Source organism: Streptomyces sp. PT12 (assembly GCF_003311645.1).
Classification (GTDB): domain Bacteria; phylum Actinomycetota; class Actinomycetes; order Streptomycetales; family Streptomycetaceae; genus Streptomyces.
Genome location: NZ_QEST01000282.1, coordinates 1 through 56,411, shown reverse-complemented (window position 1 = coordinate 56,411; position 56,411 = coordinate 1). Strand labels below are relative to the sequence as shown.

General features: G+C 71.8%; 54 protein-coding genes and 4 pseudogenes (1 of these 58 running past the window's edge). 28 read left to right on the top strand and 30 right to left on the bottom strand.

The window, feature by feature from the left end:
- The 8 genes and pseudogenes from DEH69_RS30230 to DEH69_RS30195 all read right to left on the bottom strand — a co-directional run.
- Positions 1-1,389 carry the 5' portion of an NADH-quinone oxidoreductase subunit L gene (locus tag DEH69_RS30230; RefSeq protein WP_113690188.1) on the bottom strand. Its footprint begins 519 nt before the window's first position, so the window shows 1,389 of its 1,908 coding nt (coding positions 1-1,389); the start codon lies at positions 1,387-1,389; its stop codon lies off the left edge, out of view.
- Positions 1,390-1,413: 24 nt separating this feature from the next.
- Positions 1,414-1,881 (bottom strand): NADH-quinone oxidoreductase subunit NuoK, encoded by a 468-nt coding sequence (gene nuoK / locus DEH69_RS30225; protein ID WP_113690187.1) that lies wholly within the window; start codon positions 1,879-1,881, stop codon positions 1,414-1,416.
- Positions 1,881-2,429, bottom strand: coding sequence for an NADH-quinone oxidoreductase subunit J (locus DEH69_RS30220; protein WP_113690186.1), 549 nt, complete (start codon positions 2,427-2,429; stop codon positions 1,881-1,883). The genes nuoK (DEH69_RS30225) and DEH69_RS30220 overlap by 1 nt, the downstream gene beginning before the upstream one ends.
- The gene (locus DEH69_RS30215) at positions 2,426-2,920 is read right to left on the bottom strand and encodes a 4Fe-4S binding protein (protein WP_113690207.1); all 495 of its coding nucleotides are present in this window, start codon (positions 2,918-2,920) and stop codon (positions 2,426-2,428) included. Before DEH69_RS30215 ends, DEH69_RS30220 begins: the two co-directional genes overlap by 4 nt.
- 47 nt (positions 2,921-2,967) lie before the next feature.
- A complete protein-coding gene (locus DEH69_RS30210) occupies positions 2,968-3,927 on the bottom strand; it encodes a complex I subunit 1 family protein (protein WP_181727673.1) in 960 nt (319 codons plus the stop codon).
- Positions 3,928-3,998: 71 nt separating this feature from the next.
- Positions 3,999-4,601, bottom strand: a pseudogene (locus DEH69_RS30205) (NADH-quinone oxidoreductase subunit C); the annotation flags it as partial.
- Positions 4,598-5,158, bottom strand: coding sequence for an NADH-quinone oxidoreductase subunit B (locus tag DEH69_RS30200; protein ID WP_113690185.1), 561 nt, complete (start codon positions 5,156-5,158; stop codon positions 4,598-4,600). The pseudogene DEH69_RS30205 and the gene DEH69_RS30200, both read right to left, overlap by 4 nt.
- Positions 5,149-5,520: an NADH-quinone oxidoreductase subunit A gene (locus DEH69_RS30195; RefSeq protein ID WP_113690184.1), complete on the bottom strand. Its 372-nt coding sequence runs from the start codon at positions 5,518-5,520 to the stop codon at positions 5,149-5,151. The genes DEH69_RS30200 and DEH69_RS30195 overlap by 10 nt, the downstream gene beginning before the upstream one ends.
- A gap of 187 nt (positions 5,521-5,707) precedes the next feature.
- Here DEH69_RS30195 and DEH69_RS30190 point away from each other — a divergent pair, with 187 nt between their 5' ends.
- Positions 5,708-6,937 (top strand): sensor domain-containing protein, encoded by a 1,230-nt coding sequence (locus DEH69_RS30190; RefSeq protein WP_113690183.1) that lies wholly within the window; start codon positions 5,708-5,710, stop codon positions 6,935-6,937.
- A 13-nt stretch (positions 6,938-6,950) separates the two neighbouring features.
- Here the strand turns inward: DEH69_RS30190 and DEH69_RS30185 are convergent, their stop codons facing one another.
- The gene (locus tag DEH69_RS30185; RefSeq protein WP_113690182.1) at positions 6,951-8,159 is read right to left on the bottom strand and encodes an RNA-guided endonuclease TnpB family protein; all 1,209 of its coding nucleotides are present in this window, start codon (positions 8,157-8,159) and stop codon (positions 6,951-6,953) included.
- 158 nt (positions 8,160-8,317) lie between these two features.
- Here DEH69_RS30185 and DEH69_RS30180 point away from each other — a divergent pair, with 158 nt between their 5' ends.
- The 8 genes and pseudogenes from DEH69_RS30180 to DEH69_RS30145 form a co-directional block, all read left to right on the top strand.
- Entirely contained in the window at positions 8,318-9,622 is a 1,305-nt protein-coding gene (locus DEH69_RS30180; RefSeq protein ID WP_113690181.1) for a sensor histidine kinase, read from the top strand.
- Between the two features lie 74 nt (positions 9,623-9,696).
- A complete protein-coding gene (locus tag DEH69_RS30175; RefSeq protein ID WP_113690180.1) occupies positions 9,697-10,356 on the top strand; it encodes a response regulator transcription factor in 660 nt (219 codons plus the stop codon).
- 102 nt (positions 10,357-10,458) lie between these two features.
- Entirely contained in the window at positions 10,459-12,366 is a 1,908-nt protein-coding gene (locus DEH69_RS30170; RefSeq protein WP_258535072.1) for a 2-oxoacid:acceptor oxidoreductase subunit alpha, read from the top strand.
- Positions 12,356-13,450, top strand: a complete 1,095-nt coding sequence (locus DEH69_RS30165) for a 2-oxoacid:ferredoxin oxidoreductase subunit beta (RefSeq protein ID WP_113690178.1) — start codon at positions 12,356-12,358, stop codon at positions 13,448-13,450. Before DEH69_RS30170 ends, DEH69_RS30165 begins: the two co-directional genes overlap by 11 nt.
- A gap of 136 nt (positions 13,451-13,586) precedes the next feature.
- Positions 13,587-14,540: an EamA family transporter RarD gene (gene rarD, locus DEH69_RS30160; RefSeq protein WP_113690177.1), complete on the top strand. Its 954-nt coding sequence runs from the start codon at positions 13,587-13,589 to the stop codon at positions 14,538-14,540.
- Positions 14,541-14,649: 109 nt separating this feature from the next.
- A complete protein-coding gene (locus tag DEH69_RS30155; RefSeq protein WP_113690176.1) occupies positions 14,650-15,282 on the top strand; it encodes a TetR/AcrR family transcriptional regulator in 633 nt (210 codons plus the stop codon).
- A 15-nt stretch (positions 15,283-15,297) separates the two neighbouring features.
- Complete coding sequence (locus DEH69_RS30150) at positions 15,298-16,812, top strand: MFS transporter (RefSeq protein WP_113690175.1); 1,515 nt, start codon at positions 15,298-15,300, stop codon at positions 16,810-16,812.
- A gap of 136 nt (positions 16,813-16,948) precedes the next feature.
- A pseudogene (locus tag DEH69_RS30145) lies at positions 16,949-17,129 on the top strand (ISL3 family transposase); the annotation flags it as partial.
- A 7-nt stretch (positions 17,130-17,136) separates the two neighbouring features.
- Here DEH69_RS30145 and DEH69_RS30140 read toward each other — a convergent pair.
- Complete coding sequence (locus DEH69_RS30140) at positions 17,137-18,600, bottom strand: peptide deformylase (protein WP_113690174.1); 1,464 nt, start codon at positions 18,598-18,600, stop codon at positions 17,137-17,139.
- 280 nt (positions 18,601-18,880) lie between these two features.
- Between DEH69_RS30140 and queC the strand changes: the two genes are divergently transcribed.
- From queC to DEH69_RS30070, 14 genes are all read left to right on the top strand, one after another.
- Entirely contained in the window at positions 18,881-19,561 is a 681-nt protein-coding gene (queC, locus tag DEH69_RS30135) for a 7-cyano-7-deazaguanine synthase QueC (RefSeq protein ID WP_258535071.1), read from the top strand.
- Positions 19,558-19,950, top strand: a complete 393-nt coding sequence (locus DEH69_RS30130) for a 6-carboxytetrahydropterin synthase (protein ID WP_220131361.1) — start codon at positions 19,558-19,560, stop codon at positions 19,948-19,950. The genes queC and DEH69_RS30130 overlap by 4 nt, the downstream gene beginning before the upstream one ends.
- A complete protein-coding gene (locus DEH69_RS30125; RefSeq protein ID WP_258535070.1) occupies positions 19,947-20,678 on the top strand; it encodes a 7-carboxy-7-deazaguanine synthase QueE in 732 nt (243 codons plus the stop codon). The genes DEH69_RS30130 and DEH69_RS30125 overlap by 4 nt, the downstream gene beginning before the upstream one ends.
- A complete protein-coding gene (locus DEH69_RS30120) occupies positions 20,668-21,111 on the top strand; it encodes a DUF6884 domain-containing protein (protein WP_147255922.1) in 444 nt (147 codons plus the stop codon). Before DEH69_RS30125 ends, DEH69_RS30120 begins: the two co-directional genes overlap by 11 nt.
- The gene (locus tag DEH69_RS30115) at positions 21,108-21,686 is read left to right on the top strand and encodes a phosphoribosyltransferase (protein ID WP_181727672.1); all 579 of its coding nucleotides are present in this window, start codon (positions 21,108-21,110) and stop codon (positions 21,684-21,686) included. The genes DEH69_RS30120 and DEH69_RS30115 overlap by 4 nt, the downstream gene beginning before the upstream one ends.
- A 63-nt stretch (positions 21,687-21,749) precedes the next feature.
- Positions 21,750-22,448, top strand: a complete 699-nt coding sequence (locus DEH69_RS30110; protein ID WP_113690169.1) for a PIG-L deacetylase family protein — start codon at positions 21,750-21,752, stop codon at positions 22,446-22,448.
- Positions 22,445-23,176, top strand: a complete 732-nt coding sequence (locus DEH69_RS30105) for a WbqC family protein (protein WP_113690168.1) — start codon at positions 22,445-22,447, stop codon at positions 23,174-23,176. The genes DEH69_RS30110 and DEH69_RS30105 overlap by 4 nt, the downstream gene beginning before the upstream one ends.
- Positions 23,176-23,784 (top strand): GTP cyclohydrolase I, encoded by a 609-nt coding sequence (gene folE, locus DEH69_RS30100; RefSeq protein ID WP_113690167.1) that lies wholly within the window; start codon positions 23,176-23,178, stop codon positions 23,782-23,784. Before DEH69_RS30105 ends, folE begins: the two co-directional genes overlap by 1 nt.
- 56 nt (positions 23,785-23,840) lie before the next feature.
- The gene (locus DEH69_RS30095; RefSeq protein ID WP_258535069.1) at positions 23,841-24,476 is read left to right on the top strand and encodes a formylglycine-generating enzyme family protein; all 636 of its coding nucleotides are present in this window, start codon (positions 23,841-23,843) and stop codon (positions 24,474-24,476) included.
- Positions 24,467-25,585, top strand: coding sequence for a glycosyltransferase family 4 protein (locus tag DEH69_RS30090; protein WP_258535068.1), 1,119 nt, complete (start codon positions 24,467-24,469; stop codon positions 25,583-25,585). The genes DEH69_RS30095 and DEH69_RS30090 overlap by 10 nt, the downstream gene beginning before the upstream one ends.
- Complete coding sequence (locus tag DEH69_RS30085; RefSeq protein ID WP_113690166.1) at positions 25,582-26,385, top strand: reverse transcriptase domain-containing protein; 804 nt, start codon at positions 25,582-25,584, stop codon at positions 26,383-26,385. Before DEH69_RS30090 ends, DEH69_RS30085 begins: the two co-directional genes overlap by 4 nt.
- Before the next feature lie 17 nt (positions 26,386-26,402).
- Positions 26,403-27,800, top strand: a complete 1,398-nt coding sequence (locus DEH69_RS30080; RefSeq protein WP_113690165.1) for a glycosyltransferase family 4 protein — start codon at positions 26,403-26,405, stop codon at positions 27,798-27,800.
- Complete coding sequence (locus DEH69_RS30075; RefSeq protein WP_113690164.1) at positions 27,797-28,630, top strand: 5'-3' exonuclease H3TH domain-containing protein; 834 nt, start codon at positions 27,797-27,799, stop codon at positions 28,628-28,630. Before DEH69_RS30080 ends, DEH69_RS30075 begins: the two co-directional genes overlap by 4 nt.
- Positions 28,631-29,012: 382 nt before the next feature.
- Positions 29,013-29,876, top strand: coding sequence for a trypsin-like serine protease (locus DEH69_RS30070; RefSeq protein ID WP_181727671.1), 864 nt, complete (start codon positions 29,013-29,015; stop codon positions 29,874-29,876).
- An 82-nt stretch (positions 29,877-29,958) separates the two neighbouring features.
- Here DEH69_RS30070 and DEH69_RS30065 read toward each other — a convergent pair whose 3' ends face one another.
- Together DEH69_RS30065 and DEH69_RS30060 are read right to left on the bottom strand one after the other, a co-directional pair.
- Positions 29,959-30,867, bottom strand: a complete 909-nt coding sequence (locus tag DEH69_RS30065; RefSeq protein ID WP_147255920.1) for a sigma-E factor regulatory protein RseB domain-containing protein — start codon at positions 30,865-30,867, stop codon at positions 29,959-29,961.
- Between the two features lie 174 nt (positions 30,868-31,041).
- Positions 31,042-32,052: a polyprenyl synthetase family protein gene (locus tag DEH69_RS30060; RefSeq protein WP_113690161.1), complete on the bottom strand. Its 1,011-nt coding sequence runs from the start codon at positions 32,050-32,052 to the stop codon at positions 31,042-31,044.
- 137 nt (positions 32,053-32,189) lie between these two features.
- Between DEH69_RS30060 and fahA the strand changes: the two genes are divergently transcribed.
- Positions 32,190-33,419: a fumarylacetoacetase gene (gene fahA / locus DEH69_RS30055; protein WP_113690160.1), complete on the top strand. Its 1,230-nt coding sequence runs from the start codon at positions 32,190-32,192 to the stop codon at positions 33,417-33,419.
- Between the two features lie 220 nt (positions 33,420-33,639).
- Entirely contained in the window at positions 33,640-34,152 is a 513-nt protein-coding gene (locus tag DEH69_RS30050; RefSeq protein WP_113690159.1) for a hypothetical protein, read from the top strand.
- 102 nt (positions 34,153-34,254) lie between these two features.
- Here DEH69_RS30050 and nuoN read toward each other — a convergent pair whose 3' ends face one another.
- From nuoN to DEH69_RS29980, 14 genes are all read right to left on the bottom strand, one after another.
- Complete coding sequence (nuoN, locus tag DEH69_RS30045) at positions 34,255-35,862, bottom strand: NADH-quinone oxidoreductase subunit NuoN (RefSeq protein ID WP_258535067.1); 1,608 nt, start codon at positions 35,860-35,862, stop codon at positions 34,255-34,257.
- Positions 35,863-35,950: 88 nt separating this feature from the next.
- Positions 35,951-37,603 carry an NADH-quinone oxidoreductase subunit M gene (locus tag DEH69_RS30040; protein ID WP_113690157.1) on the bottom strand — a complete coding sequence of 551 codons (1,653 nt, stop codon included), beginning with the start codon at positions 37,601-37,603 and terminating at the stop codon, positions 35,951-35,953.
- A gap of 10 nt (positions 37,604-37,613) precedes the next feature.
- Positions 37,614-39,509: an NADH-quinone oxidoreductase subunit L gene (gene nuoL, locus DEH69_RS30035; protein ID WP_113690156.1), complete on the bottom strand. Its 1,896-nt coding sequence runs from the start codon at positions 39,507-39,509 to the stop codon at positions 37,614-37,616.
- Positions 39,510-39,522: 13 nt separating this feature from the next.
- Positions 39,523-39,822, bottom strand: a complete 300-nt coding sequence (gene nuoK / locus DEH69_RS30030) for an NADH-quinone oxidoreductase subunit NuoK (protein WP_113690155.1) — start codon at positions 39,820-39,822, stop codon at positions 39,523-39,525.
- Complete coding sequence (locus DEH69_RS30025) at positions 39,819-40,787, bottom strand: NADH-quinone oxidoreductase subunit J (RefSeq protein ID WP_113690154.1); 969 nt, start codon at positions 40,785-40,787, stop codon at positions 39,819-39,821. Before DEH69_RS30025 ends, nuoK (DEH69_RS30030) begins: the two co-directional genes overlap by 4 nt.
- Positions 40,784-41,410 (bottom strand): NADH-quinone oxidoreductase subunit NuoI, encoded by a 627-nt coding sequence (gene nuoI, locus DEH69_RS30020; protein ID WP_113690153.1) that lies wholly within the window; start codon positions 41,408-41,410, stop codon positions 40,784-40,786. The genes DEH69_RS30025 and nuoI overlap by 4 nt, the downstream gene beginning before the upstream one ends.
- Complete coding sequence (nuoH, locus tag DEH69_RS30015) at positions 41,403-42,782, bottom strand: NADH-quinone oxidoreductase subunit NuoH (protein WP_113690152.1); 1,380 nt, start codon at positions 42,780-42,782, stop codon at positions 41,403-41,405. Before nuoH ends, nuoI begins: the two co-directional genes overlap by 8 nt.
- On the bottom strand, positions 42,782-45,304 hold the full coding sequence (locus DEH69_RS30010) for an NADH-quinone oxidoreductase subunit G (RefSeq protein WP_113690151.1): 2,523 nt from the start codon (positions 45,302-45,304) through the stop codon (positions 42,782-42,784). Before DEH69_RS30010 ends, nuoH begins: the two co-directional genes overlap by 1 nt.
- Positions 45,301-46,656, bottom strand: coding sequence for an NADH-quinone oxidoreductase subunit NuoF (gene nuoF, locus DEH69_RS30005; RefSeq protein ID WP_113690150.1), 1,356 nt, complete (start codon positions 46,654-46,656; stop codon positions 45,301-45,303). Before nuoF ends, DEH69_RS30010 begins: the two co-directional genes overlap by 4 nt.
- The gene (nuoE, locus tag DEH69_RS30000) at positions 46,656-47,465 is read right to left on the bottom strand and encodes an NADH-quinone oxidoreductase subunit NuoE (protein WP_113690202.1); all 810 of its coding nucleotides are present in this window, start codon (positions 47,463-47,465) and stop codon (positions 46,656-46,658) included. Before nuoE ends, nuoF begins: the two co-directional genes overlap by 1 nt.
- Positions 47,466-47,515: 50 nt before the next feature.
- On the bottom strand, positions 47,516-48,850 hold the full coding sequence (locus DEH69_RS29995) for an NADH-quinone oxidoreductase subunit D (protein WP_181727670.1): 1,335 nt from the start codon (positions 48,848-48,850) through the stop codon (positions 47,516-47,518).
- Positions 48,850-49,560 (bottom strand): NADH-quinone oxidoreductase subunit C, encoded by a 711-nt coding sequence (locus DEH69_RS29990; protein ID WP_258535066.1) that lies wholly within the window; start codon positions 49,558-49,560, stop codon positions 48,850-48,852. Before DEH69_RS29990 ends, DEH69_RS29995 begins: the two co-directional genes overlap by 1 nt.
- Before the next feature lie 274 nt (positions 49,561-49,834).
- Positions 49,835-50,389: an NADH-quinone oxidoreductase subunit B family protein gene (locus DEH69_RS29985; protein WP_113690148.1), complete on the bottom strand. Its 555-nt coding sequence runs from the start codon at positions 50,387-50,389 to the stop codon at positions 49,835-49,837.
- A gap of 16 nt (positions 50,390-50,405) precedes the next feature.
- Complete coding sequence (locus DEH69_RS29980; RefSeq protein WP_113690147.1) at positions 50,406-50,765, bottom strand: NADH-quinone oxidoreductase subunit A; 360 nt, start codon at positions 50,763-50,765, stop codon at positions 50,406-50,408.
- 245 nt (positions 50,766-51,010) lie between these two features.
- Here DEH69_RS29980 and DEH69_RS29975 point away from each other — a divergent pair, with 245 nt between their 5' ends.
- Positions 51,011-51,790, top strand: a complete 780-nt coding sequence (locus tag DEH69_RS29975; protein ID WP_113690146.1) for a TSUP family transporter — start codon at positions 51,011-51,013, stop codon at positions 51,788-51,790.
- 250 nt (positions 51,791-52,040) lie between these two features.
- A complete protein-coding gene (locus tag DEH69_RS29970; RefSeq protein WP_113690145.1) occupies positions 52,041-52,874 on the top strand; it encodes a C40 family peptidase in 834 nt (277 codons plus the stop codon).
- Between the two features lie 197 nt (positions 52,875-53,071).
- Here DEH69_RS29970 and DEH69_RS29965 read toward each other — a convergent pair whose 3' ends face one another.
- The 3 genes from DEH69_RS29965 to DEH69_RS29955 form a co-directional block, all read right to left on the bottom strand.
- Positions 53,072-54,340 (bottom strand): geranylgeranyl reductase family protein, encoded by a 1,269-nt coding sequence (locus DEH69_RS29965; RefSeq protein ID WP_258535065.1) that lies wholly within the window; start codon positions 54,338-54,340, stop codon positions 53,072-53,074.
- A gap of 208 nt (positions 54,341-54,548) precedes the next feature.
- Complete coding sequence (locus tag DEH69_RS29960) at positions 54,549-54,830, bottom strand: hypothetical protein (protein ID WP_147255917.1); 282 nt, start codon at positions 54,828-54,830, stop codon at positions 54,549-54,551.
- A 7-nt stretch (positions 54,831-54,837) separates the two neighbouring features.
- The gene (locus DEH69_RS29955) at positions 54,838-55,977 is read right to left on the bottom strand and encodes a helix-turn-helix domain-containing protein (RefSeq protein WP_113690142.1); all 1,140 of its coding nucleotides are present in this window, start codon (positions 55,975-55,977) and stop codon (positions 54,838-54,840) included.
- A gap of 125 nt (positions 55,978-56,102) precedes the next feature.
- On the opposite strand from DEH69_RS29955, the pseudogene DEH69_RS33525 reads away from it, so the two are divergent.
- Positions 56,103-56,264, top strand: a pseudogene (locus DEH69_RS33525) (transcriptional regulator); the annotation flags it as partial.
- On the opposite strand, the pseudogene DEH69_RS33260 reads toward DEH69_RS33525, so the two are convergent.
- Positions 56,245-56,411, bottom strand: a pseudogene (locus DEH69_RS33260) (haloacid dehalogenase); the annotation flags it as partial. The pseudogenes DEH69_RS33525 and DEH69_RS33260 overlap by 20 nt on opposite strands.

Sequence of the window (56,411 nt, the reverse complement as noted above, 5' to 3'; positions counted from 1 at the left end):
CGGGACCGGCTCTGTGCGGGCGGCGACCGGGTCGTGGAAGGCGACGAGCCACAGCCGCGCCGCGTAGGCGGCGGTCAGCAGCGCGGCGGCGAGGCCCGCGGTGAGCACGATCCAGCCCGCGGCGGCGGGGATGCCGTGCTCGGGGTCGAACGCGGCGTGCTCGGCCGCGCCGATGACGGCCTCCTTGGAGAAGAAGCCGGAGAACGGGGGTATCGCGGCCAGCGCGAGCAGCCCGAGCGTCATCGTCCAGTAGGCGTCGGTCGCCCGGCCCTTGAGCCCGCGCATGCGCGACATGGCGGCGAGCGACCCGGTGCCCGCGGTGTGGATCAGCACGCCCGCGGCCAGGAAGAGCAGCGCCTTGAACGCGCCGTGCGTGAGCAGGTGGAACACGGCGGCCTCGCGGTCGGCGACGGCCAGGGCGCCGGTCATGAAGCCGAGTTGGCCGATGGTCGACCAGGCGAGCACGCGCTTGACGTCGTCCTGGGCGAGGGCGGCGAGCGCGGAGCCGAGCATGGTGAGCGCGGCGACGGCCGCGAGGACCACGAGCGCGGCGGCCGACGACGCGAAGACGGGCAGCAGCCTGGCGACGAAGTAGACGCCGGCGGCGACCATCGTCGCGGCGTGGATCAGCGCGGAGACGGGCGTGGGGCCCGCCATCGCGTCGGGCAGCCAGGTGTGCAGCGGCACCTGGGCCGACTTGCCCGCCACCCCGGCGAGCAGGAGCAGCGCGATCAGCGTGGGGTGGTCGAGCGCGGTGGGCGACAGGGTGGAGGTGAGCCCCGCGACGATGTCGCTGATCCGGAACGTCCCCGCGTCGGCGGCGAGCGCCAGGATGCCGATGACGAACGGCACATCGCCCAGCTTGGTGACCAGGAACGCCTTGATGGAGGCGGCCCGCGCCGCTGGCGTCTCCCAGTGGTGGCCGACCAGGAAGTAGGAGCAGATGCCCATGGTCTCCCAGCCGACCAGGAGCACCACGAGGTCGTCGGTGTAGACGACGAGCAGCATGGCGGCGGTGAAGAGGGAGACCAGCGCGGCGTACGAGGGGTAGCGGGGGTCGTCGCGGAGGTAGCCGGTGGAGTAGATCTGGACGCACGAGGCGACGACGGCGACCAGCACGGCCACCAGCACGGCGAACCCGTCGAGGTGCAGGGCGAGTTCGATCGGCAGCGCGTCGTTGCCCGTGGGCGCGAGCCGCGTGGCCGCCTCGACGGGGTCGCCGCCGCTGAGCCGAGCCGCGACCAGGACGGCGAACGCCGCCGCGGCGAGCGTGGGCAGCACGGCGAGCGGCCTCACGAAGCCGGGGGCGCGGCGCCCGCCGAGCAGGATGAGCGCCGCCGCGGCGAAGGGCAGCAGCGGAACGAGAACGGCCGCTGTCGTGGTGTTCAAGAACACTCCTCGTGCACTTCTCGCTCAGTTGGGCGCTGTTTTCGGCGCTGTCTCGGTCGCCGTCTCGGACTCGGACTCGGACTCGGACTCGGTCTGGGACTCGGTCGCTGAACGGTCGTCCTCGGTCCCAGAACGGTCGTCCTCGGTCGGGTGGCCGCCCGCGCCCTCTCCCGCACCCTCTCCCGCGCCCTCGCGCAGCCCGGTCAGCCGGTCCACCGCGGAGACGCCACGTTCGCGGTACACGAGCAGGACGATGGCCAGGCCGATGCCGATCTCCGCGGCGGAGAGGGCGATCAGGAAGAGCGTGAAGACCTGTCCCGAGTGGACGCTGTCGCGTAGCCACACGTCGAACGCGACGAGGTTGAGGCTCACGGCGGCCAGCATCAGCTCGACCGACATCAGCAGCAGGATGGCGTTCCTGCGGGCCAGCACGCCGTAGACGCCGACGCTGAACAGCAGCGCGGACAGCACGGCCGGGTAGACGAGATGCATCAGGAGCCCCCGTTCCCCTGGCCGTTGCCGCGCCGTCTTGAGAGCACGATGGCGCCGACCAGCGCCGCGAGCAGCAGCACGGACAGCGCCTCGAAGGGCAGCACCCACACGCGGAAGAGGCTGTCGCCGATCTGGTCGGACGTGCCGTGCGGGGTCTCCAGGTCGATCCAGGCGGTGCGGAAGGCGTCCACCACGAGCGTCACCAGCGTGGCGGCCGAGGCGAGGGACACGACGAGCGCGACCGGTCTGTTCCGGCTGTCCGCGTCGGGCGAGGGGCCGATGGGCGCCCTGGTGAGCATCAGGCCGAACAGCAGCAGCACCACGACCGAGCCCAGGTAGATCAGCACCTGCACCCAGGCGACGAACTCGGCGGTCAGCAGCAGGTACTGGACGGCGAGGCCGCCGAGCGCGACGACGAGCCACAGCGCGGCGTGCACCAGCTGCCTGCTGGTGACGCACAGCACCGCGGCGCCGAGTATGACGAGCCCGGTCAGGATGAAGACGATCTCCTGGCCCGAGGGCGAGAGATAGCCGTTGCCGCCGCTCACACGCCCTCCCGCCGCGCGGCCTCGCGCTCGGCCGCCGCGCGCTCGGCCGCCTTGCGCGCCGCGGCGACCTCCTTGGGCTCGTCGCCCGAGGGGTCGAGCGGCGGCGGCTCGGGCACGGTCCACATCCACTCCCGCAGCCGGTCCCGCTCATGGGTCAGGTCGTGGATGTCGGTCTCCGCGTACTCGAACTCCGGTGACCAGAAAAGGGCATCGAACGGGCAGACCTCGACACAGATCCCGCAGTACATGCACAGCGAGAAGTCGATGGCGAACCGGTCGAGAACGTTTCTGCTCCGCTCCCGCCCCCCTGGCGCGGCGGGCGGCAGGGTCTCCTTGTGCGAGTCGATGTAGATGCACCAGTCGGGGCACTCGCGGGCGCACAGCATGCACACCGTGCAGTTCTCCTCGAACAGCGCGATCACGCCCCGGCTGCGCGGCGGCAGCTCGGGCTGATGCTCGGGGTACTGCCGGGTGACCGCACGCCGCGTCATCGCGCGGAAGGTGACGGCAAGGCCCTTGGCGAGCCCGGATCCCAGGCTCACGACATCACCACCCTGAGGGTTCCGGTGAGCGCGATCTGGGCCAGCGCCAGCGGGACGAGCACGGTCCAGGCGAACTTCTGGATCTGGTCGGCGCGCAGCCGCGGCCACGCCACCCGCGCCCAGATCACCAGGAAGCACAGCGCGGCGGTCTTCAGCAGCGTCCACAGCCAGCCGAGCTGGTCGGCGAAGGGCCCGTGCCAGCCGCCGAGGAAGAGCACGGCGGTGAGCGCCGAGAGCACCACGATGCCCGCGTACTCGGCGAGCAGGAAGAACGCGAACCGCAGCCCCGAGTACTCGGTGTACGCGCCGAAGACGATCTCCTCGGCGGCGATCGGCGCGTCGAACGGCGGGCGTTGCAGCTCGGCCAGGCCCGCGGTGAAGAAGACGAACGCGCCCACGAGCTGCCAGGGCACCCACCACCAGCTGAACTCGTCCAGGATGCCGGTCAGGCTCAGGGTGCCCGCGGCCATGGCGACCGAGGCGGCGGACAGCAGCAGCGGCAGCTCGTACGCCATCAGCTGCGCGGCGGTGCGCAGCCCCCCGAGGAGCGAGTACTTGTTGCCCGAGGCCCAGCCGCCCATGAGCGAGCCGAGCACCCCGACGCCCAGCACGGCGAGCACGAAGAACACCCCGGCGTCGATGACCTGGCCGACCATGCCGTCGGGCCCGAGCGGGATGGCGATCAGCACCACGAGATAGGGGATCAGCGCGACGGCGGGCGCGAGCTGGAAGACGCGGCGGTCGGCGCCCGCCGGGACCGTGTCCTCCTTCTGCGCGAACTTCACGCCGTCGGCGACCAGTTGGGCCCAGCCATGGAAGCCGCCCGCGTGCATCGGGCCGACGCGGCCCTGCATGTGCGCCATCACCTTGTGCTCGCCCTGGCCCACCAGGAGCGGCAGCAGCAGGAACGCCATCAGCACGGCGAGCACCCGCGCGGCGATGTCGAACGCGTCCATCAGCGTTCGCCCCCCTCGTCCGCCGCGCGGTCGCGCCGGGGCGCGCGCCGCTCGGCGCGCGCGGGCGCGCCCGCCGCACGGGCCCGGCGCGCGGGCGCGGGGGGCAACTGCCCCTTGAGCGGCCCCCACTCGTTCGGGTCGGGCACCCCAGGCGGCAGCATCTGGCGGCGCTTGGGCCCGCCGTGCTCCGACTCCCCCGGCTCCTTGGCGCCGGGCCACGCCTTGACGACGCGGGAGGCCAGCACGAAGTCCTTGCGCAGCGGATGGCCTTCGAACGCCTCGGGCAGCAGCAGCGGCGTCAGCCCCGGGTGCCCGGGGAAGTCGACGCCGAACATCTCGTGCGTCTCGCGCTCGTGCCACGCCGCGCCCGCGTACACGCCGGTCGCCGTCGGCAGCGCGGGCGCCTCGTGCGGCACGGTCGTCCGCAGCAGCAGGCGGCGCGGCGGGGCGCCGACGGCCACCACGTGCGCGCACACCAAAAAGCCCGTGCCCGGCTCGTCCACCGCGCTCAGCCAGTCGAAGAAGGCGCAGCCGAGCCGGTCGCGCGCGGCGGTCAGGGCCGCCGTCCACGACGCCGCGGGGACGTCGACCGTCAGCACGCCGTACGCCTCGGCGGCCTCGGCGCCCTCGCCGAACAGCTCGCCCGGCTCGTCGGGCAGCCAGCCGACCGTCACCGGGTGCCTCCCTCGGGGGCGACAAGCCCGCTGGTCAGCGCGGCGGGAGAGGCGTAACGCCCGGGCAGCGACTCGTTCGCGATCTTCTCCTGGAGCGTAAGGATGCCCTGGAGCAGCGCCTCGGGGCGCGGCGGGCAGCCCGGCACATAGACGTCGACGGGGATGATCTGGTCGACGCCCTTGGTGACCGTGTAGGAATCCCAGTAGGGGCCGCCGCAGTTGGAGCAGGCGCCGAACGAGATCACATACTTGGGCTCGGGCATCTGCTCGTAGAGCCGCTTCACCGCGGGCGCCATCTTGTCGGTGACCGTGCCCGAGACCACCATCAGGTCGGCCTGCCTCGGCCCGGGCGCGAACGGGATCACGCCGAGCCTGATGAAGTCGTGGCGCGCCATCGAGGCCGCGATGAACTCGATCGCGCAGCACGCGAGGCCGAAGTTGAACACCCACAGGCTGTAGCAGCGGCCCCAGTTGAGCACGACCTTCATCGGCTCGGGAGCCAGCCGCGCCAGCGGCCCGAGCGCGGGCCCGGGGGGCCGCGCGGGTCTCACGTCCATGTCAGAACGCCCTTCTTCCAGGCGTAGAGCAGCCCGACGGTCAGGAAGCCGAGGAAGACGAACATCTCCACCAGCGTCGTCCCGCCGAACCCGTCGGCGGCGAACACCGTGGCCCAGGGGAAGAGGAAGACCGAGTCCACGGCGAAGATCACATACAGGAACGCGTACACGTAGTACCGCACCTGGGTGTGCGCCCAGCCCTCGCCCACGGGGTCGACGCCGCACTCGTAGGTGAGCAGCTTCTCCTCGGTGAGCACCGTGGGCCGCAGCAGCGCGTTGGCGCCGAACGCGACCGTGACAAACAGCACACCGACCACCGCGACCAGTCCGACGACCGCGTAGCCGTGGAAGAAGTCGGGCACGGGGGCCTCCGTCGGAACCGGGCGAACGAGGGGCGGGGTGCGGGTGCGGTACGACTGCACGGGAGTCTAGGGGGTGCCGCGCCCGTTGTGACCCTCGTGCCCAGCCGGAACTGGTGGGGATAGCCCTACCCCCGTTCACCGACCCACCCCATGGCGACCACCATCGGCGCGCGGCACCCTTGAGCCCATGACCAGCAGCACCTCGCCGGGGCGCACCGGGCCGCTGCCGCCGCCCAGGGGGCCACTCGACCGCCGGACGTGGCGGGAGGTCGGCTATCTGCTGTCCAGTTGGCCGCTGGCCCTGGCGACGTTCCTCTATGTCGTCGTGTGGCTGTGGACGGGGGCGTTCCTCTCGCTCACGGTGATCGGCCTCCCGGTGCTCGCCGTCGGCCTGTCGGGGCTCCGCCGCCTGGGCGCCTGGGAGCGAGCCCGCGCCAGGTGGCTCCTCGACGTGCGCGTGGACGAGCCGAGCGCGCTGCACCGGGGCCGCGGCGGCGAGTTCTTCGCGTGGCTGTGGTCGGCCCTGAAGGACCCGGTGGGCTGGCGCACGGCGCTGTTCTTCGTCGTGCGGCTGCCGCTGTCCACGCTGACGTTCTGGCTGACGTTCGCCCTGCTCACCACGGCGCTGTGGCCCGCGCTGCCGTGGGTCGCCCGCTGGTTCACCCAGGTCGACCGGGCGCTGGTGACGGGCCTGCTGGCGCCCTCGGACGAGCTGGAGCGGCGCATCGCGGAGCTTGAGAGCGACAGGACCGTCGTGGTGGACGCCTCCGCCGCCGATCTGCGGCGGATCGAGCGCGACCTGCACGACGGGGCACAGGCCCGCCTCGTCGCCCTCGCCATGGACCTCGGCCTCGCCAGGGAGAAGCTCACCGAAGACCCCCAGGCAGCGGCCCGCATGGTCGACGAGGCCCACGGCGAAGTGAAGCTCGCCCTCCAGGAGCTGCGCGACCTCGCCCGCGGCATCCACCCCGCCATCCTCACCGACCGCGGCCTCGGCCCCGCGCTCTCCGCCGTCGCCTCCCGCTGCACCGTCCCCGTGCGGGTCACCGCCGAGCTGCCGACCCGGCCCGCGCCCGCGATCGAGGGCATCGCCTACTACGTCGTCTCCGAGCTGCTCCAGAACATCAGCAAGCACAGCGCCGCACGGCACGCCGACGTCGAGTGCTGGCGTTCGAAGGAACGCCTGATGCTCCAGGTCACCGACGACGGCCGAGGCGGCGCCGACGCGACCGCGGGCTCGGGCCTTGCGGGCCTGGCCGAACGCCTCGCCGCCGTCGACGGCGTCCTGGTCGTCGTCTCCCCGCCTGGCGGCCCGACCACCATCACCGCGGAACTGCCCTGGCGGGACCGCACCACGCGCGCGCACGGCGCGCACAGCGCGAAGAACGCGCACAGCGCGAAAGGGGCACCCCGTTGACTTCCTCCCCCGCCTAGAGGCGGGGGGTTCCAGCGGTCGCCCGCTGGGGTTCCTGCTTCATCGACGACTGCCCTGTCCGGGAGGACTCCCGTTGAGGTCTTACACCGTCTCCACAGGCTGCTGCCGCCAGTCCGGCGGCCAGGACGTTGCGTGCCGCGTTCACATCACGGTCATGCACCACGCCGCACTCGCACGTCCACGTCCGGACGTCCAGCGGCATCCCCGCCGCGACCGTGCCGCAGGCCCCGCACAGCTTGGAGCTGGGGAAGAAGCGGTCGATCACGACGAGGTCACGCCCGTACCAGGCGCACTTGTACTCCAGCATGGAGCGCAGCTCCGTCCAGGACGCGTCCGAGATGGCGCGCGCGAGGCGCCCGTTCTTGAGCAGGTTGCGGACGGTGAGGTCCTCGATCACGACCGTTTGGTTCTCACGGACGAGCCGAGTGGTGAGCTTGTGGAGGAAGTCCCGGCGCCGGTCAGCGATCCGCGCATGGATGCGGGTGACCTTGCGGCGGGCCTTGTCCCGGTTGGCCGAGCCCTTCTGCTTGCGGGACAGCTGGCGCTGCGCGCGGGCCAGCCGCGCCCGGTCACGCCGCTCGTGCCGGGAGTTGGTGATCTTCTCCCCGGTGGACAGGGTCACCAGGGAGGTGATGCCCGCGTCGATGCCAACCGCCGCGCCCGTGGCGGGGGCGGGGGCGGGGGTGTCCTGGCACAGCAGGGACACGAACCAGCGGCCCGCCGCATCGCGGGAGACGGTCACGGTGGACGGCTCCGCCCCCTGGGGCAGGGGACGCGACCAGCGGATGTCCAGGGGCCCGCTCATCTTCGCCAGCGTCAGTTGTCCATCGCGCCAGGTGAAGGCGCTGCGGGTGTACTCGGCCGACGCGCGCGACTTCTTCCGGGACTTGTGGCGCGGGTACCCGGCCCGCTTGGCGAAGAAGCTGGTGAAGGCCGTCTGGAGATGCCTCAGGGCCTGCTGGAGCGGGACGGAGGACACCTCCGTCAGGAACGCCAGTCCCTCGGTCTTCTTCCATCCGGTCAGCATCGCCGACGACTCCACGTAGGAGATCCGGCGCTGCTCGCCATACCAGGCGCGCGTGCGTTCCTCAAGCGCCTTGTCGTAGACGAGACGGACGCAGCCGAACGTGCGCGACAGCTCAGCCGCCTGCTCGTCCGTGGGGTAGAAGCGGTACCTGAACGCCCGCTTGACCTGCCGCGACATGCCTCACAGCCTATCAACTCCCATGTCAGCCAAGGGTGTCGATCGGTGGCCGTAGACGCCGAATCGCCCCGGCGGCGATTCGCCTTCCCCTGCCCTGCTCCGCAGGAGCTTCGTTTCCTCCCCGGCCTGAAGGCCGGAGTATCCACGAAGGAGACCAGATGAACGTTCTGCGCCTGCCCTTCGGGGCGCGCACCTGGCGGGAGGGCACCCACCTCCTGCTCAACCTCCCGCTCGGCATCGCCAGCTTCGTGATCGCCGTCACCGGGCTCTCGGTCAGCGGTGGCCTGCTGATCACCTTTGTCGGGCTGCCGCTGCTCGCGGTCGTCCTGCTGCTGCTTCGCCTGTTCGGCAGGATCGAGCGGGGCAGGGCCAGGGTCTTCCTCGGCTCCACCGTCGCCGAGCCCGAGCCGCTGCGGATGCGCGAGGGCCGCCGCGGCCCGCTGGCCTGGACCGAGGCGATGCTGCGCAGCAACGTGTCATGGCGCGCGACCGCGTACGCGCTGCTCCAACTGCCGTGGGGCACCCTGACGTTCTGCGCGGTGGCCACGCTGTGGGGGGCGGGCCTCGGCGCGTTGACGCTGCCGCTGTGGGGCTGGGCGATCACCCGGTACACCGACGAGCCGGGCGTCGGCGTCGACACCGACGGCGAGGGCGGCGGCTGGATCTGGGACACCCCGTGGGAGTACGCCCTGATCGCCCTGGTCGGCCTGCTGATGATGATCCTGGCCGGGTGGCTCATCCGGGCCCTGGCCGCCGTGGAGCGGACGCTGGTGTCCGCGCTGCTCGGACCCTCGTCGGCGGCGACCCGCGTCCAGCAGCTTGAGAGCGACAGGACCGTCGTGGTGGACGCCTCCGCCGCCGATCTGCGGCGGATCGAGCGCGACCTGCACGACGGGGCACAGGCCCGCCTCGTCGCCCTCGCCATGGACCTCGGCCTCGCCAGGGAGAAGCTCACCGAAGACCCCCAGGCAGCGGCCCGCATGGTCGACGAGGCCCACGGCGAAGTGAAGCTCGCCCTCCAGGAGCTGCGCGACCTCGCCCGCGGCATCCACCCCGCCATCCTCACCGACCGCGGCCTCGGCCCCGCGCTCTCCGCCGTCGCCTCCCGCTGCACCGTCCCGGTCGCCGTCGAGGTGGAGCTGGCCGAGCGCCCGGCGGCGGCCATCGAGGGCATCGCGTACTTCACGACGTCCGAGCTGCTCCAGAACGTCAGCAAGCACAGCGCCGCCCGGCACGCGAGCGTGGACGTGTGGCGGGCCGAGAACCGGCTGATGGTGCAGGTCACCGACGACGGCCGAGGCGGCGCCGACGCGACCGCGGGCTCGGGCCTTGCGGGCCTGGCCGAACGCCTGGCCGCCGTCGACGGCCTGCTGGCGATCACCTCCCCCGCGGGCGGCCCGACGACGGTGACCGCCGCCCTCCCCTGGCGCGACCGCGCGGCGGCGCCCGCGGCCGCGAGGTGAGATCCTTCAGGGGACCGGGCGGGGACCCCGCCGACGTGATCAGGGGAACCCAGACGTGATCAGGGGAGCGGGACGTGCGGGTAGTCATCGCCGAGGACTCGGTGCTGCTGAGGGAGGGCCTCACCAGGCTGCTCAACGACCGCGGGCACGAGGTCGTCGCGGGAGTCGGGGACGGGGAGGCGCTGATCGCGGCCGTGTCGGAGCTGGCGGACGGCGGCGCGATCCCCGATGTGGTCGTGGCCGACGTCCGGATGCCGCCCACCCACACCGACGAGGGCGTCCGCGCCGCGGTGCGGCTGCGCGAGCGCTTCCCCGCCCTCGGGGTCCTGGTCCTCTCGCAGTATGTCGAGGAGCAGTACGCGACCGAGCTGATCGCCGGGTCGTCGCGCGGCGTCGGCTACCTGCTGAAGGACCGGGTCGCGGACGTGAGCGAGTTCGTGGAGGCGGTCACCCGCGTCGCCACCGGGGGAACGGCGCTCGACCCCGAGGTCGTGGCCCAGCTGCTCGGCCGAAGCCGCAAGCAGGACGTCCTGGCCGGACTCACGCCAAGGGAAAGGGAAGTCCTGGGTCTCATGGCCGAGGGGCGCACCAACTCCGCGATCGCCGCGCAACTCGTCGTGAGTCACGGGGCGGTGGAAAAACACGTGAGCAACATCTTTATGAAGCTGGGCTTGGCGCAGAGTGACACAGATCACCGGCGGGTTCTGGCGGTTCTGACCTACCTCAATTCCTAGCCTCCCCTGACAGGCTGTCCATCATCTGATCACCATCAGGAAGGTATGCCTTACCCGCGTACCATGGCTGGTGAAGAGCCGCCTCGAAGGAGGGCTACAGCAGTGACCACTGAGGTCGACCAGGCGCACCTGGGGAGCAAGGACGTCAGGCGCCTGGACCGGGTGATCATCCGCTTCGCGGGGGATTCCGGGGACGGAATGCAGCTGACGGGGGACCGTTTCACCTCCGAGACCGCGTCCCTCGGGAATGATCTGTCGACCCTGCCGAACTTTCCCGCGGAAATCCGGGCACCGGCCGGCACGCTCCCCGGAGTCTCCTCCTTCCAGGTGCACTTCGCGGATCATGACATCCTCACCCCCGGCGACGCCCCCGACGTGCTCGTCGCGATGAACCCCGCAGCGCTCAAGGCGAATCTCGCCGATGTGCCGCGCGGCGCGGAGATCATCGTGAACACCGACGAGTTCACCACCCGCGCCCTGGCGAAGGTCGGGTACGAGGAGAACCCCCTGGAGAACGGCTCCCTCGACGCGTACAGCGTGCACCGCGTGCCGCTGACCGCGCTCACGGTCGAGGCGCTCAAGGGCTTCGACCTGACCCGCAAGGAGGCGGGCCGCTCGAAGAACATGTTCGCGCTCGGCCTCCTCTCCTGGATGTACCACCGCCCCACGGAGAACACCGAGCGGTTCCTGCGGTCCAAGTTCGCCAAGCGGCCCGAGCTCGCCGAGGCGAACATCACGGCGTTCCGCGCCGGCTGGAACTTCGGCGAGACCACAGAGGACTTCGCGGTCTCCTACGAGGTGGCCCCCGCCGCCTCCGCGTTCCCCGCGGGCACCTACCGGAACATCTCCGGGAACCTCGCCCTGGCCTATGGCCTGATCGCCGCGTCGCACTGCGCCGACCTGCCCCTCTTCCTCGGCTCCTACCCGATCACCCCGGCATCGGACGTGCTGCACGAGCTGTCCCGCCACAAGAACTTCGGCGTGCGCACCTTCCAGGCGGAGGACGAGATCGCGGGCATCGGGGCGGCCCTGGGCGCGGCGTTCGGCGGGGCGCTCGGCGTGACCACCACGTCGGGCCCAGGCGTCGCGCTCAAGTCGGAGACGATCGGCCTGGCCGTCTCCCTCGAGCTGCCGCTGCTCATCGTGGACATCCAGCGCGGCGGCCCCTCCACCGGGCTGCCCACCAAGACCGAGCAGGCCGACCTGCTCCAGGCGATGTACGGGCGCAACGGCGAGGCCCCCGTGCCGATCGTCGCCCCCGCCACCCCGGGTGAGTGCTTCACCGCCGCGATCGACGCCGCCCGCATCGCGCTCACCTACCGCACCCCGGTGTTCCTGCTCTCCGACGGCTATCTGGCCAACGGGTCCGAGCCCTGGCGCGTTCCCGAGACCGGCGAGCTGCCCGACCTGCGCGTGCGGTTCGCCACCGGCCCCAACCACACGCTGCCCGACGGCACCGAGGTGTTCTGGCCCTACAAGCGCGACGAGGCCACCCTCGCCCGCCCCTGGGCCGTCCCGGGAACGCCCGGGCTCGAGCACCGCGTCGGCGGCATCGAGAAGCAGGACGGCACCGGGAACATCAGCTACGACCCGGCCAACCACGACCACATGGTCCGCACCCGCCAGGCCAAGATCGACGGGATCGACGTCCCCGACCTGGTGGTGGACGACCCCGATGGCGCGCCCGGCGAGGGCGCCAAGGTCCTGGTGCTCGGCTGGGGTTCGACCTACGGCCCGATCACGGCGGCCGTCCGCCGGATCCGCCGGGCGGGCGGCAGCGTCGCCCAGACCCATCTGCGCAGCCTCAACCCCTTCCCGAAGAACCTCGGGGAGGTGCTGCGCGCCTACGACCGGGTCGTCGTCCCCGAGATGAACCTCGGTCAGCTCGCCACCCTGCTGCGCGCGAAGTACCTGGTGGACATCAGGTCCCTGACCCAGGTCACCGGCCTTCCGTTCAAGGCCGAGCAGCTCGCATCCGCTTTCAAGGAGGCCCTGGACGATGCCCGCTGAGGCGCCCATCAAGGCCGGTCCGCGGACCGCGCTTTCCCTTGTTCCCACCGCGGAGAAGCCGCAGAGCGCCAAGGACTTCAAGTCCGACCAGGAGGTCCGCTGGTGCCCAGGCTGCGGCGACTACGCCGTGCTGGCCGCCGTCCAGGGCTTCATGCCGGAGCTCGGCCTGGCCAGGGAGAACATCGTCTTCGTCTCCGGCATCGGCTGCTCGTCCCGCTTCCCGTACTACATGAACACCTATGGGATGCACTCCATCCACGGCCGCGCCCCCGCCATCGCGACAGGTCTTGCCGCCGCACGGCGCGACCTGTCGGTGTGGGTCGTCACGGGCGACGGCGACGCCCTGTCGATCGGCGGCAACCACCTGATCCACGCGCTGCGCCGCAATGTGAACCTCAAGATCCTGTTGTTCAACAACCGGATCTACGGCCTCACCAAGGGCCAGTACTCCCCGACGTCCGAGCCGGGCAAGATCACCAAGTCCACGCCGATGGGCTCGCTCGACACCCCGTTCAACCCCCTGTCGCTCGCGCTCGGCGCCGAGGCGTCGTTCGTGGCCCGCACGATCGACTCCGACCGCAAGCACCTGACGGGCGTGCTGCGCGCGGCCGCCGCCCACCATGGCTCGGCGCTCGTGGAGATCTACCAGAACTGCAACATCTTCAACGACGGCGCCTTCGAGGCCGTGAAGGACAAGCAGCGCGCGCTCGAGGCCGTGATCCGCCTCGAACACGGCGAGCCGATCCGCTTCGGCGCCCCCGCCGACGACGGCCTCGGCGGCAAGGGCGTGGTCCGCGACCCGGCCAGCGGCGACCTTCTCGTCGTGGACGTCGCCGAGCACGGCACGGAGGGCCTGGTCGTCCACGACGCGCACGCCGCGTCGCCCACCACGGCGTTCGCCCTCTCGCGCCTTGCCGACCCCGTGACGCTGCACCGCACGCCCATCGGCGTCTTCCGCAGCGTCCAACGCCCCGCGTATGAGGACCTGTTGGCCGACCAGCTCGAACAGGCCGTCGAGCAGCGCGGCAAGGGCGACCTGGCGGCGCTGCTCGCCGGGAACGACACCTGGACCGTCGCGGGCTGACCGGCCGTTCCCGGGGTGACGGCCCTTCACTCAGGGGATCAAGCACCCCGGGAATGCCGCACGCCCGCGCGGCGCTCACTCTCGGGGGGCACCCCCGGCACGGCGACACGACGGCGTTCGACGGCGGGAGGCAGCGGTGGCAGCAGGGGGCGCGACGGCGAGCCGGGCGGGGCTCGCGTACGGCTTCGCGTGCTTCGGGATATGGGGCCTTCTGCCGCTCTACTGGGAGCTGATGGAGTCGGCGACCCCGTCGGAGGTGCTGGCCCACCGCATGGTGTGGTCGCTGCCCACGGCCCTGCTGCTGCTCATGGCCGCCCGCAACTGGTCCTGGATCAGGCCGCTGCTGCGCGACCCGAGGCGGCTCGCGCTGCTGGCCACGTCGGCGTCGCTGATATCGGTCAACTGGTGGCTGTTCATCTGGGCCATCGACCAGGACCGTGTCCTCGAAGCGTCGCTCGGGTACTTCATCAACCCCCTCTTCAACATCGCGATCGGTGTCGTCCTGCTGAAGGAGCGGCTGCGCCCGCTCCAGTGGGTGGCCGCGGCCATCGGCGGCACGGCGGTGCTGGTGATGAGCGTCGCCTATGGCCAGATCCCCTGGGTTTCGCTGAGCCTCAGCGTCACGTTCGCGCTCTACGGCCTGGTCAAGAAGCGCACCGCGCTGGATGGCGCCGAGGGCTTCACGGCCGACTCGGCGCTCCAGTTCCTGCCCGCCCTCGGCTTCCTCGCGGCGCTCACGGCGCGCGGCGACTCGTCGTTCACCACCGAGGGAACGGGCCACACGCTCCTGCTGATCAGCACGGGTCTGGCCACCGCCATGCCGCTGATCTTCTTCGGCGCCGCGGCCGTCCGCCTCCCCCTGTCGACGCTCGGCCTCCTCCAGTACCTCGCCCCGACCACGATGTTCGTGCTCGGCCTGCTGGTCTTCCACGAGGAGATGCCGCCCGAGCGCTGGGCCGGGTTCCTGCTGGTGTGGTCCGCGCTCTCCCTGCTGACCTGGGACGCCCTGCGCCAGGCCCGCACGCGCCGGCGCACGGTGGCCCGGCACACGCCCGCCCCGGCGCACGAGGACGCCGCACTGAACGACTGAGGCCCGTCACTCCACGTTGACGCGTGGTTGCGCTGCGTCCGGTCGACGGGGTACTTTGGAACGAGACCGTTCCGTTTTATCAGTACGCCCATATGACTGGAGCAGCGCCATGGCCGCCGTGCACGCCCCCACCGAGTCCGCCGCCGGGTCCCCCACCGAGTCCCCCACCGTCCGCCGCCCGCGGATGACCGCCGGGCGCGAGGCCGAGGTGCTCGCGACGGTCGTGGAGCTGCTGCGCGAGCACGGGTACGAGGCGCTGACCATGGACGCGGTCGCGGCGCGCGCCCGCTGCGGCAAGGCCACGCTCTACCGCCAGTGGCGCAGCAAGCACGCGCTGGTCGCCGCGGCGCTGCGCGCCCACAGGCCGCGGCCCGCCGACGACATCGACACGGGCTCGCTCCGCGGCGACCTGCACTCGCTGTTCGCCCGCGTCTCCGACCAGGCCGAGCGGGACACCGCGCTGATCGCCGGGCTCGCCCGCGCGACGCTCGACGACCACGAGCTGGCGCGCGCACTGCGGCAGAAGCTGGTGGACCCGGAGATCGACGAGTTCACGACGTTCATAGAGCGCGCGATAGCGCGCGGCGAGCTCGACCGGCGCCCCGCGGCGATGGCGTTCCTCCCGCAGATGGTCTTCGCCACCGTGGTGACCCGCCCCCTCTTCGAGGACGAGTACGCCGACGCCGACTATCTCCTCCGCTTTCTCGACAGCACCCTGCTGCCCGCCCTGCTGCACAGTTGACCGGAGCGTGACCGCATGTCTCAGCCCCAGATCGCCCCCGACCAGCCACCGATCGAGCCCGCCAAGGGACCGGCGGAAGGGGCGCGTTCGTCCCACCGCTGGTGGATCCTCGGCGTCATCGGCATCGCCCAGCTGATGGTGGTCCTCGACGCCACCATCGTGAACATCGCCCTGCCGTCAGCGCAGGGCGACCTCGGCTTCTCCGACGGCGACCGCCAGTGGGTCGTCACCAGCTACGCCCTGGCCTTCGGCAGCCTGCTGCTGCTCGGCGGCAGGATCGCCGACCTGTTCGGCATCAAGGTCACCTTTCTGACCGGCCTGGTCGGCTTCGCCGCCGCGTCCGCGCTCGGCGGGGCCGCGTCGAGCTTCGAGGTGCTGGTGACCGCGAGGGCGCTCCAGGGCGTCTTCGGCGCGCTCCTGGCGCCCGCCGCGCTGTCGCTGCTGACCACGACGTTCACCGACGCGAAGGAGCGCGCCAAGGCGTTCAGCGTCTACGGCGCCATCGCGGGCGCGGGCGGCGCGATCGGCCTGCTGCTCGGCGGCGTGCTGACCGAGCAGCTGAACTGGCGCTGGACCCTCTACGTCAACCTGATCTTCGCCGCCGTCGCGTTCATCGGCGGCGCCGCGCTGCTCGCGCGCACCGGGCGGGTGGCCGGGGCGACGCTCGACGTGCCGGGGACGGTGCTGGTCTCGGCCGGCCTGTTCGGCCTGGTCTACGGATTCGCCAACGCCGAGAGCCACGACTGGGGCCACCCCGGGACATGGGGCTGCCTGACCGCGGGCGTGGTGCTGCTCGCGGCGTTCGGCTGGTGGCAGACGCGCTCGGCCCACCCACTGCTGCCGCTGCGCGTGCTGCTCGAACGGGACAGGGGCGCGTCGTTCGTCGCCGTCCTGCTCAGCGGCGTGGGCCTCTTCGGCGTCTTCCTCTTCCTGACGTACTACCTCCAGATGTCGCTCGGGTACTCGCCGATCGAGACGGGCCTGGCGTTCCTGCCGATGATCGGCGGGCTGATGGTCAGCGCGGCGCTGGTCGGCACGGTGCTGCTGCCGCGGCTCGGCCCGCGCGTCCTGGTCTCCGCGGGCATGGGCCTCGGCGCCGCTGGCCTGGCGTGGCTGACCGTGCTCGACCTGGACAGCGGGTACGCCGCCGACGTCATGCCCCCGACGATCGTGGCCGGACTCGGCATCGGCCTGGTGATCGCCCCCGCGATGAACCTCGCCACGGCGGGCGTGCGCCCCGAGGACGCGGGCGTGGCGTCCGCGACGGTCAACACCATGCAGCAGGTGGGCGGTTCGATCGGCACCGCCGTGCTCAACACCCTGGCGGCGGGCGCGGCGAACGACTTCATGAGGGGCAAGGACCCCACCGACCCCATGGTGCGGGCCCAGGCGGGTCTCGAGAGCTACAGCACGGCGTTCTGGTGGTCGGCGGCGTTCTTTGTGGCGGGCATGGTCGCGTCGTTCCTCCTCTACCGCAGGGGAGTCCCGGAGGCGGCCTCGGCCTCTGGCCCCCCGTCGGTCCACCTGTGACGCCGGACCGCCCTGCGGGCCGCTGATCCGCGCGGGGCGCCGGGGTCCGGCCCCGCGGACCGCCCGACCGGCGCGCGGAGCGCGGGCATCCCGTGCCGGGGCCCGGATGCGAGATGTCAACTCTCTTGTGGCAACGGTGCCTTCAGGGCTGTCGGCGCTGGTCATCGATGGTGTGGTGGACGACGGCGAGGTGAGCCGGGTCGTGGCCCGGACCCGGGAAGTGCCTGTTCCCTCCCCGATGTGCGGGGCGCCGACGGGGAAGGTGCACGGGGTGCCACGGCCGGACCGTCGCGGATGTCCCGGTGGATGGCCGCCGTGGAAAGGTCAGTTGTAGTTCCAGCGGTGGCCGGTGCCGCGGTATTCCTCGACGGGGATGGGCCTGGTGCCTGGACGCATGCGGGCGCGGTAGACGACGCCGTCGACGTGGTCGATCTCGTGGGCGACCAAGCGGGCTTCGCCGTGATGGAAACGGGTCAGGCGGGGGGTGCCGTCGAGGTCGGTGTGAGCGACCAGGATATGCAGGGGGCGAGGCACGAGGCCGCGGACATCGAAGAAGCTCAGGCATCCTTCGTACTGCTGGTCTTCCTCCGGGGATGTCTCGGTGATGGAGGCGTTCAGGAGCACGATGGGCTCGGCGCCCGAGTCCGGAGGCAGGACGACGGCGGCCGACCGGTCGATGCCCAGCTGAGGGGCCGCGATGCCCATGCCCTTGCCGAAGGTGTGCAGGGCGCGGACGCGGTCGATCGCGGCCATCAGCTCGTCGATCACCTGCTGGGCTTCGGCGGCCTCCGCGGGGAGGCCGAAGGGGCGGGCCGGGCGGGTGAGGATGGGGTCGTCTTCCTGGACGATGCCTGCGTCGGCCATGGCCTGGCTCGCGGTGGGCGTGGTCACGGACTCATCCTCCTGGTTCTGGGAAGTCTTCAGGCGCCATTCGAGCCGGTAGCGGGCGTGAAGTTCGGGGTCGACGGTGGACCAGGAGAAGACGGCGCGGTCGCCGTCGTCGGTGCGCTGGGGCGGTGTGCGCAGTGGCGCGACCTGGGCGCTCATGGACGTGGTGGTGCCCCAGACCGTGGGGTTGCTGGTTATGGGGAAGGTGAGCGTGACGTTCAGGTGGCGGGTGGGCAGGCGCACGGCGCGTTGAAACCATGGGCCCCATTTCTCGGCGCTGACGCTGTAGGAGTAGGTGATCTCGGTGGTCTGGCCGGGGTAGAGGGGGAACCGCGTCTGGGAGTTGGCGAACTCCAGCCAGACCTCTTTGAAGGCGTCGCGGTCGTGTTTGACCGTCCAGGTCATCGGTTCGGTGCCGCAGTGGGCGGCGAGGTTCAGTTCGTCCCAGGCCAACGGGTGGGCACGGTAGAGGGCGTTGCTGCGTTCGGGCTCGCCGGGGTAGCGGTCGACGGCGATGCGGATGAGGTAGCGGGTGATGGGCTCGGTGCCGTTGTTCCGCAGGGCGCGGCGCATCCGTAGGTGGAAGTGGGTGCCGTCGAAGCTGAGGGCGGCGTCGTCGTCCAGCACGATCAGCTCAGCGCTCGAGGATGCTTCGGTCGTATCGGGTGTGGTGACGCTCGCGGGGGTCTGCCATGCCCTCCACAGCGCGCCGCCGGCGTTCAGCACGTGGTCTGCGCGGCGGGCGAGTTGGGCGCTGCCTTGTTCTCGGCCGCCCTCCAGGTGGCTGACGTAGGAGGGGTCGACGTTCAGCAGGCCGGCCAGGGCAGCTTTGGACAGCCCGCGGACGGTCCTCCAGTGCGTGAGTTCGACCGCGAACGTCGTCTCCTCTTTGCGGGCCATCTGCGCCGTCCTCTCATGAGTCGACGTGAGTCGTGAGTGAGTGCCGCTCACGGTCGCCTCATCCTGCCCCGGGCGGGCTTACTGATGCCAGGTGGCGGCCTGGCCGCGGGGAGTAGCGCCGCGCCCGCCGCTTTCCCGAACCCATGTCGCGGCTTCTGACTTCACGGCCTCGCAATCCGGGAGTGAGGGCCGATCGACGTCCCCGCCTCCGCGCCTGGCGCGGGGCTTCTTTGAGAGGGTGTGACACGAGATGACGGAACACGCGCCGCGTCACGCGGTCGTGATCGCTTCCGGTGGGCTGGACAGCACGACGGTGGCCTTCCGGCTCGCCTCCCAGGGCGTACAGGTGAGTCTGCTGTCCGTCGATTACGGCCAGCGCCACCGCAAGGAGCTCGACTGCGCCCGGCGCATCGCCGGGCATCTGGGCGCCTGGCACGAGGTGGTCGACCTCACCGGCCTGGGCCGTCTGCTGGCCGGTTCGGCGCTGACCGACGCGGCGGTGAGGGTGCCGGACGGGCACTACACCGCGGCGTCGATGAGGGCCACGGTGGTGCCCAACCGCAACGCCATCCTGCTGTCGATCGCGGCGGGCACGGCCATCGCCGCCGGGGCGGACGCGGTCGCGTTCGGCGCGCACGCCGGTGACCACACCATCTACCCGGACTGCCGTCCGGAGTTCTTCGAGCAGTTCGCCGCCGCGATCCGCACGGGCAACGCCGGGTTCCTGCCCGACGGCTTCCAGCTCCTGGCGCCGTTCCTGACCGTCTCCAAGGCCGACATCGTGGAAGCGGCGGCGAAGCTCGGCGTGCCGTTCGAGCTGACCTGGTCGTGCTACAAGGGCGACGCCGTGCACTGCGGGACCTGTGGCACCTGCGTGGAGCGGCGGGAGGCGTTCACCGTCGCGGGTGTCGCCGATCCGACCGTGTATGCCGCGGCGTTGAGCGTGGGGAGCGGCCGGTGAGCGGGGTGGCGGGCCGGTTCCGGATCGGGAAGCGGTTCCGTTTCGAGGCCGCGCACCGGCTGACCGGGCTGCCGGAGGGGCACCAGTGCGGGCGGCTGCACGGGCACAGCTACACCGCCGAGATCATCCTGGCCGCGGAGCAGTTGGATGGGCGGGGGTTTGTCACCGACTTCGGTGACCTGGCCCCGGTCAGGACCTTCATCGACGAGCGCCTGGATCACCAGCTGCTGAACGAGGTGCTGCCCATCTCGCCGACCTCGGAGAACCTGGCCCGCTTCCTGGCCGAGTGGTTCATCGAGCACGTCGCACCGGGCATCAGGGGACGGCTGGAGCGGGTGCGCGTGTCGGAAGCGGCCTCGTCATGGGCCGAGTTCGAGGTAATCCGGTGACCACGGCGCGGGAGGACGAGCTGATCGTTGCCGAGACGTTCGGTCCGACGTTCCAGGGGGAGGGGCCGTCGGCCGGGCAGCAGGCGGTGTTCATCCGGCTGAGCCGCTGCAACCTCTCCTGCGGCACGCACCCGTCGGCCAGCTGGGCGTGCGACACCCCCTACACCTGGGACTGGGAGCGGTTCGACCCCAAGGACCCGGAGGTCGCGCGCCGGGAGAGCGTGGGCGCGCTCCTCGCGTGGGCTCTGTCGCTGCCGCCGCGGCTGGTGGTGGTGACCGGTGGGGAGCCGATGCTTCAGTGGCGCGGGCTGGAGCGGCTCGCGGTCGGCCTACGCGCTGCCGGGCGCGAGGTGGAGGTGGAGACCAACGGCACGCTGGTCCCCGACTCGGCGCTGGTCGAGGCGGTGACCGCGTTCAACGTCTCCCCGAAGCTGGCCGCCGCCGGGGACTCCGAGCGTCGGCGGATCGTCCCGGATGCCCTGGCCAGCTTGGCTCGGTGTGGGAAGGCCCGCTTCAAGTTCGTGGTCACGCACCTGGGCGAGCTGGAGGAGATCGCGGCGCTGGTCCGGCGGTTCGCGCTGCGCGAGGTGTGGGTGATGCCGGAGGGGACCACGGCCGGTGCGGTGCTGGAGGGCCTGCGCGCGGTGGCCGAGGAGACCCTGGCCCGCGGCTGGCATCTCAGCGCCAGGCAGCACGTTCTGATCTGGGGTGATGGGCGTGGGCGCTGACCTGATGGACGGGCTGGTGGTGGTCGGCTGTTCCCGACGCAAGACGGTCACCTCACGCCCGGTGCCCGCGCTGGAGCTTTACCAGGGTGGGTGCGTGCCGCGGCTGCGCGACCGGCTCGGTGCCGATGCGGGCCGACGTCGGCAGGTGCTTGTGCTGTCGGCCCGCCACGGGCTGGTGCCCGCGGATGCCCCGCTGGAGACCTACGACCAGCCGCTGACCGAACGCCGGGCGCGGGTGCTGTGCCAGCCGGTGCGCCACGCGCTGACCGTCCATCTCGCCATCCATCCGACCCGCGAGGCGCTTCTCCTGCTTGAACCCGCCTACCTTCAGGTTCTCGGCACGCCCCCCGTGCCGGTGGTGCACGTCATCACCGACCCGGTCGCCCATTTCGGCGCGGCCGAGAAGATTCTGGCCACCTGGGGCTGGGCGTGACCGGGTCGGCCCCGGTGCCCGCGCGGGTCTTCGAGGGCCGCCGCACCTGGCGGCTGACGCCCGACGCGTTCACCGCGGCGGCGCGGCTGATCGCCCGGGCCGAGGCCGCGCACCGCCCGCAGGCGGTCGTCGGGATCGCGCGCGGCGGCACCCGGCTGGCCGAATGGGTCGCCGCGCACCTGTCGGTGCCCGCGGTCGTGATCGGCGCTCGGCACAACACCACCGATGCCCCGCGGGCCTCGGCCAGCGGCCGTGTCCGGCTGGACGCCGTGCCGGAGGCCGCCCTGGCGGTGCTCGGTCGCGGTCGGCGCCTGCTGGTGGTGGACGACGTCGTCGGCTCCGGCGCGACCCTTCGGGCCGTCCTTGCCGACCTGGCCGCCCGGGTCGCGCCGGTCGGGGTGCGCACCGCGGTGCTGTGCCGCAACGCCGGTACTCGCTTCGCGCCTGACACGTGGGGCTGGGAGGTGGCCGACTGGGTCGTCTTCCCCTGGGAGGCACCGCCGCCGTCGGCCGAACCGCTTCCCGCACTGACCCGTCTGCACCACCGGACCGCGCCGCCGGTCCGGGACATCTGACTCCCATTTCCCGAGTTTCCCGGGGCCCGTTCACCTTCCACGGACATCAAGAGGAGGCAGGCCATGCTGGGCCTGACATCGGGCGACCGCGTGCTGGTCGTGGCGCCCCATCCTGACGACGAGACCCTCGGGGCCGGCGGAACCATCGCCCGCCTCACCACCGGGGGCGTGGAGGTCCACGTTCTCGCGATCACCTGCTACCCGCTGCCCCGCTGGGGCGCACCCCACGATTCCGCCCGGCGCCGCGCCGAGTTCGAGGTGGCCTGCGACGTGCTCGGTGTGGCCGGGCGGGACATCGCCTGGGTGGACGACGAGCGCGCTCGCCACCTCGAAGCCCACCTGCCCGAACTCGTCCGGCTGTTGGAAGGCGGGCACCGCTTGTCGCTGGAGTCGTTGCGGCCAGCGGCGCTGCTCATGCCGAGCGACGGCGCGGTCCACCATGAGCACCGGCTTGTGCACCGCGCCTGCTACGCGGCGGTCCGGCCAGCTGGCGCCGCCCGCCACGTTCCGCGCATCGTGCTGGGGTTCGACGGTCCGGAAGACCTCTGCTGGGGCGCGCGGCGCCCGCGCGGCCCTGTGGTCGTGGACATCACCGGCCATGCGCGGGTGAAGGACAAGGCGCTGGCCTGCTACGAGGGTGAGCTGCGCGGTGAGGACCACCCGCGCAGCCCGGGCCGGATCCGGGCGATCGACACCGCCACGGCGGCGGGGGTCGGCGCCGGGCGGGCCGAGGCGTTCACCCCGTATCGGATCGCCTGGTGACCGCCGCCGTCCCGGCCCGGGTGCTGGTGGCGCACCAGCCCGCGTATCTGCCCTGGCAGGGCTACTTCTCCCGCCTCCTCGACGTCGATGAGCTGGTGCTGCTGGACCACGTGCAGTTCTCCGAACGGGGCTGGCAGCACCGCAACCACATCCGCAACCCGGCCGCGACGGATAAGCGGGCGCGGCTGACGGTGCCGGTGTGCCACCGCTTCGGACAGTCCATCAACCAGGTGCGGCTGGCCGACGAGCCGTGGGCGGCGCGGCACTGGCGCACCCTCGAGCACATCTACGCCCGTGCCCCCTACTGGCCCACCCACCGGGAACGACTCGCCGCTCTCTACGCCACCCCATGGGAGCGGCTGGTCGACCTGGACGAGGCGCTGACACGGTTCCTGCTCGACGGGTTGGGGCTGCGGGTGCGGCTGGTGCGCTCCAGCTCCCTGGCCCCGGCGGGCGTGCGGACCGCGATGCTGGCGGATCTGTGCCGCCGCACCGGATCGAGGGCGCTGCGGGTGGGCGTCGGCGCGCTCGGCTACCTCGACGCCGAGGTGCTGGCCGCGTGCGGCGTCCATGTCGAGGTCGCCGCCTATACCCACCCCCGCTACGCCGGTGGCTGGCCCGGGTGGGCGCCGGGTCTGAGTGCGCTGGACCTGCTGCTGTTCGAGGGCCCCCGGGCGGTCGACGTGCTGCGCGCGGGAGCGCGCCTGGAGACGAGAGAGCCGGTGTGATGACGAAGTTGCTGACCGACCACACACCGGCCCCGGCCGCGCCGGGCCGGGTGGATACCGCCCGGGTCGCCGAGCTCTACCGTGAGCTGCTGGCCGCGCTGGGGCAGGATCCGCGGCGCGAGGGCCTGCGAGACACGCCCGAACGGGTTGCGGCCTGGTGGGAGGAGTTCCTCGACCACGACCCGGGCCGCACCGACACCGTCTTCGCCCAGGACCTCGACGCCGCCACCGAGACGATGGTCGTGGTGCGCGGTATCGGCGTCTGGAGCCTGTGCGAGCACCACCTGCTGCCGATGCGCCTTCACCTGGCCATTGGCTACCGGCCGGCCGGACAGGTGCTGGGCCTGTCGAAGTTCGCCCGTATCGCCGCCGCGCACGCCCACCGTCTACAGGTCCAGGAACGGATCGTGGACGGCATCGCCCGGGACGTGGCCGCCGCGACCGGCAGCGAGGACGTCGGGGTGGTCGCCGACGGCGAGCACCTGTGCATGAGTATGCGCGGAGTGCGCCAACCGAGCGCCCGCACGGTGAGCGTCAGCTTCACCGGCGCGTTCGAGACAGTGCTGGGAGACCGGCTGCTGGCCGTGGCCTCCGGGAGCAGCCGGTGAGCGGGCGGGCGCCCGGACAGGGCCGTCTTTCGCCGGCGGCGAGCCCGCGTGTGCTGGTGAGCGGGCCGATCATCCCGCCGGGGAACGTACCTGCTGCCCGGGACAACGCCAGGCTAGCGCCCGCCGCCGACCCCGTGCAGTGGGCGTACGTGCCCGGCGGGGACCTGCCAGCGGGGGAGTGGCACCGCGCCCAGACCGTTTCCGGCCTGTGGTGGTCGGACACCGTGCTGTCCGCTGGCCACCTCCCGATCACCGGCCTGCCGCTGGCCGAGGCCACGGTGCTGGCAGCCGCGCTGGGCGGCCGGATCCCCACCAGCGCCGAGTGGGAGTGGATGGCTTCGGCCGGCCGTCGCCGCTTCCCCTGGGGCGAGCACGAGCCGACCCCCGCACACGCCAACCTCCGCGACCTCGGCCCCGGCCACCCCGTCCACGTCCGCCAGCTGCCAGCCGGCCGCACCCCGCAAGGGCTGTGGGGGGTGGCCGGCAACGTGTGGGAGTGGACCCTCGCCCCCGGCCGCCGGGACGGCATCGCGCTCCTGCGCGGCGGCTCCTACAACTCCCTCCCGCAGTACGTCTCCTGCGCGCACGCGAACGACGTGCTGCCGACCCTGGTCTCGCCCGGCATCGGGATCCGCATCGTCCGCGACACCCGACCCCCGTCCGCCTCCGACCGCATGGAAGGGTGCTTGTGAAGCCGCTGACCGTCGCCTTCGTCCTGCTGACCTACAACACCGACGAACCGGCCGGGATCGAACGCTCCATCGCCTCCCTCGCCGAAGGCATGCGCGCCCTGGGCCACCGCACCCTGATCGTGGCCGCGGGACCGGCCACCGGCCACTACGTTCCCGGGCTGGTGCGGCTGGCCAGCATCCGCCTGCCTCGCCCCGCGGTCGAGGCCGACCTCACCAAGCAGCTGACCGACACCGGCCCGGTCGAACGCGAACTCCACGACCTCCTCACCACCCACCGCGTGGACCTGGTGTGCTGGGTCGACGCCGTATGGGGCTTGGGCTATCTCGCTCCCGCTCCGCCCGGCGTCGCCACCGCGCTGATGGTGCACGTGCTGCGCACCGACGAACCGATGCACGCCAGCCTCGCCCACCACCCAGCGGTGATCACCGTCAGCGACTTCCTCCTCGACCAGGCCGCCGACGCCGGACTCGACACCACGATGTGGCAGGTGGTGCCCAACGCCCTGCTTCACACCGCTGCCCCACCGTCCCCGGCCGAGCGGGAGGAGCTACGCCGGGCCGGGCCGGTGCGGATCGTGGCCCGCGCCGAGCCGCACAAGGGCACCGCCGAACTCCTGAGGGCACTCCCTGCCGAGCTGGGCCGAGAGGTGGAGATCGTGCTGGCCCCGGCCGGGTTCGAGTACTGGCCCGGCATGCAGGAGCAGGTGCTCGACGCATGCCGGGAGCTGGCCGCCGACCTGCCGCGGGTGTGGCTGCTGCCCGCCCTGCCCTGGCACGGGGTCCAGCCGTTCCTTGCCCGGGCGGCGGTCACCGCGGTCGCTTCCACCAGCCCCGAGACGTTCGGGAACGTTGCCGCCGAAGCACTGTCGGTGGGCACGCCGGTCATCGGATACGAGCTGGGCCACCTCCCGGCCCTGACCGGCCAGGCCGGCCGCCTGCTGCCGCTCGCCGACGGACCTCACCGGCTGTGGCAGACGCTCAGGAAACTGCTGTCCGACCGGGTTGGCTACCACGCGGCCTCCCAGGCCGCACCGGGTCAGGTCGCCGCGCACACCCCCATCGCGGTGGCCCAGGCGTTCCTCGACGCAACGGTGGGGGTGCGGCGGTGAGCGGTGGTCCGGCCGGGCACTCTCTGATGCGGCAGGTCACCGACCCTTCGGCGCTCAAACGCGCCGCCCGCCAGTGCATGGGCCGCACCGGCTCCCCCGGAGCCGACGGGATGACCTGGCGCGCCTACCGCCAGGATCTGACCGGCCGACTCACCGACCTCTCGCGGCGGCTGGCCGACGGCTCGTGGCGGCCAGCTCCGGTGCGCACCGTGTGTTTCGACGCGTGGGGCAAGCGGATGACGGTGGTGATCCCCACGGTGGAGGACCGCGTCGTGCACCGGGCCCTGCGCAACGCCGTCGAGCCGGTCCTGGAACACGATGCCTACCCACGGTGGATGTTCGGATGGCACCGGCGCGCCGGCCGCCCGCTGGCCGTCGCCGCTGCCGCCGCCCACCTGGCCGCTGGACGGACCTGGGTCGCCGACGTCGACGTCGCCGCCGCCTCCCGGGGCGTCGGCCTGGATCAGGCCGTCGGCTCAGTGGCCCGCTTCGTCCACGACGGCACCCTCCTCGGCCTGCTGCGCCGCATCCTTGCCGCCCTGCCCGACCCGCTCGCGCCCGGCAGCGGCCTGAACCCCATGCTCACCAACCTCCGCATGGCCCCCGTCGACCAGCTGATCTCCACGCGGGCGGTGGTGCGGCTGACCGACAACTACACCCTCTTCGCCACCACCCGAGCCGAAGCCGAGGCCGCCGCCGCCGAGCTGACCGACGCGCTCGCGGCCCATGGCATGCGTCCGGCCCCGGCCAAGTCGAAGGTCTGGCAGCCCCATCCCGAAGACCTCTACGCCGCTGGCTGACCGAAGGGAGACCGCTCATGCCGGTCCATGACACCCCGGCGCTGCTGTACTGCACCGTCAACGGCATCACCAACTGCACCAACGGCATCGGCCGACAGGCCAAGACCCTGCTGGCCGTCCTCGAACACCACTACCCCCGGCTGGCCACCGCCGTGGGCGACTTCACCCCCTACCTCGCCGTCCCGCAGCCCGGCCCGGCCACCTGGAACAACGACCCCGCCGACCTCGCCTACGCCCGCTCCGTCGTCGAACCGCTCGGCGGCCAGGTCATCCCCCTCATCCATGACACCCACAGCCCGCTGTGGCGCCCGGAGACCTTCGAGCACCTGTCCACCGCAGCCGCCACGGCGGCCAGCGACCTCGCCCGCACCCACCCCCGGGTCATCGTCGTGGCCGTGGACACCCCGTTCGCAGGCGTCCCCGCGGCCGCCGCCGGAGACGAGCGGGTCGAAACGGTGCTGGCGCTGTTCTCCACCACCCGGATCACCGAACGCCCCACCCCGGATCCCGGCAGGCTCGCGTGGGAGCAGCGGGCCATCACCGCCGTCAACGCCCTGCCGCACGCGTGGGTGGCCGACATCGGGACCTTCCTGGCCCGCCACCTCACACAGGAGTACGGCCTCGATCCCGGCCGACTGGTGCCCTGGCCCTCCGGCCTCCACCTGCCCGCCGCCGACCTCCAACCCATGCCCACACCGCAGACCGCCGAGGCGCTGGCCAGGTTCAGCATCCCCACCAGCCGACCGATCATCGCCTCCATCGGCCGCACCGACCCGACCAAGGGCCTCGACCTCCTCATCGACGCGATCGGCGCTTCCCCCTTGCTGCGCGACCGCGCGCACCTGGCCGCCATCGCGGTGCCCACCGACGACGAACGCGCCACCCTCCTGGGCACCTACCGCTCACGCTGCCGTGAGCTGGGCCTGTCCGCGACGATCGTCGGCGCGTTCGACCGCGACCTGCCGCGCGCGCTCGCCTCCTGGCCCGGCACGCACGTCATGGCCTGCCCCAGCCGCGGCGAGACCCTCGCCAACACCGTGTTCGAGACCGCCTTGTGGGCCCGTGACGCGGGCCCGGTCGTCCTGGCACCAGGCCGCGACGGCTTCACCGAACAGATCACCGACGGCCACAACGGGCTCCTCTACCACCCCACCAAGCCCGGGGCGCTCACCGCCGGTCTGCACCGCGCCCTCTCGCTGACCGACGCCGAACACGCCCGGATGCGCGCCGCCGCGTACCACCGGGTCGTGGGCGAGCGTGACGCGACCGCCCATCTCGCGGCACTCCTGGGCCGGTTCGCCCGCCCCGGCGGCGGGCACGCCGCTAAACTCACCGACCATCCGTCACCGGATGCCCGTCCGCCGCGGTCACAGGCCCCCCACCACACCCCCGAGACCACGGAGGCCACAGCATGAGCCCGACCGCGCCCCTGCTCCTCGTCGACGGCCACAACCTCCTCTACCGCGCCTGGTACGGCTTCCCGACCCGAATCACCTCACGCGACAAGCTGACGGACCGTACGGGGGTGTTCGGCGTCTGCGCCCTTCTGCGGAAGGCACAGACCCAGCATGCCCAGGATCACGAGCTGTTCGTGGTGTTCGACGCCGAGGACGGCAGCAGCGCCCGGGCCGAGCAGGACGAGGGCTACAAGGCTCAGCGGCCGACACCCGAGCCCGGGCTGATCGAGTCCCTCGCGGACATCAAACGGGGCCTTGACGCGATGAAGGTGGGCTGGATCGAGCAGCCCGGCTGCGAAGGGGACGATGTCATCGCGACCCTCACCACCTCCGCACGCACGGGCGGGCGGGAGGTCACCGTCATGAGTGCGGACCGCGACTTCTACCAGCTGCTGGCCGACCCCGGGGTGCGGCTGCTGAACACCGGCCTGGCCGAGGACCGCCGCCTGACCACCGGTGCGCAGCTGCCGCCCAAGTGGGGGGTGACCGCGGTCCAGTGGCCCGACTACCGGGCCCTGACCGGGGATCCGGCCGACAACATCCCCGGCGTCCACGGCATCGGCCCGCGCACCGCCGCCCGCCTGCTGGCCGACGGCCGACACCTGCCGGACATCCCCGCCGAAGACCTCAAACCCGCCTGGGCCGCTCAGTGGGAACAGGTCCTGCGCTGGCGCGAGATGATCCGGCTCGACCACAAGGTCGACATCGCCGACGACCTGCTCACCGGCCGCGCCACCGGGCGACTGCTCCCGGCGGCCGCCCTGCTGGAAGAGCTGTGCCTGTGGTGACCGGCCACCCGGACGACGATGCCGGGGTGGTGGCGTGGGATTCCGACGGCACCCTGGGCCACCGCAGGAACAGATCCTGGGCCGAATGTTTGCTGGAGATAGTGAACCGCCGGCAACCCGACCACGCCTTCACGCACGCCGAGATCTACGACGCGCTGGCCACCGGCTTCCCCTGGCACCTCGAGACAGGTCCCGGCGCAGCTGCCCCACCGCGCAACACTCTTGCGCCGCAGGCCCGAAGTACGGGCGCCCGTACAGGTCCGCTATAGCGGACCAACAGCTCGGTCGCTCTGCGTTGGACAGCAACTCCCGTGCGTTGCGCGCTCTTTCCCAGGGGCAAACGCTTTCGCCCCCGCCTGTGAAGAGAACAAGGACGCTTTCCATGCGCAAGAGAACGTTGAGGAGCACGAGGACGTCGGGCATACGCCGCCGCATCGCCGCGGCGGGCACGCTGGCCCTGGCGCTCGCGGCCAGCCTGCTCGCCGGTGTGCGGGGCACCGCGCACGCCGACGAAAGCGGCGAGACCGTGGCCCCGCTCATCGTGGGCGGCAACGAGGCGACGGGCTCCTACCCGTTCATCGTCACCGTCGACATGCTGCGCGACAACGGCGAGATGCGGCACCGCTGCGGCGGCTCGCTCATCGCCCCGCAGTGGGTCCTGTCCTCCGCGCACTGCTACAGCGACCGTTCCACGGGCGAGGTGTGGGACGCGGACCTGTTCGATGTGCGCGTCGGCTCCTTCGACCGCATGAGCGGGGGCGAGGAGGCGCTGGTCGACGAGGTCGTGATCCACCCGCTGTGGTTCTCCGGCGACCCCCTCCAGGTCGCCGACATGGCGCTGCTGAAGCTGGACCGGCCCGTCAGCCAGGCGCCCGTCGCGCTCGCCGACGAGCTGACCGACGTGGGCACCAAGCTGCGCCTCCTCGGCTGGGGCTACACCCAGACCGGCGGCCCCGAGATCCCGACCCGGCTGCGCCAGCTCGACACCGAGGTCGCCCCCGAGCTGTCGTGCGTGGTCGGCGACGCGTGGGACATCGCCGAGGGCGACCTGTGTGTGAGCCCCGAGCCCGAACGCGGCCTGTGCAACGGCGACTCCGGCTCGCCGGGGCCGCTGTGGAACAACAACCGCTGGGAGGTGGTCGGCACGGTCAGCCGCGGCGTCGGCGACGGCTGCGCGGTCGGCTCCGATGTCATCGCGGGCGTGCCGTTCGTCCAGGACTGGATCCAGGAGACGGTCGGCGGCTGACACGCTCGCATCGCACGAGGCAGGGCCCGCCGCTTCACGGGCCCTGCCCTTCCGCACGCCCGGCGCCGAGCGCTGCCGGGCCCTACCGCCCGAGGCCCGGCAGGGCTTCGGGGAGCAGGCCGCCCAGCGGGTCACCGGCGTTCAGCTCGACGACCTCCGCGCCGCTCGGCGGCGTGAAGTCGAAGACCCCGCCCGGCGGCTGCGCGTAGTCGATCTGCGAGAACGCCACGTCGAGCACCCGCCCCTCGGGCCCCTCGGCCGTCAGCGCGAGCGGCAGCCCCGTCTCGCCGTCCACCGAGATCCGCGCCTCGCTCAGCGGCGCGTCCGCGTCCTTCGGGACGACCACCAGCTGGTACGCCGCGCGGCCCGCGACCTGGGCCGTGCCGTCCACGGAGACGTCCGCGTGCTCGCCCGCCCGCTCCAGCAGCCGCTCGGCCAGCTCCCTCGGGGTGAGCCCGCCCGCCCACGCGTGCCCGTCCGCGGCGTCCTCCCCGCCCTCGCCGCCCTCGCCGCCCTCGGCGCCGAGGTCCGACAACTCCCCGTGCTCGGGCACCTCCACGCGGTAGGCGGTGTCACCCTCGGAGTCGTACGCCCACAGCTCGTCACCGTTGCGGATGACGCTGAACTCCTCGCCGCCGCTCTCCAGGCCCACCCGCTGCCGGTCGGGCCCGTCCAAGGCCACCTCGAGCGTGCTGTCCCCGGTCGCCAGCCCCGCGAGCCGACCCGCGGGGCCATCGATCCCGCTCAGCACGCCATCCAGCATCCCGCCGAGGTCGGGCACCCCCAGATCCGCGTCGACCCGCACCGTGCCGGACAGCTGGGCCGTGTCCGACTCGGCGACCCGCACCAGCAGCTCCTCGGCCGTGATGTCCGGCAGGTCCGGACTCCCGTCGCTCGCGAGGGCGGGCCACAGACCGGCCCCCACCGCCGCGATCCCGGCCACGACCGCCGCGGGCACGGCCGCCCTGCGGATTGCGCTGTTCCCTGCCATCGAATGCCCCTCCACTCGGCTTCAGCACCTCAATTGCATCAGCCCGGGGCCTTTCCGGCATCCGCCCACGGGAGTCACCGCCTCTACGACCAACGGATGACCGAACGGCGCTTCCCCCGCGCCATCCCGTAGGGGATGTACCCCGTCGAACGACAGGGTTCACCCTCCGTCTCGTCAGGATGTGCGGTCCGCCACCGCGTCGCACAGCTCGGCGAGCGCCGCCTTCGCGGCACAGTCGGGCAGCGGCTTCAGCGTGTGCCTGGCCTGCTCGGCGAACGACAGCGCGTCCTGCCGCGCCCGCGCCAGGGCCGGGTGGGAGCGCAGGGCGGCCAGCGCCTCGGCGTGCCGCCCGTCGTCCGTCAGGTCGCCGTCGAGCAGCTCGCACAGCGCCAGGTCGTCGGGAGAGCCGCCCCGCGCGGCCATCTCCCGCAGCCGCAGCACCGGAAGCGTGGCCACGCCCTCGCGCAGGTCGGTGCCCGGCGTCTTCCCTGACTCGCCGCCGTCGCTCGTGATGTCGAGCACGTCGTCCGCCAGCTGGAACGCGATCCCGATGCGCTCCCCGTACTGCGCGAGCACGTGCACCACTGCCTCGGGGGCGCCGGACATGAGCGAGCCCATCCGCCCCGACACGGCGATGAGCGAGCCCGTCTTGCCCGCGATCACGTCCAGGTGGTGGGCGATGGGGTCCTCCCCCTCGCGGGGCCCCGCGGTCTCCAGGATCTGACCGGTCACCAGCCGCTCGAACGCCTCCGCCTGGATGCGCACCGCGGCGGGGCCGAGGTCGGCCACTATCGTCGAGGCGCGGGAGAAGAGGAAGTCGCCGGTGAGCACCGCGACGGAGTTGTTCCACCTGGCGTTCGCGCTCGGGACTCCCCGCCGCATCTCCGCCTCGTCCATGATGTCGTCGTGGTACAGCGTGGCGAGGTGGGTCAGCTCCACCACCACAGCCGAAGGCACCACGCCGGGGGCGTGCGGGTCGCCGAACTGCGCGGCCAGCAGCAGCAACAGCGGCCTGAACCGCTTCCCCCCGGCCCGCGCCAGATGCTGGGCCGTCTCCGTTATGAAGGGAACGTCGCTCTTGGTGGCCTCCGCCAGCCCTGCCTCCACGGCCGAGAGGCTGGCCTGGACATCGGCTTCCAGGGCCGGGTCCCGCACGCTCACCCCGAAGGGCCCCACGACGGTCACGAGCGTTCTCCCTGTCTCACGTGCGTTGTCCCCGGCAGCGTATCCGGTCAGAAGTGGATCACACCCGAAGGGCCGTCCCCCACAAGCGAACGCGGGCGGCGCCCCGACGTCGCTCTAAGTCGCCCTAAGGTGAGGGCATGTCCGATGGGAGCCTGTTCGGTGTCGACAACCTGCCCTACGGCGTCTTCAGCACGCCCGATGACCCCGCGGGGCGGCGGCTCGGGGTGCGATACCGGGATCGTGTCCTCGACGTCGGGGCCGCCGCCGTCGAGCTCGGCTCCCCGCACGCCGCGCTGCTGACCGCGCCGGGGCTCGACCCGCTGCTCGCCGCGGGGCGCCCGGTGTGGCGGGCCGTGCGCGCCGAGGTGCGCTCGTGGCTCACCGACCCCGCGCACCGCGCGGTCGCCGAGCCGCTGCTCGTGCCGCTCGACGCGACGGTGCCGCACCTGCCGTTCACGGTGGCCGACTACGTCGACTTCTACGCGAGCGAGCACCACGCCGCCACCGTGGGCCGCATCTTCCGGCCCGACACGCCCCCGCTGCCGCCCAACTGGAAGCACCTGCCGATCGGTTACCACGGCAGGGCGGGGACTGTCGTCGTCTCAGGCACCCCGGTCGTCAGGCCGCGGGGGCAGCGCCGCCCCTCGGCGCCGGGCGAGGCGCCGGGGTTCGGGCCCTCGCGGCGCCTGGACATCGAGGCGGAGGTGGCGTTCGTCGTCGGCACCCCTTCGCCGCTCGGCCAGCCCGTGCCCCAAGGGGCGTTCGCCGACCACGTCTTCGGCGTCTGCCTGCTCAACGACTGGTCCGCGCGCGACATCCAGGCGTGGGAGTATGTGCCGCTCGGCCCGTTCCTCGGCAAGTCCTTCGCCACGTCGCTCTCCCCGTGGGTCACCCCACTCGACGCCCTCGCTGGCGCCAGGGTCGCGCCGCCCCCGCGCGACACGCCGCTGCTGCCCTACCTCGACGACGGGCCCGGCAGCGGGATCCCCGCGGGCGGGCTCGACCTGCGGATCGAGGTGCGGCTCAACGGGCACCTGATCGCCGAGCCCCCGTTCGCGGCCATGTACTGGACGGCCGCCCAGCAGTTGGCGCACCTCACGGTCAACGGCGCCGCCCTGCGCACCGGCGACCTCTACGCCTCCGGCACCGTCAGCGGCCCCGAGGCACGGCAGCGCGGCTCGCTGCTTGAGCTGACGTGGGGTGGCCGTGACCCCCTTCAACTGCCGGACGGCACCAGGACGTTCCTCGAGGACGGCGACGAGGTCGAGCTGACCGCCTGGGCGCCGGGGCGCGAGCCGGGGACGCGCGTGGGCCTGGGCGAGGTGAGGGGGAGGGTGGCCCCCGCCGCTCCCCCGCCCTCACCGTGACGCGCTCTTCCGCGCCCGCATGCGCGCGGGCATGGACACGGGCATGGACACGGGCATGGACACGGGCATGGACACGGGCAGGGGCGCCGGAATTCGCGCCCGAAAAGGGAACGAGACGTATCAGTCCGGTGGCGAATGCCACACAGCCGTAACGCTTCTGCCTACCCCGCAGCCCCTCGGGATAATCTGCCGTGACCAGTTCAACGTCCGAGGGGAAACCATGCGCAGGTCCATACGGCTCGCCGCGCCAGCGGCGACAGCCGCCGTACTGCTGCTCAGCGGCTGTGGCGGCGACAAGGAAGGCAGCCCGTTCCAGGCGCCGGACATCGAGGACCTCGAGGTGCCCGACGTCCCGGAGCTCGAGGAGTCCGAGGAGTCCGAGGGAATGGGCGACATCGAGGTGCCGCCGCCGTCCGGCGACTCGGGCGGGGACACCGGGGGCAGCGACTTCGGCTTGGGCGGCGACTTCGACGGCTCGTGGGAGGCCCCGGCCTCCGACGGCAACAACGCGACGCTCGACATCTACGGCGACTACGTCAACTACACGGACACCACCGCCTACGAGGGCGACCTGTGCAACGGCACCCTGAGCGGCGACACGTTCACCATCACCTGCTCCGTCTACGGCGACGAGGCGTTCCCCGAGACCACGGGAACCCTGGCCCTCAACGGGGAGACGCTCACGGTGACATGGGGCTCGGGCACGAGCGAGGAGTTCACGAGGTCGGCGTGAGCCCGCCCGAGGAGGCACGAGGCATGGCCGAAGGGCCGGACCCGAGGGTCCGGCCCTTCGGCCTGCGCACGCCGCGCGGCCAGTGCGACCCGGGCGACGGCGTCAGCGCACAAACATCCCCGCGTCGCTCGCCAGGTCGAGGAAGTACTGCGGCGCGACGCCCAGCACGACCGTGACCGCGGCGGCCAGCGCGACCACCGACATCGTCAGCGGGCTCGGGATGACCACCGAGGGGCCGTCCGCCTTGGGCTCACTGAAGAACATCAGCACGATGACGCGAACGTAGAAGAACGCCGCCACCGCCGAGGCCAGCACGCCCACGATCACCAGGCCCATCGCGCCCGCGTCGGCCGCCGCCCTGAACACCGCGAACTTCCCCGAGAACCCCGACGTCAGCGGAATGCCAGCGAACGCCAGCAGGAAGAGCGCGAAGACCGCGGCCAGCAGCGGCGAACGCCGCCCGAGCCCCGCCCACTTGGACAGGTGCGTGGCCTCGCCCCCGGCGTCCCGCACGAGCGTCACCACGGCGAACGCGCCCAGCGTCACGAACGAGTACGCGGCCAGGTAGAACAGCACCGATGACACGCCGTCCTCCGTCACCGCGACCACACCGGCCAGGATGAAGCCCGCGTGCGCGATCGACGAGTACGCGAGCAGCCGCTTCACATCGGTCTGCGTGATCGCGATGACCGCGCCCGCCACCATCGAGGCGATGGCCACGCCCCACAGCACCGGCTCCCAGTCCCACCGCAGGCCAGGCAGCACGACATACAGCAGCCGCAGCAGCGCGCCGAACGCCGCCACCTTGGTCGCCGCGGCCATGAAGCCGGTCACCGGCGTTGGGGCGCCCTGGTAGACGTCGGGGGTCCACATGTGGAACGGCACCGCGCCCACCTTGAACAGCAGGCCCACCGTGATCATCGCGCCGCCGATCAGCAGCAGCGCGTCGTTGCCCATGGTGGCGGCGAGCCCGGGGTTGACCGACGCGGGGTCGCCGCTGACGACGTCCGCGATCCCCGAGTAGGTGACGGTGCCCGCGTAGCCGTAGAGCATCGCGATGCCGAACAGCAGGAACGCCGAGGCGAACGCGCCGAGCAGGAAGTACTTGAGTGCGGCCTCCTGCGACAGCAGCCGCCTGCGGCGGGCCAGCGCGCACAACAGGTAGAGCGGCAGCGACAGGACCTCGAGCGCGATGAACAGCACCAGCAGGTCGTTGGCCATCGGGAAGAGCAGCATGCCGCCGACGGCGAAGAGCAGCAGCGGGAAGATCTCCGTCGTGGTGTGCCTCGCCTTGACGGCCTCGCGCTCGGCGGGCCCGCCCGGCACGGCCGCGGGCTGCGCGGCGAACGAGTCCACCGCGGCGCCGTGCGCGGCGGGTTCGAGGCGGCGCTCGGCGAACAGGAACACGCCGACCAGGCCGACCAGCAGGATCACGCCCTGGAGGAAGAGCGCCGGGCCGTCGACGGCCAGCGACCCCATGCCCGCGACCTGCGCCTCGCTCGTGGCGTACCCGTCGGACGCGAGCACCACCACGGCGGCGAACGCGCCCACGAGCGCGAGCGCGCCGAGGGCCACCTCGGCGGTGTACCGCACGGAGCGCGGCGCGAACGCCTCGATCAGCACCCCGATGATGGCCGCGCCGAACACGATGAGGCTCGGCGAGAGCGCGGCCCACTCGATGACCGGAGCCTGAAGCTCCCCGGGATTCACAGTGCCGCTCCTTCGTTTGCTTCTCCGCCCGTGCGGCAGGGCGCGGCCATCGCCGACACCTGCCGCTGGGCGGCCGCACGTGCGTCGCTCACTGCCCAGCCTCCACTTCTTCCAGGTGTGGCGCCGGATCCGTCTGGTCGACGTCCGACAGGGTGTGCTCCACCGCCGGGTTGACGATGTCGGTCAGCGGCCGGGGGTAGACGCCGAGGAAGATCAGCAGCGCGATCAGCGGCGCCACCACGGCCAGCTCCCGCACCCGCAGGTCGGGAAGCTTCTCCAGGCCCGGCTTCACGGGGCCCGTCATCGTCCGCTGGTAGAGCACCAGGACATAGAGCGCCGCGAGCACGATGCCCGCGCACGCGATGATCCCGGCCGCCTCGTACCGGCTGAACGTGCCGACCAGCACGAGGAACTCGGAGATGAAGGGCCCGGTGCCGGGCAGCGACAGGGTGCCGAGGCCGCCGATGAGGAACGTTCCTGCCAGCACGGGCGCCGTCTTCTGCACGCCGCCGTAGTCCGCGATGAGGCGCGAGCCGCGGCGCGAGATCAGGAAGCCCGCGACCAGCATGAGCGCGGCCGTCGCGATGCCGTGGTTGATCATGTAGAGCGTCGCGCCGCCCTGGCCCTGGCTGGTCATCGCGAAGATGCCAAGCACGATGAAGCCGAAGTGGCTGATCGACGCGTAGGCGATGAGCCGCTTCATGTCGCGCTGGCCGAGCGCGAGCAGCGCGCCGTAGATGATGCTGACCAGCGCGAGCGTGATCACCACGGGCGTCGCCCACTCGCTGGCCTCGGGAAAGAGGCCGAGGCAGAAGCGGAGCATGGCGAAGGTACCGACCTTGTCGACCACCGCGGTGATCAGCACGGCCACCGGCGCGGTCGACTCGCCCATCGCGTTGGGCAGCCACGTGTGGACGGGCCACAGCGGGGCCTTGATGGCGAACGCCACGAAGAAGCCGAGGAACAGCCAGCGTTCGGTCGAGGTCGCCAGGTCGAGCTCGCCCGAGCCGCGCGCCTCAAGGATCGCCTGGAGCGAGAACGTCCCGACCTCCAGCTGGTCGGCCGTGGCGACATAGAGGCCGATGACCGCGGCCAGCATCACCAGGCCGCCGACCAGGTTGTAGAGCAGGAACTTGACGGCGGCGTACGACCGTTGCCGCGCCTGGCCCTCCTCGCCCTGCTCCCCCGCCCGGTCCCCGAAGCCGCCGATGAGGAAGTACATCGGGATCAGCATGGCTTCGAAGAAGATGTAGAAGAGGAAGATGTCCGTCGCGGCGAACGACAGCACCACCATCGCCTCGACGGCCAGGATCAGCGCGAAGAAGCCCTGGGTCGGGCGCCAGCGCCGCGACACGGGGGCGTCGCCCTCGTCCTCCCTGGGCCCCTCCTGCCCGTTGGCGGGCAAGGAGGGAGGGTCGGCGTCGTTCCAGCCCGCGCCGATGAGGAAGGGGATCAGCACCGCCGTGAGCGCGATCATCGCCACGCCGATGCCGTCCACGCCCAGCTCGTACCTGACCCCGAAGTCCTCGATCCAGCTGCGGGATTCGGTGAGCTGGTACCGGTCGGCGCCCGCGCCCGTGTCGAAGCGCAGCACGATCGCGGCCGCGAAGCCGACCGTGACGAGCGAGAACGCCAGCGCGATCCACTTGGCCGCGGTGCGCCGCGCGGAGGGCACGGCCGCGGTGACGATCGCGCCGATGGCGGGGGTGAGGGCCGTGGCCGTCAGCAAGGGAAATGACATGGCAGACTCCTTAGACCGCCCGCATCAGCAGGGTCGCGGCGACGAGCAGGGCCGCGCCACCGAACATGGACACCGCGTAGGAGCGGGCGAAGCCGTTCTGCACCCGGCGCAGCCGCCCCGACGCCCCGCCGAAGGCCGCGGCCGTGCCGTTGACGACCCCGTCCACCAGCTTGTGGTCGAGGTAGACAAGGCCGCGGGTCAGGTAGTTGCCCGGGCGGACGAACGCGGCGTGGTTGAAGTCGTCCTGGAGCAGGTCGCGCCGCGCGGCCCTGGTGAGGAAGCGGCCCTGTGGCGCCACCGCGGGCACCGGGCGGCGGCCGTACTGCCACCAGGCCCCGGCCACGCCGAGCACCATCACGGCGGTGGCGGCGATGCCGACCGTGCCGTGGGCGACCGGGGAGTCGCCGTGCTCAAGGCCCGTGACGGGCTCGAGCCAGTGCGCGAAGTTCTCGTTCAGGTCGAAGAAGAAGCCCGCGCCGACCGAGCCGAACGCCAGGATGATCATGGGGATGGTCATCGTCAGCGGTGACTCGTGCGGGTGCGGCTCGTGCCCGCTCGCGTCGGGCTGCCAGCGCTTCTCGCCGAAGAACGTCAGCAGCATGATCCGGGTCATGTAGTACGCGGTCAGCGCCGCGCCAAGCAGCATGACACCGCCCAGGATCCAGCCCTCGGTGCCGCCCTTGCTGAACCCGGCGTAGATGATCTCGTCCTTGGAGAAGAAGCCGGACAGGTAGGGGAAGCCGATGATGGCCAGATAGGCGAGCCCGAACGTCGCGAACGTGATCGGCATGTGCTTCCGCAGCCCGCCGTAACGCCGCATGTCCACCTCGTCGTTCATGCCGTGCATGACCGAGCCCGCGCCGAGGAAGAGGCCCGCCTTGAAGAAGCCGTGGGTGACCAGGTGCATGATCGCGAAGACATAGCCGATCGGGCCGAGCCCGGCGGCCAGCGTCATGTAGCCGATCTGCGACATCGTCGAACCGGCCAGCGCCTTCTTGATGTCGTCCTTCGCGCACCCGACGATCGCGCCGAACAGCAGCGTCACCGCGCCGACCACCACGACCACCGTCTGCGCGTCGGGCGCCGCGTCGAAGACCGCGCCCGAGCGGGTGATCAGGTACACGCCCGCGGTCACCATGGTGGCCGCGTGGATCAGCGCGGAGACCGGGGTCGGGCCCTCCATGGCGTCGCCGAGCCAGGACTGGAGCGGCACCTGCGCCGACTTGCCGCACGCGGCGAGCAGCAGCATCAGCCCGATGCCGGTCAGCGTGGCCTCGCTCGCGCCCGAGGCGTTCTCAAGAACGGGCTCGAAGGCGAACGTGCCGAACGTCGTGAACATCAGCAGGATCGCGATGGACAGGCCGACGTCGCCGACCCTGTTGACGATGAACGCCTTCTTGGCCGCCGTCGCCGCGCTCGGCTTGTGCTGCCAGAAGCCGATCAGCAGGAACGACGCGAGGCCCACGCCCTCCCAGCCGACGTACAGCAGCAGGTAGTTGTCCGCGAGGACGAGCAGCAGCATCGCCCCGAGGAAGAGGTTGAGATAGGCGAAGAAGCGCCGCCGCCGCTCGTCGTGCTCCATGTAGCCGATCGAGTAGAGGTGGATCAGCGTGCCCACGCTCGTGATCAGCAGCACAAAGGTCATCGACAGCTGGTCGAGCTGGAACGCCACGTCCGCCCGGAAGTCGGCGACCGGCACCCACGTGAACAGGTGCTGGTGCAGCGTGCGCGCCTCGCTCTCCTCGCCCAGCAGGTCGAGGAAGAGCACCACGGCGAGCACGAAGGACACGGCGGCGAGCAGTGTCGCGACCCAGTGCCCCACGCGGTCGAGCCGCCGCCCGCCCACCAGCAGCACGGCCGCGCCGATGAGCGGCGCGCCGATGAGCAGTCCGATCAATGACTCCACTGGTTTCGTCCCCTTACAGCTTCATCAGGCTGGCGTCGTCGACCGAGGCCGAGTGGCGGGAGCGGTAGACGGTGACGATGATGGCGAGCCCGACCACGACCTCGGCCGCGGCGACGACCATCACGAAGAACGCCATGATCTGGCCGTCCAGGTTGCCGTGCATCCGGGAGAACGTGACCAGCGCCAGGTTGGCGGCGTTCAGCATCAGCTCGACGCACATGAAGACGACGATCGCGTTGCGCCGCAGCAGCACCCCGCAGGCGCCGAGGGTGAAGAGCAGCGCGGCGAGGTAGAGGTAGTTCTCGGGGCTCACGGACGGTCCTTCCCTGCCTCGTCGCCATCGCGGCCTTCGCCGTGGCCAGCGTGGTCATCGGCGGCGGTGGCGACGGTGCCTGCGACGGTGGTGGTGCCGTTGACGGCGGCGCGGGTGCCGCCGTTCGCGCCCCCCGGTGGCTTCCGCTCGTCCACGTAGGACTGCCCGTGGTAGCGCGCGACGCGGGACTCCAGGGCCCTGACCGCGGGCACCGACTCGTGGTGCACCTCGCGGACCTGGCCGCGCCCGCGCAGCGTGGCGTTGACCGTCAGCTCGGACGGGGTGCCGTCGGGCAGCAGGCCAGGCAGGTCGACGGCGTTGTTGCGGGCGTAGACGCCGGGCGCTGGCAGCGGCGGCAGCTGCTCGCCGCCGCGCACGCGCTCCTCGGCCTGCTCGCGCTGCGTCTTGATGCGCTCGATGCGCTCGCGGTGCGTCAGCAGGGTGGCGCCGACGGCCGCGATGGTCAGCAGGATGCCGGTGACCTCGAACGCCACGACGTAGCGCGTGAACAGCAGCGAGGCGAGGCCCTGGACGTTGCCCTCGGAGTTCGCCTGGGAGAGGCCGGTGAACGAGCCAACCGAGACCTGCCCGATCCCGGCGATCAGCAGGATGCCGAGGCCGAGCCCGCACAGCGCGGCCAGCCAGCGCTGGCCCGTGAGCGTCTCCTTGAGCGAGTCCGTGGCGCTGACGCCGACGAGCATCAGCACAAACAGGAAGAGCATCATCACGGCGCCGGTGTAGACGACGATCTGCACCATGCCGAGGAAGTACGCGCCGTTGGCCAGGTAGAACAGGGCCAGGATCACCATCGTCCCGGCCAGGCAGAGCGCGGAGTGCACCGCGCGCCGCATCAGCACGGTGCCGAGGCCCCCGGCCAGCGCGAGCGGGCCGAGCAGCCAGAACTGCACGGCCTCGCCCTGCGAGGTGGAGGTCTCGGCGGCGAGCGCCGCCAGGGTGCCGCTCATGCCTGACCCCCCGAGGGGTCGTGCAGCCGGGTGGCGGCGAGCACCGCGTCGTCGGCGTCGTCGGCGTCGTCGGCCGCCTGCCCGCCGGTGACGCGCTGCCTGACGGTGCCGGGGGCGGCGCCGCGGACCTCGCCCCGGTAGTAGGACTGCTCGTCCGTGCCGGGGTACATGGCGTGCGGCGAGTCGACCATGCCGTCGGAGAGGCCGACCAGCAGCTCCTCCTTGGTGTAGATGAGGGAGGCGCGGGTGCGGTCGGCCAGCTCGTACTCGTTCGTCATGGTCAACGCCCTGGTGGGGCACGCCTCGACGCACAGGCCGCACAGGATGCAGCGCAGGTAGTTGATCTGGTAGACGCGGCCGTAGCGCTCGCCGGGGGAGTAGCGCTCCTCCTCGGTGTTGTCCGCGCCCTCGACATAGATCGCGTCGGCGGGGCAGGCCCAGGCGCACAGCTCGCAGCCGATGCACTTCTCCAGGCCGTCCGGGTGGCGGTTGAGCTGGTGGCGCCCGTGGAAGCGGGGCGCCGTCGGCTTCTTCTCCTCCGGGTACTGCTCCGTGAGCCGCTTCTTGAACATGGCCTTGAAGGTCACGCCGAAGCCGGCCACGGGATTGCGGAACTCAGGCATCGTCGCCCTCCCTTCCTTCGGGACTTGCCTCGCTTGGTCCTGGGGTGTCGGCGGCGACCGACGCCGTGGCCCGGTCGGCCCGGTCGGCCCGCGAGGGCCGGCGCGGCACCGGCGGCAGGGTCTGGCCCGGCAGCGGCGGGACGGGGTAGCCGCCCGCGAGCGGGTCGAAGGGCGCCTCGGCCTCCTTGGCCTCGGCCTCCTCGCGGCGCTGTTCGGAGCGGTCGCGGAAGATGTCGACCACGAAGGAGATCAGCAGCAGCGCCAGCGCGCCGCCGAGCACCCACATCACGATGTCGCGGAACTCGTAGCCCTCGTTCTCCATCGCGCGCACGGCGGCGACCAGCATGAGCCATACCAGCGCGACGGGGATGAGGACCTTCCAGCCGAGCACCATGAACTGGTCGTAGCGGACGCGGGGCAGCGAAGCGCGCACCCACACGAAGAAGAAGATGACCGCGACGAGCTTGAGGGTGAACCAGAGCATCGGCCACCAGCCGCTGTTCGCGCCCTCCCAGTAGCTCAGCGGCGCGGGCGCCCGCCAGCCGCCGAGGAAGAGGGTGACCATGAGGGCCGAGACGGTGACCGTGTGGATGTACTCGGACATCATGAAGAAGGCGAACTTGATCGACGAGTACTCGGTGAGATACCCGCCGACCAGGTCGCCCTCGGACTCCGGCATGTCGAACGGCGGGCGGTGCGCCTCGCCGATCATCGCCACCATGTAGATGAGGAACGACACCGGCAGCAGGATCATGAACCACCGGTCGTCCTGCGCCTCGACGATGGCCGATGTGGACATCGATCCGGAGTAGAGGAAGACGGCCGCGAAGGACAGGCCCATCGCGACCTCGTAGGAGATGATCTGCGCCGTGGCCCGCACGCCGCCGAGCAGCGGGTAGGTCGAGCCGGACGACCAGCCCGCGAGGACCGTTCCGTAGACGGCGATGGCCGCGGTGGCCAGCACGTAGAGCATCGCCACGGGGAGGTCGGTGAGCTGGAGGACGGTCTGGGTGCCGAAGATGCTGACCGGGTCGTCCTTGGGCCCGAACGGGATGACCGCGATGGCCATCAGCGCGGGGACCGAGGCCAGCATGGGCGCCAGGATGTAGAGCGCCTTGTCGGCGCCCTTGACGACCACGTCCTCCTTGAGCATCAGCTTCACGCCGTCGGCGAGCGACTGGAGCATGCCCCAGGGGCCGTGCCGGTTGGGCCCGATGCGCAGCTGCATCCAGCCGAGCACCTTGCGTTCCATCACGATGCAGATGAGCACGGTGATCAGCAGGAACGCGAAGCAGAAGACCGCCTTGAGCAGGATCAGCCAGAACGGGTCGTTCCCGAACATCGAGAGATCCGGTTCCTGGGCGAGGCGCATCACGCGTTCACCTCCTCGGACTTCTCGGCCTTCGCCGCGGTGGCGGCCGTCTCGGGGGCGACGCGGACGACGCTGCCAGGCAGGGTGCCGAGGTCGCGCTGGGCGCCGCCGCCCACGGAGTTGAGCGGGATCCACACGACGCGGTCGGGCATCTCCTCGGTGACCGCGAGCGGCAGGGCGACGGATCCCGCGGGGCCCGTCACGGCGACGCGGTCGCCGTCCTTGACCCCGGCCTCGCGCGCCGTGGCGGGCGAGAGCCTGGCCACGGCGGCGTGCCGGGTGCCCGCAAGGGCCTCGTCGCCGTCCTGGAGGGAGCCGCGGTCGAGCAGCAGCCGGTGGCCCGCGAGGACGGCCTCGCCCTCGGTGGGGCTCGGCAGCTCGGCCGGGGTGCCGGTGGGCCCGAGCGGCAGGTCGCCGCGCCACTCGGCGAGCGACTGCAACTCCCGCCTGATCGTGCGCAGATCGGGCAGGCCCAGGTGCACATCCATGGCGTCGGCCAGCATGTGCAGGGCCCGCGCGTCGGTCTGCACCAGGCGGCGGGTCATCTGGTCGGGCCTGATCGCGGGGTCGAACGGGCGGGCGCGGCCCTCCCAGTTGAGGAACGTGCCGCCCCTCTCGACGACCGCGGCGACCGGCAGCACCACATGGGCGCGCCGGGTGACCTCGGTGGGCCGCAGCTCCAGGCTGACCAGGAAGCCGGTCTCGGCGACCTTGTCGAGCGCGGCGGCGGCGAGCGCCGGGTCCGGCAGGTCGTCGATGTCCACGCCCGCGACCAGCAGGGCGCCCACCTCGCCCGCCGCGGCGGCCTCCACGATCCCTCCGGTGTCCCGCGCGGGCCGCTCGGGCAGCGCGCCGAGGCCCCAGGCGTTCGCGACCTCCTGGCGCGCCTGGCGCGAGGACTCGGGGCGCCCGCCCGGCAGCAGCCCGGGCAGCGCCCCCGCCTCGATCGCGCCGCGCTCGCCGGAGCGCCGCGGGATCCACACGAGGGCGGCCCCGGTGGCCGCCGCGGCGGCGACCGCCGCGGTGTAGGCCCCCGGCACGCCCGCGAGCCGCTCGCCGACGACGATGAGCGCGCCATCGGCGCGCAGCGCATCGGCGGCGGCGCGGCCGTGCTCGCCGAGGCCGACGCCGGGCCCGTCGCCCGAAGAGCCGCCATCGGCCAGGGCGTTGAGCCACGCGGGCTCGGTGCCCGGGGCGGCGGGCAGCAGCGTGCCACCGGTCTTGGCGAGACCGCGCGTGATGTGGGTGGCGACGGAGAAGACGCGGGTGCCGTGCTTGCGGTGGCCCTTGCGCAGCCGCAGGAAGACGCCGGGGGCCTCCTCCTCGGACTCGAAGCCGACCAGCAGCACGGCGGGCGCGGTCTCGAGGGCGGCGTGCGTGGTGCCGTTGCCGTCGAGGTCGACGCCGTGCCCGGCGACGCGGGAGGCCAGGAACGCCGCCTCCTCGGCGCTGTGCCGCCGAGCGCGGAAGTCGATGTCGTTGGTGCCGAGGGCGACGCGCGCGAACTTGGCGTAGGCGTAGGCGTCCTCGACGGTCAGCCGCCCTCCGGTGAGCACGGCGGCGTCGCGGTCGGCGACCCCCGCCAGGCCAGCGGCGGCGATCCGCAACGCCTCGGGCCAGCTGGCCGGGACCAGCTCGCCGGTGGCCTCGTCCCGCACGAGCGGAGAGGTGAGGCGGTCGGGCTGCTGGGCGTAACGGAACGCGAAGCGGCCCTTGTCGCAGATCCACTCTTCGTTCACCTGGGGGTCGTTGGCCGCCATGCGCCGCATGACCTTGCCGCGCCTGTGGTCGGTGCGGGTGGCGCAGCCGCCCGCGCAGTGCTCGCACACGCTCGGCGACGACACCAGGTCGAACGGGCGTGAGCGGAAGCGGTAGGCGGCCGAGGTCAGGGCGCCCACGGGGCAGATCTGGATGGTGTTGCCCGAGAAGTACGACTCGAACGGGTCGCCCTCGCCCGTGCCCACCTGCTGGAGCGCGCCGCGCTCCAGCAGCTCGATCATGGGGTCGCCCGCGATCTGGTTCGAGAAGCGGGTGCAGCGCGCGCACAGCACGCAGCGCTCGCGGTCGAGCAGCACCTGGGTGGAGATCGGCACGGGCTTGTCGAATGTGCGCTTCACGCCGTCGAACCTGGACTCGGCGTCGCCCGTGCTCATCGCCTGGTTCTGCAAGGGGCACTCGCCGCCCTTGTCGCACACCGGGCAGTCGAGCGGGTGGTTGATCAGCAGCAGCTCCATCACGCCGCGCTGCGCCTTCTCGGCGACGGGCGAGCTGAGCTGCGTCTTGACGACCATGCCGTCGGTGCAGGTGATGGTGCAGGAGGCCATGGGCTTGCGCTGGCCCTCGACCTCCACGATGCACTGCCGACAGGCGCCCGCGGGGTCGAGCAGCGGGTGGTCGCAGAACCGCGGGATCTCGATGCCCAGCTGCTCGGCGGCACGGATGACCAGGGTGCCCTTGGGCACCGAGACCTCGATGCCGTCGATGGTCAGCGTCACCAGGTCCCCGGCGTCCTTGGCCGTCATGCGTTCACCTCCTGGTGAGCTCCGGTGCCGTTGTCCGCCCAGGCGGTGGACTTGGCGGGGTCGAACGGGCAGCCGCCCTGGGTGACGTGCCGCTCGTACTCGTCGCGGAAGTACTTCAGCGAGGAGAAGATGGGACTCGCCGCGCCGTCGCCGAGGGCGCAGAACGACTTGCCGTTGATGTTGTCCGCGATGTCGGCGAGCTTGTCGATGTCGCTGAGCAGGCCCTTGCCCGCCTCGATGTCGCGCAGCAGCTGGACGAGCCAGTAGGTGCCCTCGCGGCACGGGGTGCACTTGCCGCAGGACTCGTGCGCGTAGAACTCCGTCCACCGCGTGACCGCGCGCACCACGCACGTGGTCTCGTCGAAGCACTGGAGCGCCTTGGTGCCGAGCATGGACCCGGCGCCCATCACGCCCTCGTAGTCGAGGGGAACGTCCAGGTGCTCGGCGGTGAACATCGGCGTCGACGAGCCGCCCGGCGTCCAGAACTTGAGGGTGTGGCCAGGGCGGATGCCGCCGCTCATCTGGAGCAGCTCGCGCAGCGTGATGCCGAGCGGCGCCTCGTACTGGCCCGGGCGGGCGACGTGTCCTGAGAGCGAGTACAGCGTGAAGCCAGGGGACTTCTCGCTCCCCATCGAGCGGAACCACTCCTTGCCGCGGTCGATGATCGCGGGAACCGAGGCGATGGACTCGACGTTGTTCACCACGGTGGGGCACGCGTAGAGACCGGCGACCGCGGGGAAGGGGGGCCGCAGCCTCGGCTGGCCGCGCCGCCCTTCGAGGGAGTCGAGCAGCGCGGTCTCCTCGCCGCAGATGTAGGCGCCCGCGCCCGCGTGGACGGTGATGTCGAGGTCGCCGCCCTCGCCGAGCGCGCCCTTGCCGAGGTATCCGGCGGCATACGCCTCGGCGACCGCGGCGTGCAGGCGGCGCAGGACGGGGACGACCTCGCCGCGCAGATAGATGAAGGCGTGGTGGGAGCGGATGGCGTGGCAGGCGATCACGATGCCCTCGACGAGGGAGTGCGGGTTCGCCAGCAGCAGCGGGATGTCCTTGCAGGTGCCGGGCTCGGACTCGTCGGCGTTGACCACCAGGTAGTGCGGCTTGTTGTCGCCCTGCGGGATGAACTGCCACTTCATGCCGGTGGGGAAGCCCGCGCCGCCCCGGCCGCGCAGGCCCGAGTCCTTGACGTAGGCGATCACGTCGTCGGGCGGCATGGCCAGGGCCTTGCCGAGGGCGCGATAGCCGCCGTTCGCCCGGTACACGTCGAGCGTCCAGGACCTGTCCTGGTCCCAGAACGCCGAGAGCACCGGCGTCAGAAGCTTCTCGGGGCTCGTCTCGTCAACGGATGTGTTCATCACTCACCCTCCTCGGTCACCGGCCCCGCGGGGTGGTGCGGGTCGGAGGCCGAGCTCGGCTGCGGGGCGTCGTGGCGGCTCTCGTGGGTCGTGGGAGGCCGGTCCTGCGGGATGTCGGGATTGCGCGGGGCGACGACGGTGGCGGGGCCCGTCTCACCCTTGGCGAGGCGGAGCCCGGCCAGCGAGGCGGGCCCCGCGCTGCCTCCGGCCTCGGTGGCGCCTGGGCGCTCGTCGCGGAATCCGGCGAGCACGCGGGCGGTGGCCTTGAAGTCGCACAGCGGGGCGCCTCGGGTGGGCGTGACCTGGGCGCCCGCGCGCAGCTCGTCGACGAGGCGCTTGGCGGACTCGACGGTCTGGTTGTCGAAGAACTCCCAGTTGACCATGACGACCGGCGCGAAGTCGCACGCGGCGTTGCACTCGATGTGTTCGAGGGTGACCTTGCCGTCGGCGGTGGTCTCCCCGTTGCCGACGCCGAGGTGTTCCTTGAGCGCGTCGAAGATGGCGTCGCCGCCGAGCACCGCGCACAGGGTGTTGGTGCAGACGCCGACCTGGTAGTCGCCCGACGGCTTGCGCCGGTACATCGAGTAGAACGTCGCGACCGCGGTCACCTCGGCGCTGGTCAGCCCGAGCACGTCGGCGCAGAACTGCACGCCGGTGCGGGTGACATGGCCCTCCTCCGACTGCACGAGGTGCAGCAGCGGCAGCAGCGCGGAGCGGCTGTCGGGGTAGCGGGCCACGACCTCGGCCGCGTCCGCCTCGAGCCGGGCCCGCACGTCGGCCGGGTAGTCGGGCGCGGGCATCTGCGGCATGCCGAGCTGGATGTCGCGGCCGGGTGCGGGGGCCGGTGTCTCGTTGGCGCTCACCGGTCGACGCCTCCCATCACGGGGTCGATGGACGCCACCGCGACGATGACGTCGGCGAACATGCCGCCCTCGCACATCGCCGCCATGGACTGGAGGTTGGTGAAGGAGGGGTCGCGGAAGTGGACCCGGTAGGGCCTGGTGCCGCCGTCGCTGACCATGTGGACCCCCAGCTCGCCCTTGGGGGACTCCACCGCGGTGTAGACCTGGCCAGGAGGGACCCTGAACCCCTCGGTGACGAGCTTGAAGTGGTGGATCAGGGCCTCCATGGAGGTGCCCATGATGTTCTTGATGTGGTCGAGCGAGTTGCCCATGCCGTCGGGGCCCTGGGCGAGCTGCGCGGGCCACGCGATCTTCTTGTCGGCGACCATGACCGGCCCGGGCTCGAGGCGGTCGATGCACTGCTCGACGATGCGCAGCGACTGCCGCATCTCCTCAAGGCGCAGCACGAACCTGCCGAACGAGTCGCAGGTGTCGGTGGTGGGGACCTCGAAGTCGTAGGTCTCGTAGCCGCAGTACGGGGCGGCCTTGCGCAGGTCGTGCGGCAGCCCGGCCGAGCGCAGGATGGGCCCGGTGGCACCGAGCGCGAGGCAGCCCGCGAGGTCGAGATAGCCGACGTCCTTGAGGCGGGCCTTGAAGACGGGGTTCCCGGTGCAGAGCTTGTCGTACTCGTCGATGTTCTTGCGCATCTTGGTGACGAACTCGCGCAACGCGTCGACCGCGCCAGGGGGAAGGTCCTGGGCGAGGCCGCCTGGGCGGATGAACGCGTGGTTCATCCGCAGGCCCGTGATCAGCTCGAAGACGTCGAGGCACAGCTCGCGGTCGCGGAAGCCGTAGATCATGACCGTGGTCGCGCCCAGCTCCATGCCGCCGGTGGCGATGGCGACGAAGTGCGAGGAGAGGCGGTTGATCTCCATCAGCAGCACGCGGATGACGCTGGCCCTGTCCGGCACGTCGTCGGTGATGCCGAGCAGCTTCTCGACGCCGAGGCAGTACGCCGTCTCGTTGAAGAACGGCGTGAGGTAGTCCATGCGCGTGACGAACGTCGTGCCCTGCGTCCACGTGCGGTACTCGAGGTTCTTCTCGATCCCGGTGTGCAGGTAGCCGATGCCCGCCCTGGCCTCGGTGACCGTCTCGCCGTCGATCTCCAGGATGAGCCGCAGCACGCCGTGCGTGGAGGGGTGCTGCGGGCCCATGTTGACGATGATCTTCTCGTCGTCGCCGCGCTCGGCGACTTCCTGGGCGATGCCGTCCCAGTCGCCGCCCGTGACGGTGTAGACGGTGCCCTCGGTGGTCTCCCTGGCCCCCGCGGGCCGGGTCGCGTGTGTGGTCATCAGCTGTACGACCTCCGCTGGTCGGGTGCCGGGATCTGGGCGCCCTTGTACTCGACGGGGATGCCGCCGAGCGGGTAGTCCTTGCGCTGCGGGAAGCCCTGCCAGTCGTCGGGCATCATGATCCGCGTGAGCGCGGGGTGGCCGTCGAAGATCAGGCCGAAGAAGTCGTAGACCTCGCGCTCGTGCCAGTCGTTGGTCGGGTAGACGTCCACGATCGACGGCAGGTGCGGGTCGGCGTCGGGCGCGCTGGTCTCCAGGCGGATGAGCCGCCCGTGGGTGAGCGAGCGCAGGTGGTAGACGGCGTGCAGCTCGCGCCCGGCGTCCTGGGGGTTGTGCACGCCGCTCACGCCGGTGCACAGCTCGAAGCGGAGCGCGGGGTCGTCGCGCAGCGTCCGCGCGACGGCGGGCAGGTGCTCGCGGGCGATGTGGAACGTCAGCTCGTCCCGGTCCACGACGGTCTTCTCGATCACGGCGCCCGGGTCGATGCCCTGCTCATCGAGGGCCCCTTCGAGCTCGTCGGCGACCTCGTCGAAGTACCCGCCGTAGGGCCGCGACGTGGCCCCCGGCATCCGCACGGTCCGCACGAGCCCGCCGTAACCCGTGGTGTCCGAGCCGTTGTTGGCCCCGAACATCCCCCGCCGCTCGGCGATGGCCTCCCCGCCGTCCCCGCGCTGCGCGGGCACCTCGTTCGTGCTTGTGTTCTCGTTCACCCGCAAACCCTCCTCGCAGAAACGCTGACCGCTGCGGCGAACGACGCGCCACTGCCGCGGCGCTGCGGAACGCCGCTGGCGCGGCTCAGCCCGCGCAGCGGGCGCGACTCGCCGCCCGCAGGGCGAACACCGCGCGGCGCGCGAGCGCCCACCGGGGGCGACCCGGCAACCACCGACGGGATCCGGCGCGAGGGCGCACGCTCGGGCCCGCCCACGCGGCCAAGCCCGCGCAGCGAGAACTTCGCGCCCGAGCGCCCGGCGCCCACCACCGCGCTCACCGCAGGAGCCCCTTCATCTCGATCGTCGGCAGCGCCTTGAGCGCCGCCTCCTCCGCCTCGCGCGCGGCCTGTTCGCGATTCACGCCGAGCTTTTCCTCGCGGATCTTCTCGTGCAGCTTGAGGATCGCGTCCATCAGCATTTCGGGCCGCGGCGGGCAGCCGGGAAGGTAAATGTCCACGGGCACGACATGGTCGACGCCCTGAACGATCGAGTAATTGTTGAACATTCCGCCCGACGAAGCGCAGACGCCCATCGAGATGACCCACTTGGGGTTCGGCATCTGGTCGTAGACCTGCCGCAGCACCGGCGCCATCTTCTGGCTCACGCGCCCGGCCACGATCATCAGGTCGGCCTGGCGCGGCGAGCCGCGGAAGACCTCCATGCCGAAGCGGGCCAGGTCGTACCGGCCCGCGCCCGTGGTCATCATCTCGATCGCGCAGCACGCGAGCCCGAACGTCGCGGGAAACACCGAGGACTTCCGTGCCAGCGCCGCCATGTTCTCGACGGTGTCGAGCAGAAATCCGCTGGGGAGCTTTTCTTCGAGACCCATCAGGATTGCCTCTCTCTCAGTCCCATTCGAGTCCTCCTCGGCGCCAGTCATAAGCGTAGGCAACGCCGATGAGGCCGACAAAAATCAGCATCTGCACAAACCCGAACATCCCGAGCGAGTCGAAGTGGACGGCCCAGGGATAGAGAAAGACGATCTCGATGTCGAAGATGATGAACAGCATCGCCGTCAGGTAGTACTTGACGGGGAACCGCCCACCGCCCACCGGCTGGGGTGTCGGCTCGATGCCGCACTCGTATGCGGATAGCTTCGCCCGGTTGTAGCGCTTGGGGCCGACGAGCGCGGCCGTTACCACGGAGAAGATGGCGAAGGCCGCCGCGAGGGCGCCCAGCACGAGGATGGGAACATACGTGTTCACCGCACCTCGCTCCTTCCAGTCGACGGCGACTGCTGCAACCACGAAAGATCAATGCTATGTGAGTCAGTTCACAAGGCAAGAGGCATCCTATGCCTCGCCCCCTGTGACCCACGACACGGGTCCCCCCACCAATCCTGTGATCTCTCCCACCCGCTCCCGGGATCAAGTCATCCAGGACGGGACGTACCACGCAAGGCCGTTGATCGACTTCGGCCGTGGAGACAAGGCTCGGACCAGGCTCAGCAGTGCCAGACATCACGGTCACCACGGCCATCGCCCTGTGCCTCGTCGCCGCCGCGGCGGGCTGGATCGACGCGGTCGTCGGCGGCGGCGGACTCCTTCAACTCCCGGCGCTCCTCATCGGGTTGCCCGACGTGTCCCCCACCTACGCGCTGGGCACCAACAAGGCGGTGGCCGTCACGGGGACGTCGATCGCCGCCGTCACGTTCGCCCGCACGTCCCCGCTGGACAGGCGGCTCGCGCTCCGGCTCGGCGCGCTCGCGCTCGTCTCGTCGGCGGGTGGCGCGCTGCTCGCCTCCGCCGTGGACCGGCGCGTGCTCCAGCCGTTGATCATGGTGATGCTGCTGGCCGTCGCGGCGTTCGTGGTGCTGCGCCCGAGGTTCGGCACCGCGCCGACCGAGCGCGTCCCCTCGCGCCGCAGGGCCGCGGCCGCGCTGCTCGTGGCGGGCGTGGGCATCGGCTTCTACGACGGCATCCTGGGCCCCGGCACGGGCACGTTCCTCGTCATATCCCTGGTGGCCCTCCTCCATATGAGCCTGCTGACCGCCTCGGCCACCGCAAAGGTCGTGAATGTGGGCACAAACCTCGGCGCGCTCGCCGTGTTCGGCGCGCACGGCACGGTGCTGTGGGCGCTCGCGGCGCCGATGGCGGCGTTCAACATGGCGGGCGGCTGGGCCGGGGCGCACATGGCGCTGCGCCGAGGCAGCGGCTTCGTCCGCGTCGTGCTGCTCGCGGTGGTCACGGGACTCGTCGCGCGGCTCGCCTGGGAGCAGTGGTGGATGTGACGTGCGTCACGCCGAACGGCCGCCTGACGGGGACTCCGTTGAACGAACGCCCCACCCCGTGGTAGCCCGGGGCCGACGACGGACATTCCGGACAATGCGCAGGACACGGCGGGACATCCACCCGAAAGATCACCTCCCGCGCGAAACGGCGTTCCGGACAAAACACCCCCAACCTCGCCGCGCACCTGTCAACTGTGGCCGATACCACGATCATTGTGATCATGCGCGCGTACTGATAGCCGTTATCGGCATGTCCCCAATTCGTTATCGAGGTCGGCACCGAAAACCTCGCCCGTCCCGCACCGGCGGCCTGCTCCGCGGTGGGGTGCTCACCGGCGTGGTCGGCTCGGTCGCCGTCACCGGCTCCGCCTCACAGGCGCTCGCCGCCGAGAAGCCCACCGAGTCCACCGGTGAGCTGCCCGCGCTCGACCTGGCCCTCGCCCAGGGCGTCGACCGCGCCACCCAGGCCACCGCGGCCTATGCCACCGCGGCCGAGTCCCAGGCCGACTGGCAGAACTGGCAGCGCGCCCAGAGCCGCGCCGCCTCCCAGGCCGGACAGGCGGCGGCCGAGCGCCGCGCCGAGGCCGACCGCCGCGCCCAGGAGGCGCGCGAGGCCGAAGAGGCCAGGCAGGCGCAGGAGGCCCTGGAGGCCGAGGAGGCCCGCGAGCGCGCCGCCGCCGAGGAGGTCCAGACCCTCTCCGCGCCCGCCGACGAGGCCCCGGTCACCGGCACGGGCGCCGACGCGGTGCTGAGCTATGTCCGCGCCCAGCTGGGCGACGCGTACTCCATGGGCTCCACGGGGCCCGACGCGTGGGACTGCTCGAGCCTGACGCAGGCCGCGTTCGCCACCGCGGGCGTCTCGCTGCCGCGCGTCGCCGCCGATCAGTCGGTCGCTGGCACCCCCGTCTCGCTGGACGCCCTCCAGCCCGGCGACCTCCTCTACTGGGGCGGCGCTGGCAGCGCCTACCACGTGGCGGTGTACATGGGCGACGGCACGTTCATCGGCGCCCAGAACCCCTCCACCGGCGTCGTCCAGAAGACGCTCGACTGGGACCCGCCCACCGGGGCCGTGCGCGTCCTGTGACGCGACGCGGGTAGCGACGCGGGGAGCAACGCGCCCGGCGACGCGGCCTGTTGACGCCCCGTCAGCCCGCGCCCGCCCACACCCTGTCCACAGCCTGTGGACAACTGCCGAGCCGCACACCGGACATGAGCCGTTCGGGCAACACGAAGGGGGCGCCGCGACACCGCGGCGCCCCCTTCGGCGTTCACGCCCTCGCGTCAGGCGCGCGGGGCCACCTTCGTCAGGCCGTTGATGACCCGGTCCATGGCATCGCCGCCCGTCGGGTCGGTCAGGTTCGCCAGCAGCTTCAGCAGGAAGCGCATCAGCACCGGGTGGCTGAGCCCGCGCTCGGCGGCGATCCTCATGATCTGGGGGTTGCTGATGAGCCGCACGAACGCGCGGCCCAGCGTGTAGTACCCGCCATAGGTCTCGCGCAGCACCTTGGAGTATGCGCGCAGCGCCAACTCCCGCTGCGCGGGCGTCTGGCGGGCCAGCGCCTGGCTGATGACCTCGGCCGCGATGCGCCCCGACTCCATGGCGTACGCGATGCCCTCGCCGTTGAACGGGTTGACCAGCCCGCCCGAGTCGCCCACCAGCATCAGCCCGCGCGCGTAGTGCGGCTTGCGGTTGAACGCCATGGGCAGCGCCGCGCCCCTGATCGGGCCCGTCATGAACTCCGGCGTGAACTGCCACTCCTCGGGCATCGAGGCGCACCACGTCTTGAGGACCTCGCGCCAGTCCAGCTCCTTGAACGAGGGGGAGCTGTTGAGCACGCCGAGGCCGACGTTGGACGTGCCGTCGCCCAGGCCGAAGATCCAGCCGTACCCGGGCAGCAGCCGCTCGCGCCCGTCGCGCCGGTCCCACAGCTCGAACCACGACTCGAGGTAGTCGTCGTCGTGGCGCGGGGTGGTGAAGTACGTCCTGACGGCGACGCCCATCGGGCGGCGCTCGTCGCGGTGGCGGCCCATCGCGAGGGACAGCCGCGAGGAGTTGCCGTCGGCGGCGACGACGACCGGGGCGGTGTAGGTGACCTGCTTCTTGTCGTCGCCGAGCCTGGCCTCGACGCCGGTGATGCGGCCGGTGCGCTCGTCGCGCACGGGCCCGGTGACGGCGCAGCGCTCGGCCAGCCGCGCGCCCGCCTTGACCGCGGCCTGGGCCAGCTGCTCGTCGAAGTCGTCGCGCTTGCGGACCAGTCCGTAGTCGGGGTAGGACGCCAGCTCGGGCCAGTCGAGCTGGAGCCGCTGCCCGCCGCCGATGACCCGCAGCCCCCGGTTGCGCAGCCAGCCCGCCTCCTCGGAGACGTCGATCCCCATGGCCACGAGCTGCTTGACGGCCCGTGGGGTCAGCCCGTCGCCGCACACCTTCTCGCGGGGGAACGCCGTCTTCTCGAGCAGCGCCACGTCGAGCCCGGCCTGGGCGAGGTGGAAGGCGGTCGCCGAACCGGCAGGACCGGCCCCGACGACGATGACATCAGCGGTCTCGGCCACGGTGGCTCTCCCAATCGAAAGGGGGCGGGGTCGGTGAGAAGTCTATGACTCGGGTCTGTGGTGAAAACAGCTCCGTCCACCCGAAGGGCGTGCCCAGCGGCTCCCCCAGCCTGGCGCCTTGGGGGTGCCCCCATGGGCGGGGCACATCTTCATAGGGGCGGTTCCGGTCGGGGGCGATCGCGTCGGCGTTCAGCGGGTTCAGCGTCGTCTACCTCTGTTCCCGCGCGGTGGGCTGGCGGCGCGTTCGCTCGTAGCGTCTGGGGCGGGGTGGGAGGAAGCCGGGGAGCTGGGAGATGTGGCGGGCGGCCCACAGGACGGTGAAGCGGCCCATGTGGAACGTTTCGCCTCCGTGGAAGTGCAGGAGTTTGCCGCCGCTGGCGAGTGCGCTCATGTCGGTCACGGTGTAGGGCCGTCCTCCGACGACCAGCTGGTCGCCGACCCTGACGGTGGCCGCGGTGATCTCGATCGCGACCATTCCGGTGGGGTTCATCGCGCGGTCACCGCCAGGGTGATGGCGATGACGAGGGCGCAGCCGATGGCGGTCTGGGCGATGATCTCCGCCCGGGTGGGTGGGGGTGGGCGGAGGGCTGTCTCCCAGAAGGAGCGGGGCCGTAAGCCGGGTGGGCCAGCGCGCGCCGGGGGTGTTCGGCGACCATGTGGTTCTCGATCGCCTGGTACGCGACCGTGCGCCAGTCGAACGACCCCCACGAGCCGTCATCCCGCGCGGTCGCGCCTCCGAGCGCCGTGCCAGCCGTCCGAGCCAGGCGCAGCATCTCCCTCGCCTCCGTCGGCCTGTTGTTGCGGGCCGCCGCGCTGCTCGCGTGCATCAACAGCTTCCCCCACGCGCCGAGATCGGCCCGCGTCGCCCGGGAGACGCGTGGCTCGGACTCGTCCGCCGTGATGACCGAGACCCGTTCGGCCTCGTCGAACCGCCCTTGACGGAGCAGCAGCCAGCCCTGCTGGTACACCGCCGCCGCCACGCCGCCCTGATCCCGCGACGCCGACGCGTCGCGCACCGCGTCCGTCAGCGCCATGTGCGCGAGGTCGTAGGCACGCACCTGCACCAGGTAACGGCCCGCCATCTGAAGGACCCGGCCTCGCAGCCGCAGGGCCTGCTCATGCAGGGGCCCGTGGTCGAAGTGGCGCACGGCGATGTGTGCCGAGCGGATCAGCGGCGGCAGCAGCTCCGCGACCGTGGTGTAGGTGTCGGCGGAGTAGGCGTGCGCGACGGCCGCGGCGGTGCGTTCCATGGCGCCCGGGTCGGGCGTTGTCTCCACGGCGTCCGAGCCGAGCGGGCCCGTGGCCGTCACGGCCGGGGCGATCGCCTGCCGCAGGGGGAGCAGGGAGAGCCCACGTTCATCGGCGGTGGTCGGCGCGGGCGGGCCCGCCTCGAAGAGGCGGGAGGTGCGAACGCCGAGGGCGCGGGCGAGCGCGTGGTACGTCTCGATGCGCGCCGAGCCCCCGTTCTCGACCTTCTTCACCACCCCGGGAGAGAGCCCCGCGCGCTCGGCGAGTGCTCCCCGGGTCAGCCCCCGGTCGTGACGAAGAGATCGCAGGTGTCTCCCGTTGAGCCATCGTCGGCCATGACACCCCGCCTCGTCCCGCTTGCTCGTCACGTGCCAGCATAGGGCGGACATGTGTGGTGCGCCCCGGGATCGGGGCGCCCACCTCCTGGCGTGACGAAGCGCGCCCGCCCGCCTCGCGCGATTCGGCAACCGGCGTTGAGGATCGTGTATCGCGCGCCGAGCTTCGCAAGCAGGCTCAGGCCCTCGACCAGCTTGCCGTCACCTGGTACGCCATGGGCATGGACCGCGTACGTGAGGTGCGGCGAGCGCTCCAGCCTTGGCGGAACGACCGGTGCGTACGGGACTTGGACGACCGGCTGTACAGCTGGGCGACGACCGTCAGCGCTCTTGCGCGTTGAGCTTCTCGATCTGCTCGGGCAGCTCGGCGAGGCTGTTGATCCGCAAAGTGGGCAGCTTCCGCGCGTCGTCGGTCTCCCACTGGATGACGGCCCAGGGGCCGCGGCGGACGAGCGCGGTGTGCATGCCTGCTGCCCGCGCCGGTGCGA

Excerpts from the sequence above, each read along its gene's own strand:
- DEH69_RS29995 (WP_181727670.1), bottom strand. The coding sequence starts at position 48,850 with ATGACCACACACGCGACCCGGCCCGCGGGGGCCAGGGAGACCACCGAG.
- DEH69_RS29970 (WP_113690145.1), top strand. The coding sequence starts at position 52,041 with ATGTCCCCAATTCGTTATCGAGGTCGGCACCGAAAACCTCGCCCGTCC.
- DEH69_RS30110 (WP_113690169.1), top strand. The coding sequence starts at position 21,750 with ATGCTGGGCCTGACATCGGGCGACCGCGTGCTGGTCGTGGCGCCCCAT.
- DEH69_RS30080 (WP_113690165.1), top strand. The coding sequence starts at position 26,403 with ATGCCGGTCCATGACACCCCGGCGCTGCTGTACTGCACCGTCAACGGC.
- DEH69_RS30065 (WP_147255920.1), bottom strand. The coding sequence starts at position 30,867 with ATGGCAGGGAACAGCGCAATCCGCAGGGCGGCCGTGCCCGCGGCGGTC.
- fahA (WP_113690160.1), top strand. The coding sequence starts at position 32,190 with ATGTCCGATGGGAGCCTGTTCGGTGTCGACAACCTGCCCTACGGCGTC.
- DEH69_RS30050 (WP_113690159.1), top strand. The coding sequence starts at position 33,640 with ATGCGCAGGTCCATACGGCTCGCCGCGCCAGCGGCGACAGCCGCCGTA.
- nuoH (WP_113690152.1), bottom strand. The coding sequence starts at position 42,782 with ATGCGCCTCGCCCAGGAACCGGATCTCTCGATGTTCGGGAACGACCCG.
- DEH69_RS30010 (WP_113690151.1), bottom strand. The coding sequence starts at position 45,304 with ATGACGGCCAAGGACGCCGGGGACCTGGTGACGCTGACCATCGACGGC.
- DEH69_RS29955 (WP_113690142.1), bottom strand. The coding sequence starts at position 55,977 with ATGTCCGCCCTATGCTGGCACGTGACGAGCAAGCGGGACGAGGCGGGG.
- folE (WP_113690167.1), top strand. The coding sequence starts at position 23,176 with ATGACGAAGTTGCTGACCGACCACACACCGGCCCCGGCCGCGCCGGGC.
- DEH69_RS30210 (WP_181727673.1), bottom strand. The coding sequence starts at position 3,927 with ATGGACGCGTTCGACATCGCCGCGCGGGTGCTCGCCGTGCTGATGGCG.
- DEH69_RS30155 (WP_113690176.1), top strand. The coding sequence starts at position 14,650 with ATGGCCGCCGTGCACGCCCCCACCGAGTCCGCCGCCGGGTCCCCCACC.
- DEH69_RS29960 (WP_147255917.1), bottom strand. The coding sequence starts at position 54,830 with ATGAACCCCACCGGAATGGTCGCGATCGAGATCACCGCGGCCACCGTC.
- DEH69_RS30200 (WP_113690185.1), bottom strand. The coding sequence starts at position 5,158 with ATGGACGTGAGACCCGCGCGGCCCCCCGGGCCCGCGCTCGGGCCGCTG.
- DEH69_RS30025 (WP_113690154.1), bottom strand. The coding sequence starts at position 40,787 with ATGAGCGGCACCCTGGCGGCGCTCGCCGCCGAGACCTCCACCTCGCAG.
- DEH69_RS30075 (WP_113690164.1), top strand. The coding sequence starts at position 27,797 with ATGAGCCCGACCGCGCCCCTGCTCCTCGTCGACGGCCACAACCTCCTC.
- nuoK (WP_113690187.1), bottom strand. The coding sequence starts at position 1,881 with ATGCATCTCGTCTACCCGGCCGTGCTGTCCGCGCTGCTGTTCAGCGTC.
- DEH69_RS30190 (WP_113690183.1), top strand. The coding sequence starts at position 5,708 with ATGACCAGCAGCACCTCGCCGGGGCGCACCGGGCCGCTGCCGCCGCCC.
- DEH69_RS29985 (WP_113690148.1), bottom strand. The coding sequence starts at position 50,389 with ATGGGTCTCGAAGAAAAGCTCCCCAGCGGATTTCTGCTCGACACCGTC.
- DEH69_RS30040 (WP_113690157.1), bottom strand. The coding sequence starts at position 37,603 with ATGTCATTTCCCTTGCTGACGGCCACGGCCCTCACCCCCGCCATCGGC.
- nuoF (WP_113690150.1), bottom strand. The coding sequence starts at position 46,656 with ATGAACACATCCGTTGACGAGACGAGCCCCGAGAAGCTTCTGACGCCG.
- DEH69_RS30165 (WP_113690178.1), top strand. The coding sequence starts at position 12,356 with ATGCCCGCTGAGGCGCCCATCAAGGCCGGTCCGCGGACCGCGCTTTCC.
- DEH69_RS30070 (WP_181727671.1), top strand. The coding sequence starts at position 29,013 with ATGCGCAAGAGAACGTTGAGGAGCACGAGGACGTCGGGCATACGCCGC.
- nuoI (WP_113690153.1), bottom strand. The coding sequence starts at position 41,410 with ATGCCTGAGTTCCGCAATCCCGTGGCCGGCTTCGGCGTGACCTTCAAG.
- DEH69_RS30180 (WP_113690181.1), top strand. The coding sequence starts at position 8,318 with ATGAACGTTCTGCGCCTGCCCTTCGGGGCGCGCACCTGGCGGGAGGGC.
- nuoE (WP_113690202.1), bottom strand. The coding sequence starts at position 47,465 with ATGCCGCAGATGCCCGCGCCCGACTACCCGGCCGACGTGCGGGCCCGG.
- DEH69_RS30215 (WP_113690207.1), bottom strand. The coding sequence starts at position 2,920 with ATGACGCGGCGTGCGGTCACCCGGCAGTACCCCGAGCATCAGCCCGAG.
- DEH69_RS30150 (WP_113690175.1), top strand. The coding sequence starts at position 15,298 with ATGTCTCAGCCCCAGATCGCCCCCGACCAGCCACCGATCGAGCCCGCC.
- DEH69_RS30140 (WP_113690174.1), bottom strand. The coding sequence starts at position 18,600 with ATGGCCCGCAAAGAGGAGACGACGTTCGCGGTCGAACTCACGCACTGG.
- DEH69_RS30185 (WP_113690182.1), bottom strand. The coding sequence starts at position 8,159 with ATGTCGCGGCAGGTCAAGCGGGCGTTCAGGTACCGCTTCTACCCCACG.